The sequence below is a fragment of the Paenibacillus sp. FSL L8-0340 genome (genome assembly GCF_038593145.1).
In the GTDB taxonomy this organism is placed as follows: Bacteria; Bacillota; Bacilli; order Paenibacillales; family Paenibacillaceae; genus Paenibacillus_AQ.
Map to the genome: position 1 here is coordinate 5,180,524 of NZ_CP151967.1, position 57,671 is coordinate 5,238,194.

Genomic DNA, 57,671 nt, shown 5'->3' on the forward strand with positions numbered 1-57,671 from the left:
GAGCAACCTACTGCAGATGATACAATAGATTGCTCACTTTTGGCGCTGATATGGAATTCTGTTGCATTTAGTTGCTGGTTGAGTTGCTGATGCAACAGACTGATGGTTAACGGTACGGTATCCGGCATATTGTATTTACTGCAGCTATTTAGTATGTCAGCGACTGGTATGAAGTATTAAGTGTATTTGTGTGCAGCCCCGGATCAGGTAAGTGTATGCTGCAGGTTCTCCACGGCGCAATCCTGAACGTCATGAGAGTGGCGGCAGTAGAAATTGATTTTGCCGTTTTTCTGAACCGGCTCCTGCCCCAGATAATTTTTGATCATGTCGATGTCATGCGACACCATCAGGAAAGTCATATGATGATGGGCATGCATATGCAGAATGAGGTCGAAAAACCCGGCTTGCGTTTCGGCATCAATCCCCACGGTAGGTTCGTCCAAAATGAGCAAATCCGGATGATTGATCAGCGCACGGGCCAGGAATACACGCTGCTGTTGACCGCCGGACAGCTGACCAACTCTTTTCTCAGCAATATCCTGAATCCGCATTACCTCAAGGGCGTCCTCACACTGGCGCTGCTGCGCTTTGGACACTCTGCGGATCAGATTCTTATTGTTGTACAAGCCGGACAGCACGACTTCACGGACCGTTGCCGGGAACAAGGGGTTGAAAGCATTTTTTTGCGGGACATAGCCGATGCGCTCCCAATCCTTAAACTTGCGGACAGACTGGCCAAATAATTTAATATCTCCGCTGGTTGCGGGCAGGAGCCCGACGATCATCTTCAGCAAGGTTGTTTTGCCGGCGCCGTTGGAACCGATAATTCCCAGGAAGTCCCGTTCCTTCACGGTGTAATTCAGATTGGAAATCACCTTCTGCTCTCCGTAAGAGAAGGAAAGATCCTGTATCTCGATCATATGCTGATGGCAGTCCAAGGATACCGATTGCATTGTGAAGTACCGCCTTTCACTTATACTTTCCTTACTATTGTAAAGCCAGAATTAGATTTTGCAAATTTTTCTCCATTAATGTGAAATAGTTGTCTCCATTCTTGTCCTGTTCGGTGGTAAGTCCCTCAACCGGATTTAGCACCATCGTCTCCACACCGGCTTCACCAGCCAAGGTTTTGGCCAGCTTGTCAGAAACCAGTTCCTCGAAGAAGATATAACGGATGCCTTCCTCTTTTACCAAAGCCGCCAGATCCAGCAAATCCTGCCCGCGTGGTTCCGCATCCGGGGACAAGCCCATGATGGCATGTTGTTTCAAACCATAATCACGCGCGAGATAAGCAAACGCCTGGTGGGACACGACGATTTCTTTATTCGGCAGCTTGGCAAGCTCTGTCGTAAACTTGCTATCCAGCGCCTGCAAGCGCTCTGTAAGTTTGTTATAACGTTCCTCATAACCAGATTTATGCTCAGGATCGACGGACTGGAGGCTCTCTTTAATGTTCTCAGCCATCACAAGCGCGGATTTTGGACTTACCCAGGTATGGGGATCCGTATGCAGGCTGTCGGTGCCTGTTTCTTCGGAATGCTCTTCATCCGCATGTCCCTCACCTTCATGCGCATGTTCCTCGCCTCCATGATCATGCCCGTCTTCTTCATCCGTCATAATATAATTGACGCCTTTGCTGACTTCAACAGCCTTGGCTTTACTGTCGCTGTTGAGGCTTTTAAGGAAGTTCGGCACCCAGCCTTCAAGTCCGGCACCATTGTACAGAAACAGCTGGGCTTTGGAAGTATTGATGATATCCTGGCTGCGCGGGGTCCAATCATGAGGCTCCACACCGACCGGAAGCAGATTAATGACATTGGCATCTTCCCCGCCAATTTCTTTGGCAAATTCATATATAGGATAAAAAGTAGTGACTACATTCACTTTACCCTCAACGATACTCCCGCTGCTCTTGGGACCGCAGGCCGCAAGCGTTAGGATTACCAGCAGAGCAAGCACCAGCAGCAGCCCTCTGTGTGGTTTTGTTAAAGACATAATTGCTATCGACTCCTTAAATCGTAAATTTTACTATGAGAATTATAATAGTAATGGTTACGATAAGTCAACTCTCATGTTCTCCCGGACGTTCTGCTGCCAGAGTCAAATACAGCTTCAAAGCTTCATGTATCCCATGTATCCATCACAAAAAGGAACGCCCGCAGCCATTGCTGGCGTGCATGCGTTCCCTTGCAGACGTTCGGCGGGTCAGTTGAATTTGCCCATTTAGACCCGTTATTTGTTCTGGTTGCCTGCTTACTTCACAATTGCGCCGTTCGGCATGCTGTCCGGTACGGTTGCGATCGTCAGCTTGTCGCCTTTGGAAGCGGCCAGGATCATGCCTTGCGACAGCTCGCCGCGCAGCTTCACCGGCTTCAGGTTGACGATGCAGATTACCTTTTGTCCCACCAGCTCTTCTGGAGTGTAGAACTTGGCAATCCCGGACACCACCTGACGCTGCTCATAACCGAGATCAAGCTGCAGCTTCAACAGCTTGTCTGCCTTCTTCACCGGCTCAGCGGCGATGACCTGGGCCACGCGCAGCTCGGCTTTGGCAAAATCGTCGATGCCGATTTCTTCCTTATGCTCTTCCTCCGGCTCAGCTGCTGCGCCGCTTTCAGCGCCTGCAGGTGCAGGCTCCGCTTCTGCTGCCGCCGGTTTGCCGGCACCCATCGCCTCGGCGATGTAGGCAACCTCTACAGCAACATCGAGGCGCGGGAAGATTGGATCGCCTTTGGCCAGCTTCGTTCCGGCTGGAATGAGGCCGAAGGTTTTGCCGCTGTCCCAGGCTGTCAGCTCACCCGGCTGAATGCCGAGCTGCTCCCAGATTTTCGCCGGTGCGCTGGTCAGGAACGGCTGCAGTAGAATCGAAGCGGTGCGTAGGCCCTCCACAAGATGTCTCATGACGGAAGCCAGCTCGCCGGTTCTGCTCTCATCCTTCGCGAGCACCCAAGGCTGGGTCTCATCAATGTATTTATTCGTACGGCTGATGAATGCCCCGATCGCGGTAAGGGCCACGGAGAATTCCATTTTTTCCATCGCTTCTTCAACTTTGGCATAGGTGCTGCCCGCAGCCGCTTCAAGCTCGCCGTCGAACGCCGTTACCTTGCCTTCGTAAGCCGGAAGTTCACCGCCAAAATATTTCTCAACCATCGCTCCGGTCCGGTTCAGCAGATTGCCAAGGTCATTGGCCAGATCATAGTTGATCCGGTCTACAAAGCTTTCAGGCGTAAAGGTGCCATCCGAGCCAAATGCCACTTCACGCAGCAGATAGTAACGCAGCGCGTCCAATCCGTAGCGGTCGATCAGCGTAACCGGATCCACGACATTACCCTTGGATTTAGACATTTTGCCGTCTTTCATCAGCAGCCAGCCGTGTGCGAACACTTTCTTCGGAAGCGGCTCGCCCAGCGCCATCAGGATGATCGGCCAGTAGATCGTATGGAAACGCACAATTTCCTTACCGACAATATGCACATTCGCAGGCCAGAACTTGTCATACAAGCTGCGGTCCTCGGAACCATAGCCAAGGGCTGTGATATAGTTCGTCAATGCATCAATCCATACATACACGACATGCTTCTCGTCGCCCTTGACCTTAACGCCCCAATCAAAGGTCGTACGGGAGACCGCGAGGTCCTCCAGCCCGGGTTTGATGAAATTGTTGATCATTTCGTTCTTGCGTGATTCCGGCAGGATAAACTCCGGGTTCTCTTCATAATACTTCAGCAGACGGTCAGCATACTTGCTCATGCGGAAGAAATAGCTTGCTTCCTTGACCAATTCGACAGGGTGGCCGCTGTCCGGGCTTTTACCGCCGGTGATGGCACCGTTCGCGTCCCGCTCGATATCCACCAGCTGAGTTTCGGTGTAAAAGGTTTCATCTGGAATACTGTACCAGCCTTCATACTCACCTTTGTAGATGTCGCCCTGCTTCAGCAGGCGGTCAAAGATATCCTGTACCACTTTCTTGTGCCGTTCCTCCGTCGTGCGGATGAAGTCATCGTTGGAAATATCCAGCTTGCGCCACAGATCCTTAATGCCGACGACAATATCGTCAACGAACTGCTGTGGGGTCTTGCCAGCTTCAGCAGCCTTTCGTTCAATCTTCTGCCCATGCTCATCCGTACCGGTAAGATAACGGACCTCATAGCCACGCAGGCGCTTGTAGCGGGCCATAGCATCTCCAGCTACCGTAGAGTAAGCATGCCCGATATGCAGCTTGTCACTCGGATAATAAATCGGTGTAGTCAGGTAAAAAGTTTTCTTATCGCTCATTTCATGTCATCCTTTCGTCTTGGCAAACACAATAAACACAAAAAACTCCCGCCCCTTTATGGGGCGAGAGTATACTCACGCGATACCACCCAAAGTTCCCTGGTTCTTCACAGAACACAGGCTTCGCCAGTTCCCTTCCGGAACTGTCCATTAACGCTGGAACACGCTGCTATCTTACTTAAGCCGCGACAATCGGCTCCAGCTCGAACACAGTTCCTCCCGGACCATATTCAATCCGCGTACCATACCGGCTCCCAGCTGTTCTTCCCGGCTCTCTGTAATGGTCGTCCCGATCTACTCATCCGTTCCTCGGAAATTAATGTTATTATCCAAAATATACCCAAAATGCAGGCGTCATGTCAAGTCGTGGGAGCTGCTTCGTCCCCGGCAGAGTGTTCTTTGCACGGCGGTACCGGGTCCAGTCCCCCGGGATGGAAGGGATGGCATTTGCCAATTCGCTTCGCGGCAAGCCACGAACCCTTGAGCGGGCCATGGATTTCGATTGCTTCCAGCGCGTAGGCTGAGCAAGTCGGATAAAAGCGGCAGGTCGCCGGTTTAAGCGGCGAAATAAATTTGCGGTACACGCGGATTGGGGCCTGGATCGTTCTGCGTATAATAGGCATAATCAGTGCCCTTCTTTGCCGTGCGCTGCAAGTCCCGTCTCTTCTTCACGGTTCTGTTCACAATCCTTGCAGTAACCGAACACCTCAAATTTATGCTTGACCACCCGGAACTGATCCGGAGTATCCGTTAAATTCATCGGGCAGAATTGAATCGGGTAAGTCTTCATGCATTGAAGGCAAATCATATGGTGATGGTGGTGATCCTGATTGCAGCTGCCTTTGAACTTGACGCCATCCTCAAAGACCACCTGCTCCAGCACACCCAGCTCCTCCATGACACGCAGGTTGCGGTAAACTGTATCAAAGCTGAGCCCGCTGTACTTGCGGCCCATATGCTCATAAACATCCTTCGCCGACAAATATCCCGTATTCTCGCCGAATAACCTGGCAAGCGTTTTGCGCTGATCGGTGATTCGCAGTCCCTGCCCCGACATGGCTTCCAGTATTTGTTCTGTCGACAGCATTCGCTCATCTCCCATAACAAAGGTCATTTGTATTGCACTCTCTTTATAATGCCCCAAAACAAATGCCCCGTCAATGAAACGTGCCACCCAAGACTTGCTTGCTGGAAGACTTCAGATCCAATGACCCTATATTTGACACAAAAAAAGCTACCCTTCCTTGATGGAAGCGGCAGCCTTTTTTTGTGGATTGGAATGTCCGTTGCCGGACATTCCAGTATTACTTAAGTACTTCCCTGTTTATTTCTTCGGAGGAAGTGGTGTGAACAGGAAGTTGACCGACAGGTTACTGCCGGAAGCCGGAGTAAACAGGATCTCTACTGGACCTTCATAATCACCGGTCCGGTACACAACGCTGTTCAAATCGGAACTACCCAGACTTTTCTCGTTTGGCACCTGTACGACTTGATTGCCGTTAACAAGAACGGTGCCCATATAGTTTCCTCCACGCGGGTTAAAGGTAATCAGCGTATTGGCCGCTACCCGCTCCAGCCTGATTTTGTACAGTACACCGAAGTTCCCCAGATTGGTTTCCTGGAGGCCTGTCAGGGCATCGAGGCCGAGCAAGTTCGGATCATTGTTATTATCGCCGATCACGAGTCTGGCTGGAGAGGTTCCCACCAAATCCGAAACGTTAATGAGACGAGTAGAATCCGGATAGGTACCACGATTATGCACTCCGTCACGCGGCAAGATAGGCGTCAAAGGCAGTGAAGAAATCGGCTCTTTATTCGCATCAATCATCATTACGGAATAGGTAACTGCTAAATCACTATACATATCAGCTTGCATCGAGACGTTATCATTTGGCTTCATGGCTATAGTGTTCAGTTCCGTAAGAATCGATACGCTTTGTCCTGGCTGGATTACCGTTTGCTTGTACGAGCTCCCGTTCAGCATCGACTCCCAGTACCGTGTTACAGATTTCTGTCCGGTAAGCTCTGCAAATGAGCTAGGACCGCCAAATCCCGAATATTGGGTTGTAATTGTCGCAGGATACATATTGTCATTTGTGGCAATCACATATACCTTGGTGTTGATCGACAAATTATTCTTATGGTGAATCAGGAAACGTGTTGCACCTGTAGCCGTTTCACGGTACAGAACACCCTCGCTGAACACAGTTTCCGGGCTGTTGCTGCGGATCAGGGTAAACGGCTCGGAAGACGTGGCGTAATTTAGATTCGGCCAAGTAGGGACCGGGGTGCCGTCAAATTTGAATGCTGTACCAGGTACCGCGAACAGGCGGTTAAAATCCTCTTCATTATACAGCTGTTCTTCCGTAATAATAATTGTTTTCTCAAACGTATTGACGGCTCCATGGGAATCCGTAGCAGTCAGGCTGATGACTTTTGGACCGGGTGTAAAGAACGCCTGGGCTTTATTGGTCCATGTTACTGTAATCGTGTCGCCGTCTGGATCACTGCTGTTATCCGTATAAGTGATCGGTTCACCCATTTTGTACTGTTCCTTGTCGGTGACGAAATTTGCCACCGGCGCTTCATTCGGCTTCAGAACATTGATGGTCGCAGTGTACGGATCACTCGTGCGTCCATTGGCATCCACAACGGAATAAGTAACGGTATAAATACCGGGTTCATCATAATAGTCCCGCTTGTCTCCACTCCATATATCACTAACGATAGGTGTATTATTCGGTGAACTGCTGGAGGTCACAAAGTTGACCATGGTTTGACCGGCATAAATTTCAGTAGGTTGAACGGTAAAAGAAGCCTTAGGCTTTGTGGAAAGCGTAAGAATTACACGTTTCCCAGCAGTATCCAATACATAATTTAATTTCAGTGCCGATGTAATGGAGGTCAAAGGAATCATAAACGTTCCTTTGTACTGGTAGGTTGCACCCTTCATTGTAGACTTCTTGCCATTGACTGTATAGGTTTTGCTGTTCAGCTTAAAGCGCATTACATCGCTGCCTTTTGTAACTACGGTTTCCTTGGCCTTGGAATCATAAGTAACCTGCAGTCCTACACGTTCCACCATCGCCCGGATAGAGACGTAGGACACGCCGTTCTTGACTGCCATCGGCTGATTGGCCAAATATAACACACCGTTTACGTACATTTTGTTGCTGTTCAACATCAGCACAAGCTGGTCATCGCCTGTAGCTGATAGCATTTGCGGATCCATACCGTTCGTCTGCATGTACGTTTGACCGGTAACCGTTGCAGGCGGCAACGGTGTTGCCGTAGGCTCTGCAGACGGAGTCGGTGATGCTGTACCGTCCAACAATCCGCCTGACGACGGGTCAGTAGATAGGGGTACAGATGATGCAGACGGTGTTGGTGTCGCCTCTGCGGTACTCACGTTACTCGGTGAAGTGGTGCTGACGGGTGCGGCAAAAGCCGGTACTGCTGCGGCAACCTGTGCAATGGCCAAAACAGCAGCTAATGATAATTTCTTAAAATTCATGATATGACTCCTTCTACTCCCAGTTGTAGTATATAAGGCCTGCAGTTCTCTCTCTGTAATCCTTATATTCCCCGCAAAACGCATGATGCCCCCAAAGGGACAAGCAGGCAAAATTTTGCCACATGCTTTTTACAAAACATAGTATTAGACGCAGTAAGCCCTTAAAAGTTTCATTAAATGTAAAGAAAGATCAAAATCCATTTTTAACCTGTGAGAAATTACAAACAAAAAAGACGATTTGCCTTCACGTTCAAGGTTAATCGCCTTTTATAGTTATTTACAATGCCGGTTTCCTCTTACATTACTTGCGCCAGGCCTTACACTCGCCCTGACAGCAACACAATTACACTTCCCTGGATTGATCACGGTACTCCTTGGGGGACATCCCTGTCTGCTTCTGAAACACTTTAGTAAAATAACGCCGCTCCTGATAACCTACTCCGGAGCTAATCGCCGTGATGCTCTTGTCGCTGCTCGCCAGCATGAACTTGGCGGCTTCAATCCGCTGCTGAGTCACATATTCCACAAAGGTCATCGCAAAGCGGTTCTTGAACAACAGGCAGAAGTAGCTGCCGCTGATACCTATCTTGTTCGCGACTTCCTCTATGCCCAGATCATAATGCAGCCGCTCCGAAATATATTGTACTGCCAGATTCATCAACTGATCCGGTGTTTTTTTGACAGAATCGTCGGCTGCAGGCACTTCCTGAAACAGCGGAATGCTGTTGTACAGCTTATCCTTGTACTGCCTGCTGCGGATTTGCGTACCGATCTCCCGCACCTTGTTGCCAAGCTCCTCATAATGAATCGGCTTGCAGATATATTCCTTTACACCAAGGCGTATGGCTTCCCGGGCGTAATTAAATTCCTGGTAACCACTAAGCAGCAGTACCTCGCTCTCCAGTCCCATCTCCCGCAGCTTGCCGATGAACGTCAAGCCGTCCATCACCGGCATGCGGATATCGCATAGCACAAGGTCAGGCGCGTTCTCCTCGGCAATTCGTAAGGCTTCCATGCCGCTGCGGGCCATGCCGGCAACTTCCATCCCCATCTCCTGCCATGGCAGCACCTTGTTGAGATTGTTCAGTATAGGGGCTTCATCGTCAACCAATAATACTTTTAGCATAATGATCTTCTCCCTGCCCGTATTTAGGTATGACACAATGAATGATTGTTCCTTCACCGGGACTGGCACAGATGAATATCCCGTATCGGTCGCCGTATTCAATCCGGATACGGTCGGCCACACTGCGCACCCCAAGACCACGCCGCTCCGGATGAATGCCATGCTCCTGGTTCTGTCCCGCCTGCTCCGCAGATTCATGGATCATATACTGGAACATCGAGAGCTGGGCCGGAGTCATCCCGATTCCGTTATCCTCAATCTGCAGGATCAAGTTGCCGCGGTCTTCCCAGCCCTTTACAGTCACCTTGCCCTTGTATCCGATCCCCTCAAACCCGTGCTGGATACTGTTCTCCACCAGCGGCTGCAGTGTCAGCTTGAGGATACCGCAGCCCATAAGCCCTTCGGGGATGTCTATTTCATAATCAAATACATCCTCGAAGCGGAATTTCTGGATATCGAGATAATTGCGCAGGTGGGTGACTTCTTCTTCCAGTGTGATTTCATCCCTGTCCTGAATGCTGATCCGCAGAATGCTGGCTAGCCGGTAGACCATCTCGCTAACCTTGCGGCCTTCATTCTGTACAGCAAGCACATTGATCGACTCCAGCGTGTTGAACAGGAAATGCGGCTTGATCTGTGCCTGCAGAACCCGCATCTCAGCCTGATTCTTCCGCCTTTGCTCCAGATGAATCCGATTAAACAAGCCGTTGATTTTATCCATCAAATCGTTAAAGCCCTTCGCAAGCAATGTCATCTCGTCATTGCCCTTTTCCTCAACCCTTGAAGTAAGATCGCCATCCTCCACCCGCCGCATAAAGCGGACAATAACAGCAATCCCGCCCGTTATCCGGTTCATAAAGAACAAATTAAAGATGACGGCAGCCAGGAAGCAGAGAAAGATAACCCCGACAAACCAGCGGGCGAACACTGTAACCTCCCGTGACAATGAACCCCACGAGGTGATAGAAACGAGGCTCCATGGATATTCTTTCAAATGATAGACGGACAGAATACTTTTCTCCCCGTCGAACTGGGTTTTGAAGCTTTGAAAACCTTCCTTGAAGGTAATATTTTTCGCCGTAAACGACTGGAAATCCTGTCCGTCCAGCTTGCGGTCCGGATCCAGCAGAATCATTCCGTCATCGTTCACCAGCATGAAAGAGACCTTCTGGTTACTGTCCCCAATCTTCAAATTCCGGAATATGGATTCGAACTCCCAGTTCTTAATCTGCACGACCAGAATGCCGATGTCCTCAAAGAAGCTAAGCTCCTTCACTAGCCGGATCTGTGTGAACACTGCTTCTGTTCCTGTCAGTTCCGGATATTCATGCGGTGCCAGCCATTTCGGCACACCATTGAGCTTCATGACCTCCTGATAGAGAGCACTTCCTTTGAATTTATCGTAAGGGAGTGTGCGGAAATTTTCCTTGTTGAATACCGATACGATCTCCGAGCTGCCTTTACCGTTAAAATTGTACAGAAAGGCATAGCTGATCGAAGGGTGATTATACAGCAGACTACGGAAATTTCGCTGGCTGGCATTCAGGCTCAGCTGCTCAGCATCAGTCAGATCCTGTTTCGAAGGATCATCCGCGCTGAGCGCCATATGAAACACCGAGGTAGCAATTCCGTTGTCTGTCACGTTGTTCATGTCCTTAAAGACGCTGGAGATGCTGTAGCTGATCGCTTTAAGTGAATACTCGGACTGCTGGCTGTATTTCTTCTCAATTGAATTATAAGTAACGAAGAACATAATCATGCCAAGAATAAACAAGGGGATGATAATCAGGCCCAAAAATGCCGTAAATAATTTATAGCGCAAATTCATCGGCAGTGCTCCTGACTGTGAATAAGGTTATCCTTTTACGCTGCCTGCTGTTACGCCTTCAATAATTTTCTCCTGCAAAATGGCGTAAATAATAATGACCGGCAGCACACTGTAGACAATGCCTGCAGACATTTGCGCATAATTCATCTGATACTGATCGCGGAATTGGACCATTCCCACCGGAAGTGTGCGCAGCTCGTCATTCGAAAGAAAATAGTTAGCCAGCAAAAATTCATTCCAATTTCCCAGGAAATTAACAATGAATACTGTAACCATGGCGGGAACCGTCAGAGGTACAATAATTCTAGCAAAGATACCGGGAGCCTTCAAGCCATCCATAACTGCCGCTTCTTCAATTTCACTGGGCAACGAACGCATAAATGCGGCCAAAATAATAATCGTAAACGGTATTGCATTGGCAATATAAGGGATGATCAATGCCCAATGTGTATTCAGAATGTGCAGTTTGCGCACAATCGTATAAATCGGCAGCATCAGCGCATTGTTAGGAATAAGCATTCCAACCAGTACAAGCGAGAACAGGATACCGTTCCATTTGCCCTGCCGCATCCGTGTGACTGCAAAGGCAAACATCGACGCCAGCAAAATAGAAACAACGGAAGCCAACACTGAAATGTACAAGCTGTTAAAGAAGTAAGTGCTGATCTTGGCATTGACCCAGGCCTCCACATAGTTGGAGAAGGCAAATTCCTTCGGAATGCCAAATGGATTCAGGGCGATCGCGTTGTTGTCTTTCTTTACTGAAGAGAACAGGACGAACAGGAAAGGAAAAAGAATAACAAGCAGATATGACAACAGCACAACATGCGGCAGACTCTTTTTTAGGCGTGGCATCAGTATTCAATCCTTTCATTGCGCCGGGCAAACAGCAGATGATACAGCGCCGTAACCACAAGCGTGAATGCAAAGATCAGAACTGCGATGGCATTGCCGTAGCCGTATTTAAAATTGGTGATCGCGTATTTTATCATATAAGTTGCCATGACCTCAGTCGATCCAGCCGGGCCGCCTTTCGTCATCACGATGACGATATCCGCAGCCTTCATTGCACCAGCGATGGAGAGCATAATAACTACGGAAATGATCGGCACAATCAGCGGCAGTGTGATGCGTGTGGCACGCTGAAAGCCGGTAGCGCCGTCAATGGCCGCAGCTTCATCCAGTTCACTAGGAATGGATAGAATAGCCGCCAGCACCATAACAATGTAGAATCCGGTCCACTGCCAGGCATTCGTGATCAGAATGGACAGCATGGCAAACCGCTCATCCGACAGCCAGTACACCGGCTCAATGCCAACGAGACCAATCAGCTTATTAAAGAGACCAATATTGGGCTCATAAATAAATCCCCACAGAATGCCGATTACCGCAGTAGACATTATAGAAGGCATAAATACGGCTGTCTTGTAGAGTCCTTTCAGTTTCTTAACGTTGGCAATCAAAAGTGAAAAGAATACGATCAGGGGAACCTGCACGCACACGGAGAACAGGATAAACCAGCCGTTATTCTTCACCGAAACCCAGAAGCGTTCATCTCCAAGCGCTTTTTTGAAGTTAGTGAGGCCGGTGAATTTAACCGTATCCGATACTCCGTTCCAACTGGTGAAGCTGTAATAAAGTGAGCTGAAGATCGGATATATAAAGAACATGAAGAACAATACAAGTGCAGGAATAACAAACAGGATAAAGACCAATGGATTTCTGAGTGATTTATTCATGACTACCTCCGATTGCTTATACTATCTGGGAGCGATTAGGGCAGATTTTAAAAATGTACCCTGGAGCAAGCACCAGGGTACATAGAATTTACCGTTCCTATTCCACTGCTGCGTTAGCTTCTTCTTGAACTTTTTGCAGCGCCTCGCCCATTTTTTCAGGTGTTGTCTGTCCGCCGATCAGCTTCTGAATTTGAATGTTGCTGATCTCGGTGGTGACATCCGCTTGAACCAGAGAGTCAAAGGCAGGGAATGAAGACTGGGAATTATTCAGTACCGCTACGATTTCACTCATCAGATCATCGGTAATATTCTCGTTCAGGATTTTCTGATCAATCTTCATGGCCGGCAGCACTCCGTCCTCTACCAGACCGCGAAGCTGCATTTCTTCATTGTACATATTCTTGATAAAAGATTTCACTGCAGCCAGCTGACGCTCGTCATCTGCCGCTGAAGCCGAGAACCCGTAACCGTTGTTCACATCGCGCATCAGTGCCGTTTGGTCGCCTACCCCGCCGTCAACCGCCGGGATATTGAAGAATCCAACCTTGCCGATCAGACCTTCACCGGATTGTCCTGCTTTGAATACAGAGGATTTCCAAGTCCCATCATAGAGCAGAATGGCTTCGCCACTAGTGAACTGGGTGGTATACTCAGCATATTCGAAACCAAGCTCGCCTTTTTTGAAGTAGCCTTTATCTACCCATTCCTTGTATTTCGCAAAACCTTTCACTACATTAGCATCGCTCCATTTGGCTTCACCAGTCGCGAATTTAGCCGTTACATCCGGTCCGGCATAACGTGACCAGAGGTGGTTGGCCAGCATCAGTGGCACCCAGCCAGCCTTGGATGCGCCAGCCAGTGGTACTTTGCCATCAGCCTTAATATCGGCCAGTTGCTTCTCAAGCTCAGCAAAGGTCTTCGGAGCTTCCCAGCCCTTGCTGCCATAGTATTCTTTATTATAGAAGAAACCTTCACCGGAACCGCCGATTGGCAATCCGTAAATTTTGCCTTCATAAGTAAATGGATCAAGATTCGAGAACTTGTCTTTAATGCCCAATTCTTCGAGGATCGGGGTCAGGTCAAGCAATTTTCCTTCTTTGGCGTATATTTTGGAGTCAGGGCTCCCAAAGAGATCGAACACTGCCGGAGGATTGCCGGCGGCCATTTCACCGCGCAGCTTCTCTTTGCGGTTCACATCCGAATCTACACCATCCAGTTTGAATGTCAGGCCCGGCACTTCACTCTGAACCTTGCCTACCACATCCTCCAGAATAGCAAGACGTTTCTGCTTATCAGCACCAACCTGCGTATGACGGATCGTCATTTCGAATGGCTCAGCGCTGGCAGGCTCATCAGTGGCAGCAGCATTGGTTGCAGCAGCTGAATTGCTTGGTGCTGCAGTTTCTCCATTGTTGCTTGCCTTATTATTGTTGCCTCCACAGCCAGCCAGCAAAGCAGAAGAGACAAAAACCAGGGACAACAGCATAGTCATACTTTTTCTCATTACGGGTGACCCTCCCTATTTATTAATTTCCCTTACAACTCTTATTATAAAAAACAGTGTGTGTAATCGTAAGGTTAAGATTCATCTACTATAGGGATAAAATACTCTAATGTAAGCGAATACACCTCTAATCAGTCACATACCACGTTATTTATAGTTACATATACTGAAAAATAATTCCATAGAGAATAAACCTTGCGTCATTAAACCTCTACACAAAATCACTATTCCTGCAAAATAGTCCCTTAATATGCTGAAACATAACATGCCTTCTGGATCATTAAAAAGCAAAAAAGCCGTTTCCGCAGTACATAAGCTACTGCAAGATACGGCTTCGGCTTCCTATAATAAGTATCATCACTTAACAAGTGCTGTCTCGTTGCGTCCTTCTTCAATCAGCCGGTAAGCGCGCTGCACTTCTTCTTCGGTCGGTGAGGGTACCCCTTCTAGCTCATAGGGACGGCCAAGTTCTTGCCATTTATAAATCCCCATTTGGTGATAAGGCAGGATTTCAAACTTCTCTACCCCATTAAGCGTTCCAATGAATCGGCCGAGATTCAGTAAATCCTCTTCCTTATTATGGATGCCAGGAACGTACACGTGGCGGATCCACATTTTACGGTTATGATCCGACAACCAGCGGGCCAGCTTCAATGTACGATCATTCGATTTACCGGTCAGCTTAATATGCGCTTCATCATCGATATGCTTGAGATCGAGCAGCACAAGATCAGTAACATCCAGCAAATCGCTGATCTTCGAACCATCATTATAGCCATTTGTATCCAGTGTGGTGTGCAGATTCCAGCGCTGTTTCACTTCAGTGAACAGTTGTTTGACAAAATGCGCCTGCAGCGTTGGTTCGCCGCCGGATACAGTAAGCCCGCCACCTGAAGACTTATAATAATTCAGGTAAGGTTCGATTTCCGCCAGCACTTCCTCGATGCTCATTTCTCTGCCTTCATTAAGCCCCCAGGTATCCGGGTTATGACAATACTGGCATTTCAATAAGCAGCCCTGCATAAATAGAACAAAACGGATACCAGGCCCGTCTACGGTCCCGAACGTTTCTAAGGAATGTATATGTCCATTAGCCATATGATGACTTCCTTTCGAAAAGAACTTAAAATTTTAATTAATTTTTAGCAAGATTTTACCGCCCCCTGAATCAAGGGCGGTATCACCTCACTCCTATTACATCTTATACAAGAACTGTATTACACAGTTAATTTAATTACATTGTACCGTGGAATGTACGGTTGATAACATCCAACTGTTGTTCACGGGTCAGCTTGATGAAGTTAACAGCATAGCCGGATACACGAATGGTCAATTGAGGATAGTTCTCCGGATGATCCATAGCATCGATCAGTTGTTCACGGTTAAACACGTTAACGTTCAAATGCTGAGCGTTGTTGTGGAAGTATCCGTCCATCATGAATACCAGGTTGGACTTACGGGACTCTTCGTCTTTACCCAGCGCCTTAGGAACGATGGAGAACGTGTTGGAAATACCGTCTTGTGCCTCGGAATACGGAAGTTTGGCAACAGAGTTCAAGGAAGCCAGTGCGCCTTTCTTGTCGCGTCCGTGCATTGGGTTAGCACCTGGAGCGAACGGTTCACCTTTCTTACGTCCGTCAGGAGTAGTACCAGTCTTCTTACCGTAAACTACGTTCGAAGTAATGGTCAATACCGATTGAGTCGGCATAGCATCACGGTAAGTTTTGTGTTTGCGGATCATCGACATGAAGGTTTCAACCAGTTCAACCGCGATGTTGTCAACAGCATCGTCGTTGTTGCCGTAGCAAGGGAATTCACCTTCGGTTTCAAAGTCGATGGCGATGCCTTGTTCGTTGCGGATCGGTTTAACCTTTGCAAATTTAATTGCGCTCAGGGAGTCAGCAGCAACGGACAGGCCGGCGATACCGCAAGCCATCGTACGCAGAATGTCACGGTCATGCAGCGCCATTTCGATGCGTTCGTAGGAATATTTGTCATGCATGTAGTGAATGATGTTCAAGGTGTTGACATAAGTCTTAGCCAGCCACTCCATCATCGGTTTGAAGCGTTTCATTACTTCGTTGTAATCCAGATATTCGGAAGTGATCGCAGGGAATTCAGGTCCAACTTGTACGCCTGATTTCTCGTCTACACCACCATTGATCGCGTACAGCAAAGCTTTCGCCAGGTTGGCGCGGGCGCCGAAGAACTGCATTTGTTTACCGATGCGCATTGGGGATACGCAGCAAGCAATTGCGTAATCTTCACCCCAATATGGACGCATTACATCGTCATTCTCATATTGGATAGCGCTGGTTTCGATGGAAACCTTGGCACAATATTTTTTGAAGCCTTCAGGCAGTCTTTCGGACCACAGAACCGTCAAGTTAGGCTCTGGAGCAGGTCCCAGGTTGTACAGGGTATGCAAGAAGCGGAAGCTGTTCTTAGTTACGCGTGTTGTTCCGTCTTCAGCCATACCACCGATGGATTCCGTTACCCAAGTAGGGTCGCCGGAGAACAGTTCATTATAGTCAGGCGTACGCAGGAATTTCACAATACGCAGTTTCATTACGAAATGGTCAACGATCTCTTGTGCTTGTTCTTCAGTAAGTGTACCTTCTTCAAAATCGCGCTGTGCATAGATGTCGAGGAAGGAGGATACACGTCCCAGGGACATTGCAGCACCGTTTTGCTCTTTTACTGCTGCCAGATAACCGAAGTATACCCATTGAGTAGCTTCTTTGAAGTTGTTCGCCGGTTTGGAAATATCAAGACCGTGAGCGGCAGCCATTTCTTTCAGCTCGCCCAGAGCACGGATTTGTTCCGACAGCTCTTCGCGCAACCGGATTACTTCTTCAGTCATGGAATCAACTTCAAGCTCGGTTTGTTGTTGTTTCTTGTCTTTGATCAGGAAGTCGATACCGTATAGAGCAATACGGCGGTAGTCACCGATAATACGTCCGCGGCCGTAAGCATCAGGAAGACCTGTAATAACGCCGGATTTACGTACTGCTCTCATGTCAGGTGTATATGCATCAAACACGCCTTGGTTATGCGTTTTGCGGATATTCGTAAACATTTCGACAATGTTGTTCGGAAGCTCGAAGCCATAAGCTTTGGTGGCATCGATCATCATCTTAATACCGCCGAACGGTTGAATAGAACGTCTAAAAGGAGCATCAGTCTGTACGCCTACAATTTGTTCCTTGTCCTTGTCGATGTAGCCTGGCTTGTGGGAAGTGATGGTGGAGACAGTATCCAGGGAAACGTCCCATACGCCGCCTCTTTCTCTTTCTTCCTTGCTCAGCTGGGAGATAATCTTCCACAGTTCAGTAGTGTTGCTGGTAGGACCCACGAGGAAATCTTCGTTTCCTTCATAAGGCTTGATGTTCTTGGAAATAAATTCGTTAACGTCGACTTTTCTGGCCCATTTACCTTTTGTAAAACTTCTCCAACTTGACTTCACTTCTTGTACATCTTTTTCAATCACCGACATGCTAAATCCCTCCATTTATATTTATTATATTTGTAGAGATCGCGGGCTTGAAGGTTAATCCCGTGTCTCGTGATCCCAAAGATATGGTTGTAATTAAATTCACAATCGCGTCTTCATAACTGGGACCGTTCTTTATATAAACATTTTAGTTTATTTTCTGAAAAAGGACTGTGACAAATATCACCTTTCCGGTGATATTTGTCACTCCCATTCCCTTCCATATCAACCTATAACCTTATCCTTTGCTAAGCAATCACCAATTAGTTGTCGAATCTTCCGTAGAATGCGTTGCGGTATACATCAGCAAGTTCAGTAACCAGCGGCAGTTTAGGGTTGGCAGTAGTACATTGGTCTTCAAATGCACGGTCAGCCAGATAGTCTACGCGGGATTCGAAATCCTTAGGATCAAAGCCGAGTTGTTGGAACGACTCTTCAATGCCCAATTTTTTGTTCATGTCGCGGATTGCATTGATCAGGCTGGTTACGCCTTCTTCGGTAGTGCGTGCAGGCAATCCCAGAATACGGGCGATTTCTGCATAACGTTCGTCAGCTACAAAGTGCGAGTATTTAGGGAACGCAGCAAACTTCGTTGGTTTCTTGGCATTGTAACGGATAACGTGTGGCATCAGGATGGCATTGGTACGTCCATGAGCCGTGTGGTATTGACCGCCCCATTTGTGCGCCAAGCTGTGGTTGATGCCCAGGAATGCATTAGCAAATGCCATACCAGCCAGCGTCGATGCGTTGTGCATTTTTTCGCGGGCAAGTTTGTCGCCTTCAAGTGCGGATTTCTCCAGGTATTGGAATACCAGCTGGATGGCTTTGATAGCCAGACCATCGGTGTAGTCACTTGCCATAACGGAAACATAAGCTTCAATCGCATGTGTCAATACGTCCATACCTGTATCAGCAACAGCAGTCTTAGGCAAGCTATATACAAACTCAGGGTCAATGATCGCTACGTCCGGAGTCAGCTCATAGTCTGCAAGCGGATATTTAGTATTATTTGCAGTAGTTTTGTCAGTAATAACCGCGAAAGAGGTTACTTCCGAACCTGTACCCGATGTTGTTGGAATAGCTACAAATTTCGCTTTGTTGCCGAGCTTAGGGAATTTGTATACCCGTTTGCGGATATCCATGAACTTTTGTTTCAGACCGTTAAAGTCAGCATCCGGGTGTTCATAGAACAGCCACATTCCTTTTGCAGCATCCATTGGGGAACCGCCGCCGAGTGCGATGATGCAGTCCGGTTGGAATCTGTTCATCATAGCTGTACCTTTTTCCACGGTAGTTGTCGATGGATCCGGTTCAACTTCCGAGAACACTTCGATCGCTACAGGGGTCTGGCGTTGACGCAGGTAGTGCTCTACTCTTTCTACATAACCCAGTTTAACCATCATAGGGTCAGTGATAATTGCTACGCGGGTAATATCAGGCATTTTGGCCAGGTATTGAGTGGCTCCCTTTTCGAAATAAATCTTATCAGGCACCTTAAACCATTGCATATTCACGGTACGACGGTTCACCCTTTTCACATTGATCAGATTGATGGCAGTTACGTTTTGCGATACCGAGTTGCGTCCATAAGATCCGCAGCCCAGAGTCAACGAAGCGATATTGGTATTGTAAATGTCGCCGATGGCGCCATGTGTTGAAGGCGAGTTAACAAGAATACGTCCAGTTTGCAGACGGTTCGAGAACTTCATGATAACTTCTTCATTGTTGGAATGGATAGCCGAGCTGTGTCCCATGCCGCCGAATTCAACGACTTGAGCTGCGCGTTCAATCCCTTGGTCAGCGTTCTTAACCTTGTAGCAAGCCAGAACCGGGCTAAGTTTCTCAGCGGACAGCGGGTACTTGGTGCCTACGCCTTCGAGTTCAGCTACCAGAATCTTCGTTCCGGCAGGAACCTGGATACCGCACATTTCAGCGATCTTCACAGCGGATTGACCTACGATTGCCGGGTTAACCGCACATTTTTCTACATTCATTGCGCCGTTAGTCAGCTTAGCAGCTTCTTCTTTATTTACAAAGTAGCAGCCATTTGCGATCATTTTCTTTTTCACTTGGTCAAAAATCGCTTCTTCAATAATAACAGCCTGCTCGGAAGCACAAATCATACCATTGTCGAAAGTCTTAGAAAGAATAAGGTCGGTAACCGCTTGGTCGATATCAGCACTTTTCTCAATGAAGGCAGGTACGTTACCAGGGCCTACGCCGAGAGCCGGTTTACCGCAGCTGTATGCCGCTTTAACCATTGCAGATCCGCCTGTTGCCAGGATAAGAGCGACGTCCGGATTGTTCATCAATGCGTTTGTTTTGTCCATTGTCGGAAGCTCAATCCATTGGATACAGTTCTCAGGAGCGCCTGCTTTCACAGCTGCATCATGAAGAATTTTTGCTGCTGCGGCACTACATTCTTGCGCTGATGGATGGAAACCGAATATAATAGGGTTACGTGTCTTAGCGGCAATCAGTGCTTTAAACATCGTTGTGGATGTTGGGTTGGTTACCGGTGTGATACCCATTACGATTCCGACCGGCTCGGCAATTTTTTGGAAGCTGTCATATTTATTATCTTCAACGACGCCTACTGTTTTGTCGTATTTAATTCCGTGCCAGATATATTCAGTTGAGAAGATGTTCTTCGTAATTTTGTCTTCGTATACACCGCGTCCTGTTTCTTCTACAGCCAATTTTGCCAGGTACATATGCTTGTCGAGCCCAGCCAATGCCATTGCATGAACGATTGTGTTAACTTGCTCTTGATCCAGGGCCATGTATGCTTCTTGAGCTTTCTTTGCTTTATCCACCAAAATCTGAATATACTCTTCAGCGGTGGTTTGTTTCACTTGGGCGGCGACTTCGTTTTTAACTGCCATCTCCCTCGTCCTCCTGTCAATTTTTAGTTGTTTTTCTCTACACGTTTATCTTATCACATCCTCTCCAACATTTAAAGTGAAATCTTTCACAAAGTATAAAGTTTTTTTTGATTTGTTTTCAAAGCGCTTTCATTTAATCATATTCAGGTATTATTTCCATTTTATATGGTAAAATTCGTTTATATTTGTCCAATCTGCGAACAGCAAAATAAGGACTCTAACCGTATGAACCCGTTATAGGGCTTCATAAAACATTTTTTTGCTATTTATTGCTAATTACATCTATATTTCTTTATCTCATTCCTCCCGCCTTATCCTTGATTTCCTCCTCCCTCACCTAACCTTTGGAGAACTATTTACAGCAAAAAGACAGGGGAACAACGTCCCCTGCCTCTTCCGCTTTTTACATTTCATTTATAAAAATTCCCATTTTATAAACTTCCTACTCTACTTTAATAGTATCAAAGAATTTCTCCTGCACAGTTTTAGCAGCAGTATCTAGCTGTGCTTTGGAGTCGGTTCCTTTTTTGGAGAACAGCTCCTGAATCACATTGGACAGGGTTGCATAATAATCTTGAGTATTGTACTGTGCTTCCGGTTTGCCGTCCAAGAGGGCCATAATATCCGGGTTATATTGGTACACGATATCGGAATACTTGTCATATACCGCCTTTGTCTTCTTGCCGAACTCGGAATCTGCAGCATAGTAGTCCAGAAGCGGCGGGATGAAGTATTTGCCGTCCGCTTTACGCTGCTGCAGAATAGCGTCGAGCGCATCAAGTCCTTTATCTGAGAAATAATCAAAGGTAATGTAACGGAACGCCATCTCCTGCTCGTCTTTTGTAGCGTTAGGATTGATGACCAGATAGTCTCCGCCAAGTACTCCGGTATGCTTGCCGCCTTTTTCAAAAGCAGGCATCGGATAGGTCAGCACATCTGCAGGCTTCAATCCCCCTTGGTTCAGCGCTTGCTCAATAACTCCGTCGGAACCCGCCATTACCATGGCCGTACGTCCTTGTTGGAATGCACCTACAGCATCACCCCAGCCAAGTGCCCAATCCTGAGGAATGGCTTCTGCTTCCCATCTCAGCTTCTTGTAGAAGTCCAGCGCTTTCACACCTGCATCGGAGTTGAAGGTTGCAACAACCTTGCCGCCTTCAACTTTTTGAATTTCTCCGCCCGCTTCGAACAGGAAGTTGGTCCAGTTCCAGCCTGCTTCATTGCCTTTGCCCATAGGGGCAATACCGGAAATTCCTTTTTTGGCATCTGCTGCACCTTTGGCTGTATTTAGCATATCATCCCAGGTCCAATCCATTGCAGGCACCGCTACACCTTTGTCATCTAGCATTTTTTTATTGATCATTGTCGTGGTAACATAACCCTTCTGTGTTACCCCATAGACTTTACCGTCAATAATGAACTGGTTTTGCAGCACCGGATTGATCTGATCCTTGTATTCATATTTGTTCCAAAGATCGGTAATATCGGCAACCCAGCCTTTTTCAATCAGGAATTTGGCTTCTGTAGCATAAGTGTTGAAGAAGGTCGGCGCTTCATTCGCAGCCATCTTCACACCGATTTCACTTACGTTGTACTGCCAGTCGTCTTTAACGATCTCGACGTTCGGATACTCTGCCTGGAAGCGTTTGATCCGGTCATCTTCCTGTGCCCTCATTTCTGTCAAGTCCGGCGTAGGATAGTGAATTTTGATCGTTACTTTTCTCTGAGTGATATCATCCACGGGCGCATCCGTTGGAGCAGCAGTTTTATCCGCTGTATCAGTAGTAGCTGCCGGTGAAGCTTCCCCTCCCTTATTCCCCTGTGCATTTCCGTTGTTGTTATTGTTGCCGCCGCAGGCGGATAACAACGAGCCGGTCACAAGAAGACAGGCTAAAACGCTGGAATATTTACGCATTGAAACTCCCCTTTTCAATTCATACTTAGCTAACAAAATCATCATAAAAGAGAAATCGCTTACAAACGAGGTGTATTTATATTCTTTATGTGTGCATGTTTACGATCTCTGCATAGAAGAAGTCATATTCTGATTCAGCCCTTAACCGCTGACAGCGCGACCCCGCGCATAATAAATCTCTGAAAAATCAGGAAGACCAAAATTGGCGGCAGCGAGACTAGAAAAAGAATAGCGAACTTGATATTAGTATTGAGCGCCTTGACGTTGATCACATATTTATAGATCGATGTCGCAAGTGTATATTTGTCCTCACTATGCATGACGAGCGATGGCCAGAACCAGTCATTCCAGGCTGTCGAGAAGATAAAGATCGCCAGTGTGGCGAAGATTGGAATGGACAATGGTACGGCGATTGAGAAGAAGCTTCGCGGTTCCGAGGCACCATCAATCCGCGCAGCTTCAAAAATCTCAGGATGGAGCCCGTCAAAAAAGTTCTTCAGGAGCAGGAAATAAAACGTATTCGCCCCGGCAGGAAGCCAGAAAGCTGCATACTGGTTCAGGAGTCCGAGTTCCTTAAGATTGACAAAGTTCGGGATCATATAGCTGGTCGCCGGAATAAACAGCGTCATCAGGAAGAAGAAATAGAAAACTCTCTTGAACGGCACATTCATCCGCGAGATACTGAAAGAAGCAAGACCGAGCACAACCAGGGTCATAATCATATTCCCGACAAAAATATAAATCGTGTTCCTGAGGAATTTCAGCAGGTCAATGTAATCCAGCGCATCTTTCAGGTTGGCGAAATGCCATTCCTGGGGGACAAAATGCGGCGGGAACGAGTTGACCTCCTGATTGGATTTCAGGCCGTTGAACATCGTCATCAGGATGGGATACAGCATGGTAAAGATCATAATTAGAATGAAAAACACCATAATTCCGTAGACGATTTTGTTGCTTGTTTTCTTCAAATCATGTTCGGAAAGAATCCCTCTCTCTGCGCTCTTCATCTTAATTGTCCTCCTTATTCAGCTTGAACTGTAAAATGCCCAAACCGCCGAGGACAACAAACATCAGCATGCCCAGTGCAGTCGCGGTTCCATAATCCAGTCTGGTAAATGCATACTTCACAATTAGCAGAGCATAGGTCAGCGTCGTCTTATTGGGTCCGCCGTCAAGCAATGCCAGCTGTGATTGGTATCCCTGGGAAGTCGCGATGACCTGCAGGATCAGCATCAGGATAATCAGATTGCGCAGTGAAGGAAGTGTGATATGGCGGATACGGGCCCAGACACCGGCACCGTCAATTTCCGCAGCTTCATACCAGTCGCGTGGAATACTGAGCACGGCTGCCAGATAAATCAGCATCCCGGAGCCGAACTGCTGCCAGGTTTCCATGAACACCAGTGAGATCATCGACCACCTGCTGTCCGTCAGAAACGGGATCTGATCTGCACCCATCGTGCCCAGCAAGGCATTGATCGGGCCCACGGGATCATACAGCCATCTCCACAGCCCATATAGCACTACGGCCGGCATAACATAAGGCAGATAAGCCGCAACGCGTACAAAACCGCCGAATTTTCTAAGTTCCGAGATAGCAATAGCAAAAGCAATCGGTACCCAAAAGCCTATAACCAGACAGAGTCCCATATAGTAGACTGTATTTTTGACGGCAATCAGAACATCAGGGTCCGTGAGGGCTCTCGCATAATTGTCCATGCCGGCAAAGGTATTGCCTTTAACAAAATCTACAGTATAGAAGCTGTACAAAAATCCTTTAAAAATAGGTACCCACATAAACATGATAAAGATGATGATTGCTGGCAGGAGGAACATATAGCCCCAAAAGTTTTTTTTCCAGCGGTTCTGTTTGTACGGTTTGTTCTCGAGCTTCGCCGGCAGCTCCTCGTGTAACGCAGCGGTCTGGTTCATCTAGCTCCCTCATTCCTTTCGTCTTCAGCACTTTGACAAAGTGCTTCCTACCTTAATTGTAGGAAAGGCGGGGGAGGCTGAACATGTCTATATCTACCGAAGTAGTAAGCGTTCTTACTTCTTCAATTCACTAGGGCTGATTCCATAATATTTTTTGAAAATCTTGCTGAAATGCTCCGGTGATTCGTAGCCGACCCGCTCGGCAATCTCATAACGGCGCAGGTCCGTATGCAGAATCATCTCCCGGCTGTCCTCCATCCGCAGCTTAATAACATATTCCCACAGGTTATGGCCCGTATTTTTTTTGAACAGATAGCTTAAATAATTGGGGCTGACATGATTTTTTTTGGCTACCTCGTGAATGGTCAAGCCCTTCTGGGCGTAATTCCCGTCGATATATTCCTTGGCCCTCTGCACGATCAGATTGCTGCGTGTATGCAGTTCCTCTGCAGAGGGGTCAGCGGTATAATTGTTCCAATTGAAATCTCCGTAGTAGAACACATAATGATCGTTATGTTCCTTGTTCCACAGAATAGCCTTGGAAGCCTGACGGTTCAGCACCTCCATGAACGACAATCCCTTGAGAATCTGACTGATCCCGATCACCACGTTCAGATGCAGATATTTATGGATATTAAAATGCAGACTGCGGCCGAGCATATCCAGCCTGCCCACCTGGCCTGCCGCCGATTCCTCGTAGCTTTTCTCATCCCACTGGATGATAACGGTAATTTCTTCCCCGGGAGAATAAAAAGCGATGGAGTTCCACTCCTGATCCAGCAGCTCTTTGGCGATGTTAAGCACACCGTAAAGCAGCAAGCCGCTATCGCGGGCATTGTACTTCTTGCCCAGTCCTACTCCCGGAAGCTTGAGCTTGATGACCGAGAAATAAGGCCCCTTCATCTGCAGTTCATCCAGATTGCGCATCCCTTCCTCATTGCCTAACACAATGCCCGGATCAGCGAGCAGCGCATTCAATAGCTGGCTGTATGCCGGAAGCGGCTCCTCAAGCCGGAAGCTGTCGCCGATACCGCTCATTAAAGTCGCCAGCTCCGGTGATGGCTTATCCATCTTGAGCAGCACATTGCGTACCGAGTCGAGAAACTGCTCACTGTTCAGCGGTTTAATCAAATAATCCTTAGCTCCCAGCCTTACGGCCATTTGGGCATATTGAAAGGTTTCATGGGCAGAAATGATGATGGTCTGCACCCAGGGTTTCGCCAGCTTCGCATGCTGCATCAGTTCAATGCCGCTCATCGCTCCCATCTGGATATCGGTAACAAGCAGATCAATCTCTTCCATGCGGACGCAATCCAGCGCCTCATAACCGCTGCCCGCGGTATAGATATGACCGATATCCAGCCCAGAGGAAGCAAGCAGGCTGCTAAGTCCTTTGCAAATGAGCGGTTCATCGTCCACAACCAAAATATTGAACATATGCAGATTCCCCTTTCTATTCCTGATTCTCCGACTTCGGAAGCTTGACGGTTACTACCGTCCCGCCCTCCCGGCGCGGCGCATAACTGATTCCATAATCAGGACCAAAATGCAAATGCACGCGTTGATTAATATTGCGGATGCCATAGCCGCTGGCAGGGTTCGGACTCTCATCGTTCAGCACCTGTATAATCGCCTCATAGTCGACCTGCTTATATCCGTTGTCTTCAATGATGATTTGGATGAAGTCATCCTGCGCGCTTGCGCAGATGATAATCTCTCCGTCCTCATCCATGTTTTTGACACCGTGTATGATGGCATTCTCAATCAAAGGCTGCAAAGTGATCTTGGGAATCAGATTTCTTTTGGTGTCCGGCTCAATTCTCCAGATAACAGCAAAAACATAATCATAGCGGTGCTGCTGCAGTTTGATATAGGCACTGGCATGCTCCAGTTCTTCTTCCAGCGTAATCAGTTCCCTGCCCCGGCTCAGGCTGATCTTCATCAGCTTGGATAACTCCTTGATCATTTCCGCCGATTCCACGTTACCTTCCAGCGAGCTTTTCCAGTAGATGCTCTCCAGCGTGTTATACAACAAATGCGGGTTGATCTGCTGATAAAGCAGCTGCAGCTGGGATTCTTTCTGTTTCAGCTCCATTTGGTATTTATACATAATCAAGCCGTTTAACCTGCGGGCCATATCATAGGTCGAGGAGATCAGGACGCTGACTTCGTCGTTGGTTCCTCTTCTTGGGGTTTCGGGCACACGGTTCCCCGGTTCAAATTTCCGGACGAAAAAGGCCAGCTTCTGCAGCGGTGTCATTAGGGAACGCCAAAAATAGGTGATGATGATAATCCCGAATAGCGCATAGGCGACCGTTATGTATTGAATGACCTGCTTCATTTCATTCTGCTGCTGCAGCAGCGCTTTTACCGGAACCTTATAAACCAGCTTCTGCCCCAGCATATGATTATTGTTCACAACATAAATGAAATCATCTGTAATCACATCCCGCGTCCCTTCGGGATCTCCGCTCTCTGCCCCCTCCGGCAGCTTAATCACTTCACCGGTGGAATTTGCAGTGGACGCCAGCACACGGTTGCTCATATCCGTTAAGTAAATTTCTCCGTCAGGCAGAGAGATGGATTTCAATGATTCGCCGATCTTGGATTCCATCTTGGTCACCACCAGCACGCCTATCGTCCCTGATCCCCTATAAATGTTGTTGACCGCTCTGACGTAGGTAAGTGTCTTCATATTTTCCGCCTGCGGACTGAGTCTTTCCGTAAACATGAGATATCCCCGGCCCTTCTCATGCACCACCTGATCGAACCAATACGGCTCCTCCCCTGTGGAGAAAAAATAAACGCCTGCTTTCTTCACCTGCGGGAAGTTGGGTGCGAAAAAGTAATAGGTATCCGGATCGTACACATAGAGAGAGTAGAAGATTCCGTCGCCGTGTTCGGCTCCCTGTGAATAACTCCCCAGGAGTTTTTCAATTGTTTCATAACGTTCGACCCGCTCCAATACCGTATCATCCCCTTGCATATTCAGCTGCTGCAGGATCGGGTTCTGGATGACCGTCGTAGTGATTTTGTTAACTGTATCAATGTCCCTGTTAATGATTGCAAAATTCTGTTTATTCAGCTCTACATAAGCATTGGTGACATGCCGCTTCAGAATCTCCTCCGCCTTGTAATTTCCGTAGCTGTTCAGGATCAGTATAGGTGAGACCATAATCAGAAACAGCAGGATCAGCTGCTGCTTAACATTCAGCCTGACGAGCGGCTTCATAAGTGCAGACAACATCTGGATACACCTCCAGTTTCAATAATATATCAAGTGAATAAGCGCTTACATATGTATATTTTAAAGTTTATTATGGGTATTTGTATGCAATTTCTCCGGTGGGCAGACAAAAAAAGGAACTGTCACAGGACAGTTCCCTTGCATTGCCTTATAGCTAAATATTAGCGCTGTTTGGTATAGCCGTTCAGTTGCAGCCAGGAAGCGCATGCCTCTGTCCAAGTGCGGGTATGAGGTTCTTCATCCGCCAGGCCGAGCCCATGTCTCCCGTGCGCGTATACATGGAGATCGAACGGAATATGATGACGTTCTAATTCGGCGGCGAACAGCAGGCTGTTCGCTACAGGTACTGAACCGTCATCTGAGGTGTGCCAGAGGAAGGTCGGCGGAGTGTCCGCTGTTACTTGCAGTTCACTGCTGAGCAGCTTGACCAGCTCCTCCTCCGGAGTCTCACCCAGCAGATTGGCTCTGGAGCCTTGATGGGCTGCCGCGGCGTACATGGTGATCACCGGGTAACACAGAATCATAAAGTCCGGGCGGCTGGACTGACGGTCCAGCGGTTCGGCCGCCCCGGCATTTTCCCGGTCAAACGAAACTCCAGTGGTCGAAGCGAGATGCCCGCCGGCAGAGAAGCCCAGGATTCCAAGTTTACCGGGATCAATTCCGTATTCGCCAGCACGGAAGCGGATTGTACGCAGCGCTCTTTGGGCGTCTTGCAGCGCGCTTGGATATTGATACGGCGCCACACGATAGCGCAGTACAAAGGCTGAGATTCCAAGTGTATTCAGCCACTCGGCTATCGGCTCCCCTTCATGATATGCCCGCATGCCGTAGCCGCCACCCGGGCATATCAATACTGCAGCATTGTGCTTTCCTTCTACCAGATACGGCGTAATCGCCGGACGGTCCTCATCGGTACTTCCCAGAGCTCCCGGAGCTCCCTCCGGCCATAACAACAACGTTTCCATCTGCATCCCTCATACTTTCCTTCTATAATAGAATAATGAGACGGAGGATAATTTATCCTCTTCTATCATTAGTCTATCAAGGCCTTACAGTTCATGCAATCCGGTGACCACCAGATCAGCTTCCTTCAACATCTCCGCTTTACCGATACCGACAACCAGCATCCCTGCCGCTTTGCCTGCTGCAACGCCAGCCTCTGCATCCTCGAACACCACACACTCGCCGGGCTGCAAACCAAGCGCCTTGCAGGCGGTTTGAAATACTTCCGGGTCCGGCTTGGCAAGGGTTACCTTGTTGCCGTCAACAACCGCATCAAACAATCCGGCAATGTTCAACTTATCCAGAATGAACACGGCATTTTTGCTGGCTGAACCGAGGGCAATGGCTACACCACGCGCTCTCAGGCTGTTCAAGTATTCCTTAACGCCGGGCAGTAGTGCAGATTCAGTCAGACCGGAGATGTACTCTACATACAGGCGGTTTTTCTTGTCTGCCATGGCAAGCTTCTCCGCTTCACTGAATTCCATGCCGCCGATTTCCAGCAGAATATCCAGCGATCTCGACCGGCTTACCCCCTTAAGCCGTTCATTGTGTTCTTCTGTAAACACGAAGCCAAGCTCCTCGGCAAGTGAACGCCAGGCCAAGAAATGATATTTGGCCGTATCCACAATCACACCATCGAGATCAAAGATTGCGCCCTTCATATGTTCCAGCATTTATTTTCTTTCCTCTCTATATGAACTTTCCTTGCCCGTTCCTCTCCTGCTCACTGGCAGCTGCGCTATTCAAGAGACGGAGCTTGGCACCCGGCAGACATGACACGCACCCGCCGCCAAATGCGCTGATAGCCAATGGCTCGCGGTTATCCGCAGCCGCAGTGACGGCCACTTCATTTCGGCTGATCCGCAGTCTGAAGAGGCCGCCCCGCAGCATCACAGGCAATTCCACAGATTGCCACGGTCCCGGCAGCGCCGGATTTAGGCGCAGCACTTCACCGTCAAACTGTACCCCTGTAAAGCCGAGTACTGCAGCCATCCAGGCGCCGCCGTTCGCGGCCGGATGGGTTCCCCCAATGTAGAGGTCACCGACATATTGCTTCGACTCCCCGGTAAGATCAACCGTGGCTGTACGCATGAAATACGGATATCCCCAATCAGGCGAGCCGATGTCGGCGGCCACCAGAGCGTAGATGCAGGGGCTGAGGCTGGAGCCATGCTCGGTGCGCGGCTCATAGAATTCCCAGTTTGCCTGTTTCACATTTTTAGAGAAGGAAGCTTTGAACAGATTCAGCATCAGCACAACATCAGCCTGTTTCAGAATAGTTGTGGTAGTGGCCAGCCCGCTGCTGCCGCCCCAATATTCATTTTTGTTGATGACCCGGGATTTCAGCTCGGAAAGTGTCACCTCTTCCAATTTGAAATAACGGTCGAACTGCTCAATCACAAGATTCTCCGGATCAGGCTGTGGAACATAAAAATGCTCCAGCATCTCGTTAAATTCAGCCACGAAAGGTCCATCCGCAAACAACGCTGCAAGTCCCGGGTAATGCCCGGGATATTTGTCCTGCAGCAACTGCACAACCCGCAGGGCGATTTCCAGTGTCTCCTTCACCAGCGCGTTTGTAAAAGCGTTGTTGTTCACCCGCTCATGATATTCGTCCGGGCCGGTAACATCGAGGATCTCATACCTTTTTTTGACCGGGTTATAGTAGGCATAAGAATAGAAGAAGCGGGCACATTCCCAGATCACTTCTGCCCCACCGTCCATCAGCAGAATGTCATCTCCGGTAAACGTTACGTATTGCCAGATCCCGTGCACCACATCCGCGCTGATATGCACCTGCTTGTCACGGAAGTACGTCCGCATCGGGCGGCCGGTAAATACATCATTTACATTAAATAATGTACAGGCATCGTCTCCGCTGTCCTGGCTTTCCCAGGCATAAAAAGCGCCAAGAAATCCGTATTCCGCCGCCTTCCGGCGCGCTCCATCCAGCGTATGGATGCGGTACATCATCAGATTGCGGGCAATCCGGGGATCGCTGTGCAGAAAAAAGGGCAGCATGAACATTTCCGTGTCCCAGAACACGGCACCTTTGTACACTTGCCCGGATAAACCCCGCGCCGGAATCGAAACCTTCTCCGATTCAGCGGGTGCAATAATCAGCAGCTGATAAATGCTGTACCTCAGCGCAAACTGGGCCGCCTCATCACCTTCAATCCGGCAATCGCAGCGTGACCACCGCTCCTCCCAAACCGCGCTGTGAGCCTTGAGCAGCTCTTCGTAGCCTGCCATTTCCGCGGTCAGGACCTCCTGCTCCGCTGCCGCTGCGGGATCCCCAGCGTTATCAAGCCCGGTATAAACCGCGACATATTTGAACCATTCATAGGTTTCTCCCGCCTTCGCATCAAAAGAAATCACACGCATGGCACCTTCCCCGGCGGTTTCCTGAACATCAAAGGTGAAAGCTACCCTCTCCGCAACAGCTACCGGCAGTTTCAACTCACCGGTTATGGCAGTGGAGAGGGCTGTCCCTGCCTTGAACTGTTCTTTTCTCTCCGTGAGATGTGGGCCATTAATATCCCACACCTCTCCGTCGATGCCGGTCTCAATATAGAGACGGCAATCTGCTGTGCTGTGCAGGGTCAGCCTGCCGGCCAGCAAATGCAGCTGATCCATGCTGACAAACCGTTCGGCCGTGAAGGTCAGCTTACCGCCGCGGAACCCGTATTCAGTCTCCCGCCGATGAACAGCGTTACGGAAGTCCAGCTCGTGACAATGAGACAGCGGATCAGCATCCAGAACTCCAAGCGGCTGGCCATTGCAACTCAGCTTGGTGAACAGACCGTTTGGAGCGTTCACCGGCTCTCGCCATTGCTCGCCGGATTTGTCGTACAATCCGGCCAGAGTTACAGCTGTTAGCTGCTCCTTGGTGAATTCCTCCAGCGTACCGCGGTAACCCATATAACCGTTGCCGGTCATATATTTGTTTCCGTTCGTCGTCACCCTGCTTTTGTCGAAGTCATGCTCTGCTACTGTCCAGCTCATCCGGCCAACATCCCTTCACCCAGCGGAATCGCTGTGCCGGCAGCATCCACCTTCAGCTGTTGTCCATAGACAACAATCTCCGTACTTCCGCCATCCACAGCTTTAAAGCTCACCGTGTCCTTCGTGACCTCGATGCGCAGCAGCACTCCCTCATACATTACCTGGAAGCTGTAAGAGGTCCAGCGCTGCGGAAGCGAAGGCTGGAAGCTTAGACAATCGCCATCAGAGCGCATACCGCCAAAGCCGTATACAATATTCATCCATGCGGCAGCGATTGAAGTGGTGTGCAGGCCTTCCCGGGTGTTGCGGTTATAATTATCCAGATCAAGCCGGGTGGCAAATTCAAAGAAGGTATAAGCCTCCTCATGTTTGCCGATTTCACTGGCCAGAATGGAATGGATCGACGGAGAGAGTGAAGACTCATGGATACATCTGGGTTCGTAATATTCATAGTTCGCCACCTTGGCTTCTCTGGAGAACTGCCCGCTGTACAGGAACATGAACATCAGCACATCAGGCTGCTTGATCATGTCGTAACGGTAGAGACGGTCATAGGACCAATTCGCATAAAGCGGAAAATCCGTGACAGGTATGGAATGAATATCAATATGCGGCATATCGAAAAATCCGTCATGCTCCTCATAGATCCCGCTGTTCGGGTCCAGCGGAACCCGCATATGCTGAGCTTTAAGGCTCCAGTCCGCTAATTCTTCGTCACGCAACCCCGTTTTGGCCATCACCCCGGCGAACGTATCAGGTACCTGCTCTTTCATTTCAGCGACCGTTGCCAGCGTGTATTCGAACAATTTTTGGGCCATCAGGTTGATATAGCAGTTATTGTTCACCATCAATTGAAACTCATCAGGACCCATGACACCGAAATAGCCGTATTCTCCGCTCCGCTGTCCCCATTGCCCTCGTGTAGCATAGAAGCGGCTGATCTGGATCAGCATTTCTGCACCTTTGCTGTACAGGAAGGCCCGGTCGCCCGTATTCTTCACATAATGCCAGATGCCGTAGGAAACGGCAGTGCCAACATGAAGCTGCAGATTAGAATGCTGCCACAGGTCGCAGCTCTCCGTCCCGTCAATCGTGGCAATCGGATAACAGGCTCCCTCGCAGTCCACGTCTTTGGCGCGCAGCATCGCTTCCGGCAGCGTTTTATAGCGGAATTCGAGCAGGCTTTTAGCTGCCTTGGGATTGTTGAACATATAGAACGGCAGGCAGTAGGACTCGGTATCCCAGAAGGCAAGACCACGGTAAGCCTCGCCCGTTAAGCCTTTGGCGCCGATATTGAAGCCGGGATGGTCACCGTGATACGTCTGGTAGAGCTGGAAGATACAGAAGCGGATGCCCTGCTGGTTCTCAGGATCACCTTCGATGCGGATATCGCTGGTCTGCCAGATGCCGCTCCAGTAGGTCTTTTGTTCGGAGAATACCGCTTGCTCATCTAGTCTGCCTGCCGTAACCGCAAGCTCCATTCCTTCTTCCCACAGATTATCTTCACTCCGTGAGGAGTCACTATCCGTGCAATTGACGGCAAGCTTCGTGTAATGCGCGGCTTTCCCCTGGGTCAGCTCCAGTTTGAACTGCTGGCCAATAAATCGATCCCGTTCTATCCGCGAAGTATTCAGCACCTGCGAAGAGTGCAGGACAAAGCTGCTAAACAGCTTATTGCCCGTAGTCAGCGTTTCCGCCATAATCGCAGTGACGCCGTCTTCCACCCCGCTGCGCAGGCTTTTCCACATACTCTTTCCGCGTTCCTCATGAATCATGTTAAAATCAAGCCCTGTGCACACTTCTGCGGTCCCCGAGAAATTCAGCGGCTGAAAGGCAACCAGCTGCAGCCCCAGATGGGACAGGGTCATGCTGACCAGCCGGGTGAATGTTACTTTCAGCTCCTTCCCGCACTCCAGATGCCAGATGAATTCACGGCAATATGTCCCGCTCTGAAAATCCAGTCTGCGGCTGAACTCCGAAACTTTGCTTTTTGCAAGATCCAGAACTTCTCCGTCCACAGTAATTCTGGTGTACAGCCAGTCCACTGCATTTACCATGTAGCGTAACGAACGAATGATACCCTTATAGTGATTACCAATCTCCTGCTGCTCGTTCAGACCATTAAAATAGCTGCCAGGCAGTGAATCACCGCTATAACCTTCATCTGCATAACCACGCACACCCATATACTCATTGCCCAGTGAAAAAATTGATTCCGAGGTACGGTTCCTTTCCGGGTCAAACCCCTCTTCAATGATCGCCCATGGATCGACCTTTAAATATTTATCCGCCACTTTTGCCATGTCTGATTTCTCCTTCTCCCGAGTTGTATCCACATGTCCCCTGTGCTCAGAGGATACGCCGGACGCTCACTTCAAGAGTATCTTTCCGGAGAATCTTGGCCAATGTCTGCCTGTAATGGAGTTATGTGCATTTTTACGGAGTTGAAGGAATCCTGCAGTTTAGGATATGATCAATAAAGCTGAGCAGCCCTGAAAAGCATATTAAATCTCACACATTTGAAGTGAAAATTATCACAATGTTAAAAATTCGACACTTTTTGGCGAAAATTTTTACCCATAATGAGGGATTTCAAGGTATAATTAATTTAAAATTTACTGAAAAACTGAGGGAATAAAGGGGATGTCGATTATGATCAAGGAACATTATAATGTTATCGAAGCCCACGGGAATACAAACTGTTTCTCCGAACAGAACTTCAACAGACTTCTTGTCACAATGAAAGAACGCATGGTCCCTGAAGGATCTCACTTGTTTTGGGAAGGCGACTACTCGGATAAATTGTTTTATATCAAACGTGGACGTGTTAAACTGACCAAATCTACTGACGAGGGTAAGGAACTTATCCTTTATATGTATCAGGCTGGTGATATGGTAGGTCAAGCAGACCCTTTCTTCAGCACGAAGCACAGCTTCACCGCAGAAGTGATTGAGGAGAGCGAGGTTGGTGTGATTGAGCAGAAGGATCTGGAGATTCTGATCTGCCAGCACTGTGATTTCGCCATCGACTTTATGAAATGGATGGGCATTCACCACCGTCTCACCCAGACGAAATTCCGTGATTTGATGATGTACGGCAAGCCTGGCGCACTTTGTTCGACGCTGATCCGCCTCGGCAACACTTACGGCGAGAAGAACGGCGACAATATTCTGATCAACAAAAAAATTACGCATACGGATCTGTCCAACATGATTGGTGCTACCCGTGAGAGTGTCAACCGGATGCTAAGCGACCTTCGCAAGAAAGACGCTGTTGAATACGAAAACGGCATGATCGTAATTAAAGATCTTGGCATGCTGCAGGAAATCTGCCACTGTGAATTATGTCCGAACGAAATCTGCCGTATTTAATTTCCTTGTAATAATACCCTCTATTCTCCTCAATGAAACATATAGGACCCAAATTTTCTTCACAATAAAGATAGAGTGGTCTAAGACGCCTTGCGGGCGTCTTTTTTTCTGTTTGTATTGCCTTGAGGCAAAGCTACATTTGTGAAGCTGTACTACATGGAGCCTCTTTTCATCTCCCATTCCCCATAATATCCAGCCTCTGGAGACAAGCTGCCTCCGTTTAGCCAACCCGCTGCAAGTACGGCAACCGGTGAAGCCGAATCCAGCGTAATGGCTGCCAGATCCACCCACTCCATCCCCAGTGAATCCTGCTCCGCGAATACTCCGATAGTAGCAGCATGTTGAGGTTCCATGACATCCACAGTGTACAGCGCTGCGATGTGATGCATATGTGTAAAGTCATTCTCCTGATACCGCACAAAGAAATCAAAGGTGCCCAGACTGTCTCTCACCTTGACGGACAACCCGGTTTCCTCCATAAATTCTCTGAACAAGCCATCAGCCAGCGATTCATTATCCTCCAGCCTTCCCCCGGGAAGATCATATCTTCCGGTATAAGCCCCTCTTCCTTTATGTATAACCAGCAGCCTGCCCTCACGCATACAAATTCCATAAACCCCAAAATGATTGAAGCTCTTCATCGCAGATCTCTCCCTGTAAAATATAACAATATGACTTAATGTAAAGTTTCCGTTCAGGTACAGTTTAACAAAAAAACTGTCCTGCGGGCTATGACCCACAAGACAGTTATAGTTGCTTGCTATTCAAAATTTATCCTTACCTTAACGTTTGCCTCTGGCAGCGCGCACCGGTGAGATCAGCCAATAGGCCATACCCACAAACACACCGCCACCGATAATATTGCCCAGGGTGACAGGAATCATGTTATGCAGCCAGCCGGCAATGCTGATGGTCTCCGGATGGTTCGGCAGCAGTACGGCTACGCTTAGCAGAGTCATGTTAGCCACACTGTGCTCATATCCGCTGGCGATAAAGGCGAACAGACACCACCAGATCAGCACCAGCTTCGCCGCTTCACTTTTCGCACGCGAGGACATCCACAAGGCCAGACAGACCAGCCAGTTACAGAGGATACCGCGGAAGAAGAGCTCCGAGAAGGGCAGTGTCATTTTTTTGGCGGCAGCGGTAAAGATCAGATGCTCAGCAGGAGCTGCCTTGAACAGCCCCGTTCCTTGAATCAGCAGCGCCAGAATGACCGCACCGGCAACATTGCCGACAAATACAATAATCCAGTTCTTTACCGTATCCCAGACACTGGTTCTTCCGGCAAGTGTACTTACGGTAAAAAACATATTGTTCCCGGTAAACAGCTCAGACCCGGCAAATACGACCAGTGTCAGTGCAATCCCGAAGGAGGTACCCATCACAAGCGGCTGAAAAGGAGATTTGGCCGCCGCTAGCGGTGCGCCGAGTGAGAAAATAAGAATGATTCCGATCCCAACGTAAGCCCCGGCCAATAATGCAGCCAGAAAATACCTCGGCAGACTCTCGTTCATTTTGTCGCGTTTGCCTACTGCTGTTTCTACGATGTTCTCGACACTTTGCGTAAACATCTCTCCACCCCGCCATTTCTCATCTTAATTTAGCTTTGAAAAACTGCCTGTTGCAGGCTGACTTTCACAATATCTCCGTCCAGAGAAACGGGAAAGGTTGCTACTGTACCGTGGTCCGGTGCCTGAACCTCGCCGCTGCGAAGGTCAATCTTCCAGTCATACAGCGGATCGTATAAATAATGTCCCGATACGATTCCCTCAGCGAGAGGCCCACCCTTGGGATGAGGGCTGCTGTTCTCTACGGCATAGAAAGCTCCGTCCGAGGTGCGGAATATGGCCAGCTCCAGATTCCCGGCTGTTACAACACGTCCAATTTGCGGCAGGAAACTCTGTACCGGTCCTACGGCGTATTCTTGTTTTGCGCTATCCATTGTTCTCTCTCCTTTTGGGTTAATATTAGACTCTTGCCTTCTCAAACAGCGCGGTGCGCGTGCTGTCGTCATTCAGCATTTTTTTCCAAGGATCAGTTACCTGAGCCAGGGCAAAATCAATCCGTGCAGCCAGCTCCTTGCGGTTGTCCTCATTGTTCAGAATCACGTTCTGGATATTTTCCAGTCCCATGCGTTCGACCCATTCCGAGGTTCTTTCCAGGTAATTTCCGGTTTCACGGTAATACTGAATCACGGCGGAGCAGATTTCGATCAGCTCATCATCGGTTTTCACCTTGCAGAAGGCATCGGCTATCCGCGGTTTGATCCCGCCGTTGCCGCCAATGAACACTTCCCAGCCGCCGTCGTTGCCGACGATGCCGATATCCTTCGTGCAGGATTCCGCACAGTTGCGCGGGCAGCCGTTAACTGCTATTTTGAATTTGGCCGGCAAATCAAGGCGCTCATATTTACGTTCAATAAAAGCTCCCATACCCATGGAATCCTGTGTCCCGAAGCGGCAGAACTGCGAACCTACACAAGTTTTTACCGTACGAAGCGATTTCGCATAGCCATAACCGGAAGGCATATCCAGCTCTTCCCATACTTTAGGCACATCCTCTTTTTGGATACCGACCAAATCCAGACGCTGACCACCGGTCACTTTTACAACCTTCACGTTATATTTCAAGGAAACATCGGCAATTCGTCTCAGGTCTTCCGGTGTAGTTACCCCGCCGTACATCCGAGGAATAACGGTAAAGGTGCCGTCTTTCTGGATGTTCGCACTCATCCGTTCGTTGACGAACCGCGATTCCTTCTCATCCTCATGGGTATCCGGGTAGATCATGCCAAGATAATAGTTCACAGCCGGACGACATTTGGAGCAGCCTTCCGCTTGTTTCCAGCCCAGCACATTCATAACCTCTTTGGTCGTTTTCAAGCCTTTAGCGGTAATCTCTGCTACAATCTCATCGCGGCTCAAGGTGGTGCATCCGCAAATCCCCTGCTTCGCACTTTCCTGGAAGCTGTCACCGAGAACAAACTGCAGAATCTGCTCGACAACCGGCTTGCAGCCACCGCAGGAGCGGGTAGCTCCGGTGCAGGCTTTAATTTCGTCTACCGTGGTAAAACCATTCTCCGTAACGGCATCAACGATCGCCTTCTTGGTCACGCCGTTGCAGCCGCAGACAATCTCCTCATCAGCCATCGCTTCGACTGACATGCCTTTTTTTGCACTGCCTCCGCCGCAGCAGCCCGTGCCCATTACTTCGCCATAAATTTCGTCGGTCATTTCGGTGCCCTGCTTGACCAGCTTCTGCAGACTGGCGGACTCAGTCACATCGCCGAACAGGACTGCTCCGACAATAATATTGTTTCTGAGCAGAATTTTCTTATAGGTTCTCTTCCATTCATCTTTTGCCGAAATGACGGTATGTTCCGCTGTTTCAGTGAAATCACCGGCAGAGAAGACATCCACTCCGGAGATCTTCAGCTTGGTGGCTACGACAGAACCTTCATACGGCTGGGTGGAGGCGCCGCACAAATGCTTTGCCAGCACCATCCCCTGCTCGAACAGCGGAGCTACCAGCCCGTAGCAGGTGCCGCGGTGCTCTGTACATTCTCCTACAGAATAGACATCCGCCATCGAGGTCTGGAGATAATCGTTCACGACAATTCCGCGGTTAACTGTGATGCCGCTGTCTTTGGCCAGTTGGACGTTCGGTTTGATTCCGACAGCCATCACTACAAAATCTGATTGCAGCTCGGTTCCATCACTGAAACGCAGGCCGTTTACCCGTTCCTCCCCGGTCAGCTCAACCGTCTGTTTGCCCATGGCAAACTTCACACCCTGGCGCTCAAGCTCGGCTTGAAGCATGGAGGAAGCAGTATGGTCAAGCTGACGCTCCATCAAATCCTCCAGCAGATGTACGACGGTAACATCCATGCCGAGGTTCACAAGTCCTTTGGCTGCTTCAAGACCAAGCAGTCCGCCGCCGATCACCGCAGCTGTGCGGTATTGCTGTGCCGCAGCCAGCATGGCGTCGCAATCCGCAATGTCACGGAAGCCTACAACTCCATCCTTTGTGCTGCCCGGTACAGGCAGAATGAATGAATTTGAGCCTGTTGCAATAATAACTTTATCGTAAGGAACCGACATTCCATTATCTGTAATGATCTGACGGGAGGCTTCATCAATCCGGACAACAGTGGTCCCAGTATGCAGAGTAATATTGTTATCCTCATACCACTGGCGGTCGTTCAGAATGATATCCTCAATGCTCTTGCTTCCTTCTAGGACATAGGACAGCATGATCCGGTTGTAGTTGGGATGAGGCTCGCTTCCAAAGATCGTAATATCATAAGCGCCGCCAAGCTTAAGGATCTGTTCGATAGTGCCTACGCCAGCCATACCATTCCCTATCAAAACTAACTTTTCTCTCTCCACGGTCACTGTTAAGACCCTCCTCAATGCTTCTGGATTTCTTCATATACATCTCTGATAACAAAATTATACGTTTTAAATTTGAAGAGCATTTGTGATTCAAATCACAATAAATGTGAATGTTTTCACATATTTTTATGCCAGCTTATGTTAGGTTTATTGGTCAAAGAAAAATAGCCAGCTTCCCTTATGCTTCCTCTTGCATTAAGGAAAACTGGCTATGATATTTATCCTCTTACCGGAGAACCAGTGAAATCTCGAGTAAATCTTGAGGTCTCAGCTTCATATCAATTCCGCTGTCAAGCAGCGTCTTGTCGTTCACCTTCAGCTTCCAGTCTTCACTGGTGAGCGGAGTGTACCCCATGACCGTGAGTACCGTCTTGTTGTCTTCCGCCAACTGAACAATTCCGCTGCTCTTCAGCAGACCCCGGACAGACAGGTCCTCGCTATAAGATAAAATATGTGAATGTGTCAGTTCAGGCTGCTCACTCCCGCCGTTCACCGTAAGAATAATGGGCAGAAGCGGGGCATCTCCGGCTGCCGGCTTCGCAGTAATAACAATCGCCTGCTCCCGCGAGACTGGACTATTCCAATCGGTTATGATTTTGCCGCCAAGCTGAATCTGCCAGATCATGTCCGGGGCAAGAAAAATTTTATTGACTGCCAGTATGCTAAATCCGTCTTCGGCAAAAGTAACGACACCGCTACTCTTCAGCAGCTCTATAAGCGTTATTCCTGGCTTGTATGCTTCGACGAGCTGTCTCCCCGAGTTCCCTGCCAGCTCATTATCACCGGCCATTAGTGAAAAAGCCGGGCCTGCAGCCCCGGCTGCGGCATTGTTTCCGTTCGTATCTGAACCAAATGACGAGCATCCGCCTACCGTCGCAATGATAATTAAACCTACCCATAAACGCCACAGAAATTTCGTGGACATTCCCGGCACCGCCCTCTTCCGCCCGATCATAACCTCAATCATTTTTCTCAGGTCTTTAGTCATTATGTATACTATCTTTTAAGAATAACGCAAACTAGCTTTGTTCTCAAACGATAAATTCAGGTTTTTAATCTGGCAGCGAGACGGTACAGAATAAAAAAAAGTCCCCGCAGGGACTTTGAGAACAACATGCTCTATTTTACTGATAACGCAGGAACAAGATGTTATTCTCCAGATGCACATGCTCGAAGGTCATTCCCTCTAGCTCCTCCAGGCGGGCATAGGTCAGGCGGTAGGTTGTGCAGGCATGCTCTGGCGGAGTGAAGTCGTTTGTAACTCTGCGGAGCTCCCGCAAAATCTCACCCGCTCCATCATGTTCTTCTTCCAGTGTATGCAGCAGCCCGCGCAGCTCGGCCAATCCTTCTTCGCTCGGATTCTCGGAGTAGGCCAGCATCTTAGGGAATTCGGATTCTTCCTCCTTCGCTGTATGCTGGAGCAAATCTTCCCGCAGGAGGTTGAACAACCGGTAAACTTCAGCCAGATGCGGAGAATCCTCGCCATGGACGCGGAATACCTTGGTTACATTCTGACTGATCAGGGGCAGCTCTTCGCGCAAGTAGTGGTGATGCTTGCCCACAATATACTCAACCAGCTCAGCGGAGGATGCCTCATTCCAGGCAGTGTCCACATCAAGCACCGGATGCTCTTTCAGCAGCTTATGCAGATCTGCAAGCAGTGTCTCCGAATCAAGCCCTTTCTCAGCTGCCACTTCGGCCAGCGGCTTTGCGCCCCCGCAGCAGAAATCGATCCGCTGTCCCTTGAAATAATCTGCCGCCTTCGGGAATTGCAGTACAATATCTCTGACCATGTCCGCTCCGGTAAATTGGATAGGCGCTGCCGCAGAATCGCTTCCCGCATTGTCCCGTGTTCCTGTAATTGTATTATTGAATTGATTGGCCGTCATGATGGCCCCTCCCTTACGTTATTGGTTTCTGTTACCCTTCCACCTTAACGCCCAGAGAAGCTCAAGCTAGTGATTGAACGCACTGAATATATAAAATTTTATTGAACGTCAAATGTAATATTCGATAACTTTGAAAATTCCGAAAGCTTTTCCACTTTTTCATTATAAACACAAAACGCTTTGCTTAGAATTTTTAGATTTTTAACAAACTTATCATAATATCCAATTTCATTCATCAATCCCCTCATCCCTTCCGATAGATTTGTTAATTTTATATATTCTGCCTGCATATCAGGATCGTCTTTTAATCGGTAAGTATAATCAGAAATTTTCTCTCGTTCATTTACAAATCCCTCCTCTGTTATGGTAAGCCATTTCTCGATATAGTCATGAATATATTTTTCATACTTTTCAATATCTTTAATGGTCAGCTTTTCGTACATGTCTACTATTTCTTGGGGATATTTTATCGCTTCGACTTCATCTAAGAATTTAATTATGGAAATCCATGCTTCCTCTTTTTCCGGCGTATCTATAGGTTCATTTAAGAAAGAACTGTATTGCATGATCAACATCTTCCCAAAGTTCCCTGGAAAAATACGCTCAATCTGCTTTTTCATAAAGCCCTCTCTGCTTCGCTCATCCAGCTCAAGAGTTTTACTCAGAACCGATAGCTGTTTTGTTAATTGCAGAAGTCCAATCTCATCAGAATCAAAACTGCTCAGGCTGGATCGAAGCACATTTTTTCTTTTTTCAAGTCTTCTGATCTCACTGTCAAGTCTTGCCAAGTGTTGCTCTAAACAATCTTTTAACCTTTGAGGGTTCGATATCATTGTTTTGATATCTTTCAGGGGTACATCAAATTGTCTCAAAACAGATATTTGCACCAATACATCGGCATCACTTAGCGAATACTCCCGATAATTGTTTTCAGCATTAACATGAGGGCTTACTAACCCTTCTTCCTCGTAATAGTTTATTGCTTTTTTGGTAAGGCCCGTAATATCCATAATCGCACTTATTTTCATCAATAACACCTCCTTGTAATAAAATAAGCTAATACCCAAGGGAACAGTCAATAGCTTATTTCCCATAGCCATAGTTCAGATTGTCCGTGCTTATTATTGATTGCGATTTCAAGCCCAACTCAAAACAGCGCGCACCGATTGTACCGGCACGCGCTGTTGTCATAGACATTCCCACTGGTTTATTTTATATTCTTACAAATATCAATTTTCGCTATCGGACCGTCGCCTGCATATACGTCCGTTTGCCCTCAGCGTCCTTCAGATAAGGTCCCAGCCCGGCAAAGCGTGAATGGTCTACATACACCCCTGTCATCCATCGGCCCTCAGTCAGGCCGCCATTCCACTGCAGTACAAGATCGGGAGCTGCGATCCATTCCTGATACACTCTTATATTCTTTTCTTTATATTCTTTGCTGGGTTTGCCAATCTCGGCCAGCCTTAGATTATTCATATAGGTCGGTACGAAATACGTGGAAATTGTATCGAGATCATCGCCATCCAGAAAGGCTTCTTCGCCTAAGTACGGCTGAAACAGCACCGTATTCTCATACAGCGACCATATCACAGCCTGCAGCACCATGCTTTGCCTGATGCCATTATGGAAGGTGAACCTGCGCTGCTGGCTGGAGCTGAGATTGTCCGGGACTGCCGATGGTTCCAGGCAATGCCGTTCACAGCCGATACATTTCCAGCCGGTCGGGCTCTGAATCCATTTCTGAAACACGCTTCCGCTATCGTTGTCTCCCTTGTATAAGGAGGATATGATTTCGTAGGGCACTCCAATCCACGCATCCCATAACGAGCCGGGAAGATGCCCGTGCAGCATAAACAACGTCTTGTCGTAAATGAGCTGAACTTTAATTGAGGCGGTCTCCAGCTCGGCAACATCATCTTTTCCATATGTTATTTCCCGGGAAAACAAGGTGGTTTTCATCTTCCTCGCCTCCTAAAAGTTTTGTTAGCGTTACTTCTATCGAGTCCACTACGACAAAACTTACTTCGAAAGCATACACTTAGTTTTGTTAGCGTTACTTCTATCGAGTCCACTACGACAAAACTTACTTCGAAAGCATACACTTAGTTTTGTTAGCGTTACTTCTATCGAGTCCACTACGACAAAACTTACTTCGAAAGCATATTCATATACTTGGTAACGCTCGCACACGTCCGGCAACAGTTTTTTCTATTATATTATATCCTGCGGTTGATTGTGCAAGTTTTATTTGAATAAATTTGAATAAATTTGAAAAAGCCCCTTTTCCATGAAGCGGAAAAGAGGCGATCAATAGGACGCTGAAGCGCGGGCTACTCGACCCAGCTCTCTGCCCAGGACTGAATTTGCTGCATAACCGGCTCAAGTGCGCGGCCCTTAGTGGTTAATTCGTACTCGATGCGCACCGGAGTTTCCGGATACACATGCCTTACCAGAATACCCTCACATTCCAGATCCTTCATTCGTTCGGACAGCATCTTATCGCTCATTGATGGAATCAGGCCGGAAATATCCTTAAAACGCTTCGGTCCACTCATCAATGTCTGGATAATTAGCCCATTCCAACGTTTGCCTAAGAAAGAGAAGGCCGTTTCGAATCTTGGGCACATCGTCAGCTGATGTTCTTCCATTGTTCTCACCTCTCACTTGTGAAACTTACAATTAGTTAGTATATATAATTTTACCACATTTATAGCGTAATGAACATCGTTTACCAAAAAAAAGTTCACTAGCCTACCTTATTATATCCCTGATGTCAATCCACGGTGCCTTGCGGCGGCTTTCGCTGTGCAATCGCCCCGGTTACCACGTAAGCCAGATCATCGTTGCTATAGAGGGACAACACTCCAAGAACCGTATCATCGGAGATAAAGCCTGCTTCCTCCTCGGGTACAGTCAGCGCCAGTGCCCTGCTGAGCGCGGCATTGCCCTCCTGATGCGGGTAAGCCTGCAGATACAGCGCATGCGGGTCTAATTTGTTGTTCACACACCATTGGGCAAACACGAGAATCATCATTTCCTCATCCCGTTTGTAGCTTTCGATAATCTGCTCTTCCATTGATTTGCTGTACTCGTCCATAGTGTGCTCCTTTCTGCTTCTGTCATTCGGCAAGCTTCGCTGCCAGCACATGGCTGGGCAGAACGGCAGAAGCTGAGATGCCGCATTGCTCCGGGGTATGAATATTGTTCAAAAAATGACGGACCACGCCGCTGAAGCCTCTCCGCTCCAGAATTGTATCCCAGCTTCCGAAGCTTTGGTTGCGTGGCAGGGAACCCTTCTCGAATAACGTAACCTTCTCCATGTCCACCACTTCTACTGATCTGCCGTTTCCGTGCAGCTCCAGCTTCTCAAGGTCAGCTCCGGCATCCCTGACCATGCTGTACATTCCGCTCTCCCCGCTGGTCCAGGACAGCATTCCAGAGGATTGAAGCAGCCTGCCTTCCCGATCGGACTTAAGACTGCTGTGAAGCAGCTCATAATCCCCGCCGCAGAGCCAGAGCAGCAGGTCCAGCATATGAATCAGATCATCATATACAGTTTCACGGCTGCTTCCGGATTGCAGCTTCGTGCGGTGTTTGACCGCCTGACAATGGCTGATACCGCCTGCCTTGGCTAGCCAGGCCTTGGCTGCCATATACATCGGGGCATACCGGCGGTTGAAGCCTACAGCCAAAAGCAGTCCTTTGTCTTCGGCCAGCTCCGCCATCCGCCGGGATTGTTCCAGCTCATAAGACAGCGGCTTATCTACATACACCGACAATCCGTGCTCCAGACACTGGGTCACAATCTCATAATGAGTAGGCGTGGGACTGTGCACGAAGACCGCATCGAGATCCCAGGACAGCAGCTCATTTAGATCGGTGGTGCCTTTGGGCAAGCGGTACATACCAACCGCTCCCTGAACCGTAACCGGAGAATGGCTTAGCACTCCAACTACCTCGGCCTGGTCATGACGGGAGAGCAGCGGCAAATAGACTTTACGGGCGATATCCCCGATGCCGACCATCGCCACTCTTTTACGTGCAGTGTTATTCATCGCAGCATCTCCCTCTTCTGTCATTCTTAGATGTATTATACAGTGACAAGCTCATTCGACAAATGATCTTTGCTTCATTAATTACTTTTTTTTCAGTATGATGAGATGAATGAACGGAAGAAAGGGAATAGTAGAATGAGAAAATGGCTGACGGCTTTGCTGTATGTTTCGGGAGTAATCCTTGCGTTTATCTATAGAAATGAAATCTTGGACTGGCTGCGGGAGGATCACAATCTCCTTCTGTCAATCGGCGCGGCCACATTGCTGGCCTTTATTCCTGTCATACCCTATAAAGCTGTCATCGCTTTATTCGGATATGCCTACGGAAGTGTAGCCGGCGCAGCCATCTGCTGGTTAGCGACCACTATCGCTGCCGCGGTTGTGTACGGCATCGTAAAATATATATTTCAAGACAGGGCGGGTACATATTTAGCCTCCTTACCACTGCTTGAGAAATTCTCGTCCGCCGTGAAGCGGCGCCCCTTTGCTTCCATTGTGCTTGCCCGTCTGACTCCGGTAATTCCGCAAATGGCGGTGAACATCTACGCCGGTGTATCCGGACTGCACTTCTGGAGTTATCTCGCCGCTACCGGCCTAGGCAAAATCCCCGGCATATCGCTGTACGCCTTTCTTGGAGGACAACTGTTCCTTCATCCGAAAAGCGCTGTTATAGCTATTCTGGTCTATGTCGCCGTAATCGCACTGGCCGTATGGTCCCTCCGGCCCCGCCGTTCCTTGGAATAAAGAGTCAACTGAGCACACATGTAGCAGGGAGAGTACCGGCAGCTATGAGGATGTTGCTTACGAGCATTCTGCCTCACGAATGGCATCCGCTGGCAGAGTGATCTAATTTGCTTTATAATTAAATTGAATTGTGATCTATTTAATTGCATTCTATGAATGGAGGGATATTTATGAGTGATGTTCAGTCTAACCATATAGGTACCAAAACAGAAAAAGCGACATTTGCGGGAGGCTGTTTCTGGTGCATGGTATCTCCTTTTGAGGAGCTGCCGGGTATTGTCGAGATCCTCTCCGGTTATACGGGCGGGCATACGGTCAATCCGACCTATGAAGAAGTGTGCTCAGAAACGACCGGCCATGTTGAAGCGGTACAGATTACCTTTAACCCGGATATTTTCCCATACAGCAAGCTGCTGGAGCTGTTCTGGCAACAGATAGACCCTACCGATGCCGGAGGACAATTCTATGACCGCGGAACCTCTTACGGCACGGCAATATTTACCCATTCGGAGGAGCAGCGCCAGCAGGCAGAAGCTTCCAAGGCTGCGCTACAGGCCAGCGGACGTTTCTCGGGGCCAATTGTAACTCCAATCCTGCCGGCTAAACCGTTTTACCCTGCCGAAGAGTACCACCAGGGTTATCATCACAAGAATCCCGGACACTACAAGCGTTACCGCAAGGGCTCCGGCCGGGATGCTTTTATCGAGAATCACTGGACACATCAGGAGGATAAGAACAGCCTGAAGGAACGTTTGACACCGCTGCAATACGAAGTGACGCAGAACAACGCTACGGAATCGCCTTTCCGCAACGAATTCTGGGATCATCATGGAGACGGTATATACGTAGATATCGTATCCGGTGAGCCGCTCTTCAGTTCCCATGATAAATTCGATTCCGATTGCGGGTGGCCCAGCTTTACCCGGCCGATCCGCGACTATTCGGTCAAGGAGAATACCGATCTCAGCCACTTGATGATCCGCACGGAAGTACGCAGCAAAACTGCCGATTCCCATCTTGGTCATGTGTTCAACGACGGTCCCGGTGAAAATGGCCTGCGGTACTGCATCAATTCGGCTGCGCTGCGCTTTGTGCCGAAAGAAGATTTGGAGAAGGAAGGCTATGGAGAGTACCGTGTGCTCTTCCAGCATGCCTGATTCATAAAGAACAGGAATTCTAAACATCTAACGAATACAAAAAAAGAAACTCTGATTACAGAGTTTCTTTTTTTGTATTCGCTTATGCAGGGTCAAGCTTCGTAATAAGTGGTGCAAAATTAATCACTGAGAATTTATTCGCACTGGTTGGATCACCACTGCCTACAGCAACCTTTTGTGTGGTTGAGAGGCTGCTCGTCCAAGGGGTGTAATTGGCCCCGGCTGTGTCCGTACGCAGCTGGGTTTGGGAGAAGCTGGCCTGGCTGTACGAGCTTGCGCCTTGATCCTCCACACCGTGTATCATTTTCACTTTGTTATACGTCCCCAGCGCCTTCGACGCATCGCCGACATCCTTGTGGTCGGTCCAAGGGAGCGCCGCACCATTCAGATACAAGGTGGCTTGACGCGTGGAATGATCATAAGTGAGCTTAAGGTCAACCGTCTGGCCTTTGGCAAGACTCGATACAACTTGGGAATTATAGTACGTGCTGGTTCCTCCGTAGGAAGCTCCAAGAAACACTTTAAACCCGAGGTAAGAGTAGGAAATCCCCGCTTCAATAGAGGCCTCTCCGATGCCCAAGTACCAGTCGACATAGCCATTCACCGGATTAATGGTTGTCGGCAGAATAAGCTTTGTTGATACCCCTGTGTAGCTGGCTGCATTGGTAATTGTTCTAACTGCTCCGTGTCTGTTCATTCTTATCCATCTCCCTATACCTATTAGTGAGTAGAAGCTGGCGCGCCATCTTTGCTTCTCATCTATTAGGGAAATTTCACAAGGGAATTACAACCAAGCTCCGAAAAAACTTATCATCCCCTACAGGGAGCTCCTTCTTTATCCTTTATTCTCAGGTTCACCGCCATCTTCCTCGGGGGCAGTTTTATTCTCCGGCGCAGGCTCTGCGCTGCTGCGGTTCAGATTCTCCCTGTTGCTCCGCTCCATATGCGTCTTCTCATGCTGCTTGGATTTTCTCCGGAACCAGAGGACAATCACTGTAACCACACCGGCTACAAGAAGCACCGGAAGTGCCGCTGCTAGGAAAACAACCAGCCACTGCAACATAATAGACATAGCGCTCAGGCTGCTCTTGAGTGCATCCGATGCCCGCTCTAACAGCGGACCCTGCTCTTTCTTCTGCGTAACAGCAAGGCTTTCGTCCGTCTGATAGAGGCGGAGCTCCACGGTGGAGAAGGAGACATTTTGATCAATATAACGCATTCTGCCTTTAATCTGCTCGATTTCCTCCTGAATCGCTCCAAGCTGGTTAGCGAAAGCGACCAGATCGGACGATTTGGTTGCTTTTTTCATAAACTCGATATACTGGTTCTCCATCAGCTGCTTAGCCTTAAGACGTGATTCCAAATCAACGTATTCTTCTGAGACGTCCTGCCCGGTGATGCTTTGCTGAATTTTTTCATTCTTGATCTTCTCCAGATTATCCAGAAAAGAGGCGAATCCGGAAGCCGGCACCTTCAGAATAAAGGTCCCGCCCTTCTCGTATTCAGACATATTCTCCGAAAATTCAATAATATAGCCGCCGGCCAAAGTAATCATGTTCCGTACATCACTTTGCGCTGAGGCATAGTCCTTTACCTCCATATTGAGGTTTGCCCGGTAGATCAGCTTCTTGTTCAGTCCGGCTGCAACATCGCTCCCGGTAAATCCGGAAGGTTGTTCAGCACCCTGTTCTGTACCTAGATTCTTGGCTGTCCCCGTCTTGTTCGCATCGGTTTTCTGATCCTGCCCGCCTGCTGTTACTGTAGCAGACTCCGCCGAAGAATCCTTCGATTGAACCGAAGCAGCCGCAGGTGCTGAATCTGCCGCCCCTCCCTCAGAGAAGGTGTTTGTACTGAGTTGATCAGCTGCCGAGTTGTTGTCGTCGCCTGAACCGCAGCCCGCCAGCACAACTGCTAGAACCAATAAAAATAAAAAGTAATGCAGACCCCATTTTCGCATTCTCATTCCTCCAAAAGTGTAGTGGAATTTCAGCTTCTTCTATATAAACTACTCCGGCGAAAGGCCCTTTGATCTCTGAGTCTCTTCCGCGTTATTTATTTTGACGTCCCAAAAGCTGGAAGGTTGCAGGAGATTGGAGAATTCCGGACCTTTTTTGATGTTTATTCCCAAAAATAACAACGTTTACAGCGCAAACAGGATCATTCGAATACTGAATGATCCTGTTTGCGAAATCAGGCTTAATTTGCTACAATAATCGTGTCTGAAAAGACACAAAACACCAAAAACCCTCTATTCGCAAGGAATAAGGGCAGGGTTCTGTTCGGACAAGCTCCACCTTGCTGAACAGGACAAATCACAACGTTCTAATTATGTTGCCAATCCACTATAAGGGGAGGTGAACCCTCATGGCAAAAGACGTATTGTGCGCAGTGAACTCTTGCACCTATTGGGCAGAAGAGAACAAATGCAACGCTGAGTCCATTTTTGTAGCTTATCACAGCTCCAAAGAGCCTACACAGTCTGAAGAAACAGACTGCAAAACTTTCGAAAGTAAATAAGGTTAGACTTAGAAGGGACCCTCCACGGTTCCTTCTTTTCTGTTACCCATTCTATCAAGAATGAGAATTATTATCAAGTGTTTATGCTAAAAAAGATCGCCACAAAAAACCAATCCAGGGTGGTATACCCCGGATTGGTTTTTACAGTATATATAACGACCCTAGCTGGACTTCCTAGGGATATTCAGCCCCTACAGAACACTGGGAAAATGGGCGCCCGGTATAATGGACGAATCAGCGGCTGACCGCCCCGCTCTTCTCTCTGACAATCACGGCAGCCTGCACCATGTTGCGCAGCGCCGCTCCGGTTTCTTCCCAGCCCCGTGTCTTCAGGCCGCAGTCCGGATTAATCCAGAACTGTCCGGCATCAAGCACACGTAACGCCCGCTCAATGGCCTGTGCCATTTCCTCTACCTTCGGTACACGCGGACTATGAATATCATACACACCAAGACCAATTCCCTTGTCATACTCCTGCTCTTCAAAGCTGACGATCAGCTCCCCATGGCTGCGCGAGGTCTCGATGGAGATGACATCAGCATCCATCGCCGAAATAGATCCGATCATGTCATTGAACTCACTGTAGCACATATGCGTATGGATCTGCGTTGTCGCCTTCACGTGGTTGGTAGCGATACGGAAAGATCTTACCGCCCAGTTCAAATAATGCTCATGATCTTCAGCCTTTAACGGCAGGCCTTCACGGATAGCCGGTTCATCCACCTGAATCATCTCGATTCCCGCTTCCTCAAGCGCCTGCACCTCATACCGCAGGGCAAGGGCGATTTGGTTGGCTACCTCTTCACGGCTAAGATCATCACGGACAAACGACCAGTTCAGAATAGTCACCGGACCGGTCAGCATCCCTTTTACCGGAAGACTGGTGAGCGACTGGGCATACAGACTTTCCTTCACGGTCATAGGACCGGTAAACGCAACATCGGCATAAATGACCGGCGGCTTCACACAACGCGAACCGTAGGATTGGACCCAGCCCCCTTTAGTAAAGAGGTACCCTGCCAGCTTCTCGCCGAAGAATTCAACCATATCCGTCCGCTCAAATTCACCGTGCACGAGCACATCCAGCCCGAGCTCCTCTTGAAAAGTAATCGCATCTGCAATTTGCTGGCGGATAAATCCGTCATAGCGCTCCTGGTTCCAGACGCCCTTGCGCCATTTGAGCCGGGCCTGGCGCACTTCAGGCGTCTGCGGGAAGCTGCCGATCGTCGTTGTCGGCAGCAGCGGGAGCTGCCACTTCTGCTGCTGCACCTTTACGCGTTCCGCGAAGGGCAAGCTGCGGCTGTCCGGCAGCTTATCCAGGCTGCGCACCTGCTCAGCCACATCCTGCCGCCCGCGTTCCGGCAGGGCGCGGAACACATTCAGCGCCTCGCGGCTCTCGGCGAGCGCTGCGGCATAGACCTGCCCATCCTCTCCCGCCGCTGCTGCAATCAGACTCAGCTCCGCCAGCTTCTCGTCGGCGAAGGCCAGCGCCTGCCGTACCGCAGGCTTTAACTTATCCTCGCCTTGAACGGTTACCGGCACATGCAGCAGACTGGAGGATGGCTGGAGGATAAGCCGTTCGTCCGGCACATGGGACTTCAGCGCGCGGACCAGCTCAAGCTTGGCATCCAGATCGGAGCGCCAAATATTGCGCCCGTCGATAATGCCCGCTCCCAGCCATTTGTCCTCCGGCCAGCCCAGGCGCCGGATCGACGCCAGATTGACCCCGCCGTCATGGACGAAGTCCAATCCGATGCCCTGCACAGGCAACTCCAGCAGTGCTTCCAGCGGCTCTGCAGCTTCAAAGTAAGTCTGCAGCAAGACATGAAGTCCGGGCACTGCTGCAGCGATCTCTCTGTAGATCGTTCCCAGCAGTTCAACTTCTTCCGCGGTTAAGCCGGTTACGATAGCCGGTTCGTCGATCTGTACCCAAGCCACGCCTTCCTGCTGCAGCTCCTGCAGCAGCTGCACATACACCGGCAGGAAACGGGCAGCAACCTCTACAATTTGATCTGCAGCGAATCCCTTGGAGAGCTTCAGGAAGGTATAGAGTCCGACTATAACCGGCTTGCCTTCAATACCCGCCTGCTCTTTGGCGAAACGGTAGGCAGCGAGCGGTTTGTTCTCAATCAGGCGGGGAGTCTGCCCGCCGATTTCCGGCACGATATAATGGTAATTCGTATTGAACCATTTAGTCATCTCGCAGGCAGGGGCAGCCGAATTGCCGCGCGCCATGGCGAAGTACAGATCGAGCGGAATGTCTCCGCCGTCGTAGGCATAACGCGGAGGAACAATGCCAAACATAGCAGCGGTATCCAGCACATGGTCATAAAAGGTAAAATCATTGACAGGAATCAGTGCGATCCCGGCCTGCTGCTGTGTCTTGAGGTGCTGAAGCTGAATACCGGCCATTTCCGCGCGCAAGGTTTCTTCACTGATTTTGCCGCTCCAGTAAGCCTCCAGCGTCTTTTTCCACTCCCGGTTCTTTCCGATTCTCGGATAACCGAGGCTGCTCGTCTTGATGTTGTTTGTCATTACAGTCACTCCCTTGTTTATAATAATTGCCTTAGGCTTTTAGGTAATGATTTCAGTCGGTATCAATAATAAAGAGCGTCTTCCCCTAACCAGGCCGCAGGGAAAGACGCCCATGGGCTGCCAATGGGTAACGTCTTAACACCTCCCTATCTTCCGTAGGTACTGCAGTGCTGTTGAGACAGGCAGGTCTCCTGGCTAGCGGCGTCGGCATCCATCAGCAAGTCTTCCCGGCGAAGTAGAGATGGCCAGTGACATGGGCTGCTATGAACTCTTCCGTTACAGTGGCGGGACCGCATCGGCTTGACCGAATTTCCCTATTAAGCCTCCGGGCCTTTCTGATGCTCCGGCTGGCGCCTGTCTCCGATATTTGCAAATTGTATTCATCCCGTAATCTGATGCCATCATACTGAATCCGATACCTTATCCGCAACAGATTTACGGGTATTCCCGTTATACACATTCCCTATAGCTGGCGCCGTGCAGGCTCATTTTGCTGCGATTCTGCCACACATTCCCTCACAGCCTCTCTTCAAGAAGCAGCTTCAGCAGAACGTTTGGTATACAGCATAAAGAACCGGCTGCACCGTCCTTGACAAGGAGGCACACCCGGTTTCTTTTCGATAAATGATAGCAATCAACGGGCTGTTTCAGCCTGTCTTTTAGAACCAGACGAGGTAGACTACCCCGGCAAGAACGAGACGGTAAATCGCAAACGGCATGAGCTTGATCCGGTTGATCAGCTTCAGGAAAAACTTCATAGAGAGCAGCGCGAACAGGAATGCACTAATGAACCCGGCAATAAAAAACGGCAGGGCATCCATCGTGAAATACTGCCAGTTCTTGACCAGTGAAATCAGACTCGCACCCGCCATAATCGGCACTGCCATAATAAAGGTGAAATCGGCAGCCGCACGGTGGCTCATACCCAGCAGCACTCCACCTGAGATGGTCGATCCGGAGCGTGAAAAGCCGGGCCAGAGCGACAAGCATTGGATCAAACCTACCGATAGCGCCTGTCTATATGTAATTTGGTCAACACTCTCTGTCTTGATTTTTTTGGGGGCGAACCGGTCGGCAAAAATCATGAATATTGCCCCAATGACTAGTCCGATCAGGACCGTCGATGTCGAGAATAAATGCTCGTCGATGTAATCCTCGAACAGAAATCCGAGAATTCCTGCCGGAATAAGTCCCACAATGACCTGCGCCAGCTTCAGCCGGCCTTCCGTCTCCACCGGAGGTTGTCCTTCCGGCACCGCCGTCAGCTCCTTGCGGCTGAACCGCTTGAGACCCAGCAGGTCGATAAACCGGTTGCGGAAAATGATAACTACCGCCAGGATCGAACCCAGCTGGATGACTACTTTGAACGTGTTCGCCGCATATTTTCCGAGAAATTCCTGGGATTTCAGCCACATATCATCCACGATTACCATATGACCGGTCGAGGATACCGGAGCAAATTCAGTTAATCCTTCTACAATGCCCAGAATGATGGCTTTAATAATTGTTAACAGCTCCATATTGATCCCCTCCTTTTTGTTGACCTCCCCTATGAGAGGCTTTAAATAGTTCTGCGAAACCTGTGAATTTAATTAATCTGTGGTATCTACCGGTTTTCTACCGGACTGGCGTTTGCGGAAATAGAGCACACCACCCACAACAACTCCCACAGCAATCAATACGTAGACGACACTTGAGTAAGCTTCCATGTACACGCCAATATCCTCCCAGGATTCTCCCAGCGCAGCACCCAGCAGAATAAGCAGCACATTCCAGCCCAGCGTCCCGATCGTCGTAAACAGCATGAATAACCCGAATTTCATCCCCGACATTCCTGCAGGAATGGAGATCAGACTCCGTACCAGCGGAATCATGCGGCAGAACAATACCGTCCAGTAGCCGTATTTGTCGAACCAGGCATCCGCTTTGCGGATATCCTTTCCGCTGATCCGGAGTAGTCCGCCCCAGCGGTCCACAATCCGTTCTAGTCTGTTCACGTCCAGCATCCGGCCGATCCAGTACAGCACAAGTGCTCCCAGCAGCGAGCCGGCCGTTGAGGCGATCAGCACGCCGGGGATGGTCATCCCGGAAGTGGTTGTCATGAAACCGCCGAACGGAAGGATTACCTCCGAGGGGATAGGCGGAAAAATATTTTCCAGGGCCAGCATCAGAAAAATGCCCAGATAGCCGAACTGTTCCATAAAATCGGTAATCCATGTTTTCATTTCGTGCTCCTCCGCGTTCAGATGAGATTTTTTTTGAGATTGCGCAAATAACGGCTGCGGATAAGGAAGAAGTATAACCCCTGCGCAGCCAGGTAGCCGATAAGCACCGCTCCCGTTTCGGCAGCGATGGACAGATAGAACAGCCGCTGCAGCGCAATAAAGGCGAACAAGCTGTGCAGGATGGCCAGCCCCACCGGAACAAAGAACATCAGTGACAATTGCAGGGTCACAGTCCGGTCCAGTTCCTGGTCGGTCAGGCCCATTCTGGACAAGGTGGAATACTGCAGCCGGTCATGGTCAAGATCCATGTACAACCGGAAGTACAAGAAGCTGCCTGCGGCGATAAAAAAAACGGTGCCGACTAAAAGCGAAGCGAACAGCATCGTACTGTATAACGTCCGCTGAATTTCGAACAGCGTGCCGCTGACCACAACGGCATAAGGGGATTTGCTCTCGTAGGACACTTTGCCTTTGTCCGCAAGTCTTGAAGCAATGCCAACCGTCTGTTGGAATGGGTCCACATAGAACCCGGTATACAAATCTCTTTGCACGGGATTAATGGTGGCGAACAAGCTGTCACTAACGACTACTCCGCTGAAATCACCGCCATCCCTCCCATCCAGCTCCGGCAGCAGATATTCAGCAATCGGCACATGCTCCGTATATCCGATCTCCTGAATATCTACTCCCTGCTTCAGCTTATAAAGGGCATGAACCCGTTCAGAGGTCAGGCTGCGGTCACGCTGGGAACCGATCATGACCAGACCTTCATTCCCCTGGAGCGGCTGCTCACGGGAGGTAAATCCGGCTTGTTGGAGCGCCTGTTTGTAATCACTGTAAGCCATCAGCGGCAGACGCTCTGTACGGTCAGGACCGGTCTGAGACTGTACTTCCGCATATTTGATTTGGATCTCCAGCGAGCGATAGGGAAGATTCAACCGCTCCAGTTCCGCTTTTATCCCGTTTAAATCCTCTTCCGCAGCGGCCCCGGCCTCATTGCCCTTGGCCACATAACCGACCGCTGCCGGATAGTCCAGCTTCAGCTCTTTGGAGAGTGTATGAATAGAAGCAAATACCCCGACAGAGGTGAAGGATACCGCCGAAACAATCGTCACCATAAAAAACATCCGCCCGTTGTCTTTCCAGCGGTAGGTTAAGCCCGAGAGTGTAATAATGTTTGTCTTATGCCAATAAAACCGCCGGACTTTCCTCATTATCCTAACCACATATAGACTAAGCTGTGTATAGAATAAGTAAGTGCCGGCGACCGTAATCGCCACCACCGGAAACATCACTCTCTCCACCGATGCTGCGGTCGTGGTAGCGGCCAGAATATAGCCTCCAAGCAGCAGCAGGGCCGAAGCGAACGCCAGTAAGGCAGACACCCGCGGCTCCTTGTCTCCTTTGCGACCGCCCTGAAACAAACCTCTCGCCGACTCATTCCCGATAAAGGCAAAGGTACTTAACGAGATCAGCATGAACAGCAGAGCAAAGCTGCAAATCGTCAGTACCGGTGCGTGCCAGGAAAGATAAAATTCCAGCGGGCCAATGCCCAGGAACCCCGCTCCAATCATCAGGAACAGCTTGCCCAGCAGCAGACCGAGCAAAGTGCCGGTGAGGATGGCGGAGCTGCCGATCATCATATTCTCCAAAAAAACCATCAGGTTCAGCTGCCGCTTCGTCATGCCGTGCATCAGCAGGATGCCGAATTCCAGCTTGCGGGACTGCAGAAAAGATCCTACGGACACCAGCACAAACAGGGAACAAAATACAAAAATAATTCCCTCAGCCACCATCATGGTGTCAGCCGCCGTATCCAGGATCATATCGCCCGAAATCACCGGATGAAATATAAACAGTGCACAGAGAAAAAAGATCATTACGGAAAATGCGCTGCTGACAAAATAAGCAGCGTATTTACGCTTATTCCGCGTTACATTTCTATAAGCGAACTGCCGAAAGGTCATGGCTTGCTCCTCCCAGCAGCGACAGCATGTCGATGATATTCTGGAAGAAAGCCTGCCTGCTGCTGCCCCGGTACATCTCGCTGTAGAACCGTCCGTCCTTGATAAAGATGACCCGGTGGCAAAAGCTCGCCGCCACTGCGTCATGGGTGACCATCAGCACCGTGGACCCTTCCGCTTCATTGACTTCTGCCAGCAGGCTCATCACTTCGGCCGCTGTTTTGGAGTCCAGGCTACCCGTTGGCTCATCGGCCAGAATCAGCGCCGGCCGGTGAATCATTGCCCGGGCAATCGCCACCCGCTGCATCTGCCCGCCGGAGATTTCATACGTCCGTTTATGAAGAAGCGGACCGATGGCCAGCCGCTCAGCCACCTCTTGCAGCCTGTGTTCCATTTCCGGAAGCGGCACCCCGGTGAGCGTCAGCGGCAGCACGATATTTTCTTCTACGGTAAGCGTATCAAGCAGATTGAAATGCTGAAAGACGAAACCCAGTTCCTTCCGCCGGAAGAGCGCTTTGTCCTTGCGCCCGAGCGCATTCGGATTTCCGCCGTTGATCATCACCTCACCTGAGGTAGGCTCGTCGATCGTGGCGATCACGTTGAGCAGTGTTGTTTTTCCGCTGCCTGAAGGTCCCATAATACCTACAAACTCACCCTTCTCCACGGCAAAACGAATATGGTTCAGCGCATGAATTGATACCTTGCCCTCATATATTTTGGATAAATTATGGACGTCTAATATGGGCAAGTGCTTCCGCTCCTTCGTTACCTGATCGTTTTGGATTGATTTCATTATACAAACTGTAAACTACAGCTGCTATTTCTGAAACTTACAGTCACCTTACATTATTGTAAGCAGAATAGCGTTGACAGAATTCCGGTACGCTGCGCAGCCGATTCCTCTGTATCTATCAAACCACGGGCGTATGATGCTATAATAGTTGAATATTTAATTTCATGAGTCGGTATATAGCCGGGAGAGGAATTGTGATATGTGATGAAGGATACTCTTGCCAATGAACTGATAACCAGCTGGTTGTCATTGACCCATATACAAATGAATGTAGCAAATGAGTTAGAAACCAAACTTCAGGAGAACTACAAATTGTCTCTAAAAGAATTCTATCTGCTGCTGTTTCTCTCCGAAGCCCCGGAGAAGAAGCTGAAGCTGCAGCAATTGGAGTCGATGGTCGGGTTAAGCCAGAGCGCCGTCTCCAGACTGGTCAGCCGTTTTGAAGCCAAAGGCTGCGACGCGCTCCAAAGAAAGACCTGTGATGCTGACCGCAGAAGCATCTATACCTCGCTTACTGCCATAGGGCAAGACAAGCTGGACCGGGCCCGGGT

47 protein-coding genes and 1 riboswitch (2 of these 48 only partly in view) are annotated in these 57,671 nt (G+C 49.0%); of the genes, 5 read left to right on the forward strand and 42 right to left on the reverse strand.

Translation table 11 applies throughout. The features are described 5' to 3' along the window. The 24 genes from NST07_RS23735 to NST07_RS23850 form a co-directional block, all read right to left on the reverse strand. Positions 1-128, reverse strand: partial view of a hypothetical protein gene (locus NST07_RS23735; protein ID WP_342480265.1) — the 5' portion only. Its footprint begins 118 nt before the window's first position; 128 of the gene's 246 nt are visible here — the first part of the coding sequence; it begins with the start codon at positions 126-128; its stop codon lies beyond the left edge, outside the window. Positions 129-203: 75 nt separating this feature from the next. Further along, on the reverse strand, positions 204-953 hold the full coding sequence (locus NST07_RS23740; RefSeq protein WP_341094804.1) for a metal ABC transporter ATP-binding protein: 750 nt from the start codon (positions 951-953) through the stop codon (positions 204-206). Between the two features lie 34 nt (positions 954-987). Then, on the reverse strand, positions 988-1,995 hold the full coding sequence (locus NST07_RS23745) for a zinc ABC transporter substrate-binding protein (protein WP_341379208.1): 1,008 nt from the start codon (positions 1,993-1,995) through the stop codon (positions 988-990). Positions 1,996-2,253: 258 nt separating this feature from the next. Beyond that, a complete protein-coding gene (gene metG / locus NST07_RS23750; protein ID WP_341379209.1) occupies positions 2,254-4,275 on the reverse strand; it encodes a methionine--tRNA ligase in 2,022 nt (673 codons plus the stop codon). 359 nt (positions 4,276-4,634) lie between these two features. Continuing rightward, the gene (gene yidD / locus NST07_RS23755) at positions 4,635-4,898 is read right to left on the reverse strand and encodes a membrane protein insertion efficiency factor YidD (protein ID WP_341094810.1); all 264 of its coding nucleotides are present in this window, start codon (positions 4,896-4,898) and stop codon (positions 4,635-4,637) included. A gap of 2 nt (positions 4,899-4,900) precedes the next feature. Beyond that, positions 4,901-5,362 (reverse strand): Fur family transcriptional regulator, encoded by a 462-nt coding sequence (locus tag NST07_RS23760; protein ID WP_341097733.1) that lies wholly within the window; start codon positions 5,360-5,362, stop codon positions 4,901-4,903. A gap of 237 nt (positions 5,363-5,599) precedes the next feature. Beyond that, entirely contained in the window at positions 5,600-7,789 is a 2,190-nt protein-coding gene (locus tag NST07_RS23765; protein WP_341094812.1) for a stalk domain-containing protein, read from the reverse strand. A gap of 343 nt (positions 7,790-8,132) precedes the next feature. Then, a complete protein-coding gene (locus NST07_RS23770) occupies positions 8,133-8,915 on the reverse strand; it encodes a response regulator (RefSeq protein ID WP_341379211.1) in 783 nt (260 codons plus the stop codon). Beyond that, positions 8,893-10,743: a sensor histidine kinase gene (locus NST07_RS23775; RefSeq protein WP_341094814.1), complete on the reverse strand. Its 1,851-nt coding sequence runs from the start codon at positions 10,741-10,743 to the stop codon at positions 8,893-8,895. The genes NST07_RS23770 and NST07_RS23775 overlap by 23 nt, the downstream gene beginning before the upstream one ends. Before the next feature lie 27 nt (positions 10,744-10,770). Further along, entirely contained in the window at positions 10,771-11,598 is an 828-nt protein-coding gene (locus tag NST07_RS23780; protein WP_038594962.1) for a carbohydrate ABC transporter permease, read from the reverse strand. Continuing rightward, positions 11,598-12,482 carry a sugar ABC transporter permease gene (locus NST07_RS23785; RefSeq protein ID WP_038594963.1) on the reverse strand — a complete coding sequence of 295 codons (885 nt, stop codon included), beginning with the start codon at positions 12,480-12,482 and terminating at the stop codon, positions 11,598-11,600. The genes NST07_RS23780 and NST07_RS23785 overlap by 1 nt, the downstream gene beginning before the upstream one ends. A gap of 97 nt (positions 12,483-12,579) precedes the next feature. Further along, positions 12,580-13,986 carry an extracellular solute-binding protein gene (locus NST07_RS23790; RefSeq protein WP_342480266.1) on the reverse strand — a complete coding sequence of 469 codons (1,407 nt, stop codon included), beginning with the start codon at positions 13,984-13,986 and terminating at the stop codon, positions 12,580-12,582. A gap of 357 nt (positions 13,987-14,343) precedes the next feature. Then, positions 14,344-15,084, reverse strand: coding sequence for a pyruvate formate-lyase-activating protein (gene pflA, locus NST07_RS23795; RefSeq protein WP_342480267.1), 741 nt, complete (start codon positions 15,082-15,084; stop codon positions 14,344-14,346). A gap of 136 nt (positions 15,085-15,220) precedes the next feature. Continuing rightward, the gene (gene pflB / locus NST07_RS23800) at positions 15,221-17,482 is read right to left on the reverse strand and encodes a formate C-acetyltransferase (protein WP_342436372.1); all 2,262 of its coding nucleotides are present in this window, start codon (positions 17,480-17,482) and stop codon (positions 15,221-15,223) included. Positions 17,483-17,742: 260 nt separating this feature from the next. Beyond that, the gene (gene adhE / locus NST07_RS23805; protein WP_342480268.1) at positions 17,743-20,364 is read right to left on the reverse strand and encodes a bifunctional acetaldehyde-CoA/alcohol dehydrogenase; all 2,622 of its coding nucleotides are present in this window, start codon (positions 20,362-20,364) and stop codon (positions 17,743-17,745) included. 442 nt (positions 20,365-20,806) lie between these two features. After that, on the reverse strand, positions 20,807-22,279 hold the full coding sequence (locus tag NST07_RS23810; protein WP_342480269.1) for an extracellular solute-binding protein: 1,473 nt from the start codon (positions 22,277-22,279) through the stop codon (positions 20,807-20,809). A 134-nt stretch (positions 22,280-22,413) separates the two neighbouring features. Beyond that, the gene (locus tag NST07_RS23815) at positions 22,414-23,286 is read right to left on the reverse strand and encodes a carbohydrate ABC transporter permease (protein WP_342480270.1); all 873 of its coding nucleotides are present in this window, start codon (positions 23,284-23,286) and stop codon (positions 22,414-22,416) included. 1 nt (position 23,287) lies between these two features. Continuing rightward, complete coding sequence (locus NST07_RS23820) at positions 23,288-24,211, reverse strand: sugar ABC transporter permease (RefSeq protein WP_342480271.1); 924 nt, start codon at positions 24,209-24,211, stop codon at positions 23,288-23,290. 114 nt (positions 24,212-24,325) lie between these two features. Next, on the reverse strand, positions 24,326-25,648 hold the full coding sequence (locus NST07_RS23825; RefSeq protein WP_342480272.1) for a response regulator: 1,323 nt from the start codon (positions 25,646-25,648) through the stop codon (positions 24,326-24,328). A gap of 16 nt (positions 25,649-25,664) precedes the next feature. After that, a complete protein-coding gene (locus NST07_RS23830; protein WP_341379219.1) occupies positions 25,665-27,458 on the reverse strand; it encodes a histidine kinase in 1,794 nt (597 codons plus the stop codon). A gap of 161 nt (positions 27,459-27,619) precedes the next feature. After that, positions 27,620-28,423 (reverse strand): alpha/beta hydrolase, encoded by an 804-nt coding sequence (locus NST07_RS23835; RefSeq protein WP_341094829.1) that lies wholly within the window; start codon positions 28,421-28,423, stop codon positions 27,620-27,622. A gap of 84 nt (positions 28,424-28,507) precedes the next feature. Next, positions 28,508-29,125, reverse strand: a complete 618-nt coding sequence (pgmB, locus tag NST07_RS23840; RefSeq protein ID WP_342480273.1) for a beta-phosphoglucomutase — start codon at positions 29,123-29,125, stop codon at positions 28,508-28,510. A gap of 28 nt (positions 29,126-29,153) precedes the next feature. Further along, the gene (locus NST07_RS23845) at positions 29,154-31,469 is read right to left on the reverse strand and encodes a glycosyl hydrolase family 65 protein (protein ID WP_342480274.1); all 2,316 of its coding nucleotides are present in this window, start codon (positions 31,467-31,469) and stop codon (positions 29,154-29,156) included. Next, positions 31,466-33,772 carry a glycosyl hydrolase family 65 protein gene (locus NST07_RS23850; RefSeq protein ID WP_342480275.1) on the reverse strand — a complete coding sequence of 769 codons (2,307 nt, stop codon included), beginning with the start codon at positions 33,770-33,772 and terminating at the stop codon, positions 31,466-31,468. The genes NST07_RS23845 and NST07_RS23850 overlap by 4 nt, the downstream gene beginning before the upstream one ends. A 352-nt stretch (positions 33,773-34,124) precedes the next feature. On the opposite strand from NST07_RS23850, the gene NST07_RS23855 reads away from it, so the two are divergent. Continuing rightward, positions 34,125-34,841, forward strand: a complete 717-nt coding sequence (locus tag NST07_RS23855) for a Crp/Fnr family transcriptional regulator (protein ID WP_038600349.1) — start codon at positions 34,125-34,127, stop codon at positions 34,839-34,841. 152 nt (positions 34,842-34,993) lie between these two features. Here NST07_RS23855 and NST07_RS23860 read toward each other — a convergent pair whose 3' ends face one another. The 11 genes from NST07_RS23860 to NST07_RS23910 form a co-directional block, all read right to left on the reverse strand. Then, positions 34,994-35,482 (reverse strand): NUDIX hydrolase, encoded by a 489-nt coding sequence (locus tag NST07_RS23860; protein ID WP_342480276.1) that lies wholly within the window; start codon positions 35,480-35,482, stop codon positions 34,994-34,996. A gap of 141 nt (positions 35,483-35,623) precedes the next feature. Beyond that, complete coding sequence (locus NST07_RS23865) at positions 35,624-36,415, reverse strand: formate/nitrite transporter family protein (RefSeq protein ID WP_038594981.1); 792 nt, start codon at positions 36,413-36,415, stop codon at positions 35,624-35,626. 29 nt (positions 36,416-36,444) lie between these two features. Next, a complete protein-coding gene (gene nirD / locus NST07_RS23870) occupies positions 36,445-36,786 on the reverse strand; it encodes a nitrite reductase small subunit NirD (RefSeq protein ID WP_038594983.1) in 342 nt (113 codons plus the stop codon). Positions 36,787-36,811: 25 nt separating this feature from the next. Next, positions 36,812-39,238, reverse strand: coding sequence for a nitrite reductase large subunit NirB (gene nirB / locus NST07_RS23875; RefSeq protein ID WP_341094835.1), 2,427 nt, complete (start codon positions 39,236-39,238; stop codon positions 36,812-36,814). Positions 39,239-39,464: 226 nt separating this feature from the next. Beyond that, positions 39,465-40,226: a hypothetical protein gene (locus NST07_RS23880; RefSeq protein ID WP_341094836.1), complete on the reverse strand. Its 762-nt coding sequence runs from the start codon at positions 40,224-40,226 to the stop codon at positions 39,465-39,467. Positions 40,227-40,362: 136 nt separating this feature from the next. Next, entirely contained in the window at positions 40,363-41,031 is a 669-nt protein-coding gene (gene ric, locus NST07_RS23885; RefSeq protein WP_341097734.1) for an iron-sulfur cluster repair di-iron protein, read from the reverse strand. A 194-nt stretch (positions 41,032-41,225) separates the two neighbouring features. Further along, a complete protein-coding gene (locus NST07_RS23890) occupies positions 41,226-42,155 on the reverse strand; it encodes a MerR family transcriptional regulator (RefSeq protein WP_341094838.1) in 930 nt (309 codons plus the stop codon). Positions 42,156-42,366: 211 nt separating this feature from the next. Continuing rightward, positions 42,367-43,089 carry a hypothetical protein gene (locus tag NST07_RS23895; RefSeq protein ID WP_341118945.1) on the reverse strand — a complete coding sequence of 241 codons (723 nt, stop codon included), beginning with the start codon at positions 43,087-43,089 and terminating at the stop codon, positions 42,367-42,369. A gap of 371 nt (positions 43,090-43,460) precedes the next feature. Beyond that, positions 43,461-43,778, reverse strand: coding sequence for a helix-turn-helix domain-containing protein (locus NST07_RS23900; RefSeq protein WP_038594991.1), 318 nt, complete (start codon positions 43,776-43,778; stop codon positions 43,461-43,463). Positions 43,779-43,903: 125 nt separating this feature from the next. Then, complete coding sequence (locus NST07_RS23905) at positions 43,904-44,227, reverse strand: hypothetical protein (protein WP_341094842.1); 324 nt, start codon at positions 44,225-44,227, stop codon at positions 43,904-43,906. Between the two features lie 22 nt (positions 44,228-44,249). Continuing rightward, positions 44,250-45,185 carry a Gfo/Idh/MocA family oxidoreductase gene (locus tag NST07_RS23910; protein ID WP_341094843.1) on the reverse strand — a complete coding sequence of 312 codons (936 nt, stop codon included), beginning with the start codon at positions 45,183-45,185 and terminating at the stop codon, positions 44,250-44,252. A 135-nt stretch (positions 45,186-45,320) separates the two neighbouring features. Between NST07_RS23910 and NST07_RS23915 the strand changes: the two genes are divergently transcribed. Beyond that, a complete protein-coding gene (locus NST07_RS23915) occupies positions 45,321-45,929 on the forward strand; it encodes a VTT domain-containing protein (protein ID WP_341094844.1) in 609 nt (202 codons plus the stop codon). Positions 45,930-46,099: 170 nt separating this feature from the next. Continuing rightward, complete coding sequence (gene msrA, locus NST07_RS23920; RefSeq protein WP_341094846.1) at positions 46,100-47,086, forward strand: peptide-methionine (S)-S-oxide reductase MsrA; 987 nt, start codon at positions 46,100-46,102, stop codon at positions 47,084-47,086. A gap of 82 nt (positions 47,087-47,168) precedes the next feature. Here msrA and NST07_RS23925 read toward each other — a convergent pair whose 3' ends face one another. Continuing rightward, positions 47,169-47,783: a hypothetical protein gene (locus NST07_RS23925; protein ID WP_341094847.1), complete on the reverse strand. Its 615-nt coding sequence runs from the start codon at positions 47,781-47,783 to the stop codon at positions 47,169-47,171. 138 nt (positions 47,784-47,921) lie between these two features. Further along, entirely contained in the window at positions 47,922-49,043 is a 1,122-nt protein-coding gene (locus NST07_RS23930) for a DUF4349 domain-containing protein (protein ID WP_341094848.1), read from the reverse strand. Positions 49,044-49,450: 407 nt separating this feature from the next. Between NST07_RS23930 and NST07_RS23935 the strand changes: the two genes are divergently transcribed. Then, positions 49,451-49,603 (forward strand): DUF1540 domain-containing protein, encoded by a 153-nt coding sequence (locus NST07_RS23935; RefSeq protein ID WP_076108838.1) that lies wholly within the window; start codon positions 49,451-49,453, stop codon positions 49,601-49,603. Positions 49,604-49,837: 234 nt separating this feature from the next. Here NST07_RS23935 and metE read toward each other — a convergent pair whose 3' ends face one another. The 5 genes from metE to NST07_RS23960 form a co-directional block, all read right to left on the reverse strand. Then, on the reverse strand, positions 49,838-52,138 hold the full coding sequence (gene metE, locus NST07_RS23940) for a 5-methyltetrahydropteroyltriglutamate--homocysteine S-methyltransferase (protein WP_341379225.1): 2,301 nt from the start codon (positions 52,136-52,138) through the stop codon (positions 49,838-49,840). A 163-nt stretch (positions 52,139-52,301) separates the two neighbouring features. Further along, positions 52,302-52,511: riboswitch (cobalamin riboswitch) on the reverse strand. Positions 52,512-52,797: 286 nt separating this feature from the next. After that, the gene (locus NST07_RS23945) at positions 52,798-53,658 is read right to left on the reverse strand and encodes an undecaprenyl-diphosphate phosphatase (RefSeq protein ID WP_341094852.1); all 861 of its coding nucleotides are present in this window, start codon (positions 53,656-53,658) and stop codon (positions 52,798-52,800) included. Between the two features lie 72 nt (positions 53,659-53,730). Then, a complete protein-coding gene (locus NST07_RS23950) occupies positions 53,731-54,363 on the reverse strand; it encodes a DedA family protein (RefSeq protein WP_076108835.1) in 633 nt (210 codons plus the stop codon). Between the two features lie 17 nt (positions 54,364-54,380). Beyond that, positions 54,381-56,330, reverse strand: a complete 1,950-nt coding sequence (locus NST07_RS23955) for an FtsX-like permease family protein (RefSeq protein ID WP_342480277.1) — start codon at positions 56,328-56,330, stop codon at positions 54,381-54,383. After that, the gene (locus NST07_RS23960) at positions 56,305-57,075 is read right to left on the reverse strand and encodes an ABC transporter ATP-binding protein (protein ID WP_342481972.1); all 771 of its coding nucleotides are present in this window, start codon (positions 57,073-57,075) and stop codon (positions 56,305-56,307) included. Before NST07_RS23960 ends, NST07_RS23955 begins: the two co-directional genes overlap by 26 nt. 309 nt (positions 57,076-57,384) lie before the next feature. Between NST07_RS23960 and NST07_RS23965 the strand changes: the two genes are divergently transcribed. Then, positions 57,385-57,671, forward strand: the 5' portion of a protein-coding gene (locus tag NST07_RS23965) for a MarR family transcriptional regulator (RefSeq protein ID WP_341379227.1). 88 nt of this gene lie beyond the right edge of the window; the window shows 287 of its 375 coding nt (coding positions 1-287); its start codon is at positions 57,385-57,387; the stop codon falls past the right edge of the window.

Coding starts and splice junctions, on each gene's coding strand:
- NST07_RS23740 (WP_341094804.1), bottom strand. CDS start 953: ATGCAATCGGTATCCTTGGACTGCCATCAGCATATGATCGAGATACAG.
- NST07_RS23745 (WP_341379208.1), bottom strand. CDS start 1,995: ATGTCTTTAACAAAACCACACAGAGGGCTGCTGCTGGTGCTTGCTCTG.
- metG (WP_341379209.1), bottom strand. CDS start 4,275: ATGAGCGATAAGAAAACTTTTTACCTGACTACACCGATTTATTATCCG.
- yidD (WP_341094810.1), bottom strand. CDS start 4,898: ATGCCTATTATACGCAGAACGATCCAGGCCCCAATCCGCGTGTACCGC.
- NST07_RS23760 (WP_341097733.1), bottom strand. CDS start 5,362: ATGCTGTCGACAGAACAAATACTGGAAGCCATGTCGGGGCAGGGACTG.
- NST07_RS23765 (WP_341094812.1), bottom strand. CDS start 7,789: ATGAATTTTAAGAAATTATCATTAGCTGCTGTTTTGGCCATTGCACAG.
- NST07_RS23770 (WP_341379211.1), bottom strand. CDS start 8,915: ATGCTAAAAGTATTATTGGTTGACGATGAAGCCCCTATACTGAACAAT.
- NST07_RS23775 (WP_341094814.1), bottom strand. CDS start 10,743: ATGAATTTGCGCTATAAATTATTTACGGCATTTTTGGGCCTGATTATC.
- NST07_RS23780 (WP_038594962.1), bottom strand. CDS start 11,598: ATGCCACGCCTAAAAAAGAGTCTGCCGCATGTTGTGCTGTTGTCATAT.
- NST07_RS23785 (WP_038594963.1), bottom strand. CDS start 12,482: ATGAATAAATCACTCAGAAATCCATTGGTCTTTATCCTGTTTGTTATT.
- NST07_RS23790 (WP_342480266.1), bottom strand. CDS start 13,986: ATGAGAAAAAGTATGACTATGCTGTTGTCCCTGGTTTTTGTCTCTTCT.
- pflA (WP_342480267.1), bottom strand. CDS start 15,084: ATGGCTAATGGACATATACATTCCTTAGAAACGTTCGGGACCGTAGAC.
- pflB (WP_342436372.1), bottom strand. CDS start 17,482: ATGTCGGTGATTGAAAAAGATGTACAAGAAGTGAAGTCAAGTTGGAGA.
- adhE (WP_342480268.1), bottom strand. CDS start 20,364: ATGGCAGTTAAAAACGAAGTCGCCGCCCAAGTGAAACAAACCACCGCT.
- NST07_RS23810 (WP_342480269.1), bottom strand. CDS start 22,279: ATGCGTAAATATTCCAGCGTTTTAGCCTGTCTTCTTGTGACCGGCTCG.
- NST07_RS23815 (WP_342480270.1), bottom strand. CDS start 23,286: ATGAAGAGCGCAGAGAGAGGGATTCTTTCCGAACATGATTTGAAGAAA.
- NST07_RS23820 (WP_342480271.1), bottom strand. CDS start 24,211: ATGAACCAGACCGCTGCGTTACACGAGGAGCTGCCGGCGAAGCTCGAG.
- NST07_RS23825 (WP_342480272.1), bottom strand. CDS start 25,648: ATGTTCAATATTTTGGTTGTGGACGATGAACCGCTCATTTGCAAAGGA.
- NST07_RS23830 (WP_341379219.1), bottom strand. CDS start 27,458: ATGTTGTCTGCACTTATGAAGCCGCTCGTCAGGCTGAATGTTAAGCAG.
- NST07_RS23835 (WP_341094829.1), bottom strand. CDS start 28,423: ATGGAAACGTTGTTGTTATGGCCGGAGGGAGCTCCGGGAGCTCTGGGA.
- pgmB (WP_342480273.1), bottom strand. CDS start 29,125: ATGAAGGGCGCAATCTTTGATCTCGATGGTGTGATTGTGGATACGGCC.
- NST07_RS23845 (WP_342480274.1), bottom strand. CDS start 31,469: ATGAGCTGGACAGTAGCAGAGCATGACTTCGACAAAAGCAGGGTGACG.
- NST07_RS23850 (WP_342480275.1), bottom strand. CDS start 33,772: ATGGCAAAAGTGGCGGATAAATATTTAAAGGTCGATCCATGGGCGATC.
- NST07_RS23860 (WP_342480276.1), bottom strand. CDS start 35,482: ATGAAGAGCTTCAATCATTTTGGGGTTTATGGAATTTGTATGCGTGAG.
- NST07_RS23865 (WP_038594981.1), bottom strand. CDS start 36,415: ATGTTTACGCAAAGTGTCGAGAACATCGTAGAAACAGCAGTAGGCAAA.
- nirD (WP_038594983.1), bottom strand. CDS start 36,786: ATGGATAGCGCAAAACAAGAATACGCCGTAGGACCGGTACAGAGTTTC.
- NST07_RS23880 (WP_341094836.1), bottom strand. CDS start 40,226: ATGACTAAAGACCTGAGAAAAATGATTGAGGTTATGATCGGGCGGAAG.
- ric (WP_341097734.1), bottom strand. CDS start 41,031: ATGGTCAGAGATATTGTACTGCAATTCCCGAAGGCGGCAGATTATTTC.
- NST07_RS23890 (WP_341094838.1), bottom strand. CDS start 42,155: ATGAAAATAAGTGCGATTATGGATATTACGGGCCTTACCAAAAAAGCA.
- NST07_RS23895 (WP_341118945.1), bottom strand. CDS start 43,089: ATGAAAACCACCTTGTTTTCCCGGGAAATAACATATGGAAAAGATGAT.
- NST07_RS23900 (WP_038594991.1), bottom strand. CDS start 43,778: ATGGAAGAACATCAGCTGACGATGTGCCCAAGATTCGAAACGGCCTTC.
- NST07_RS23905 (WP_341094842.1), bottom strand. CDS start 44,227: ATGGACGAGTACAGCAAATCAATGGAAGAGCAGATTATCGAAAGCTAC.
- NST07_RS23910 (WP_341094843.1), bottom strand. CDS start 45,185: ATGAATAACACTGCACGTAAAAGAGTGGCGATGGTCGGCATCGGGGAT.
- NST07_RS23915 (WP_341094844.1), top strand. CDS start 45,321: ATGAGAAAATGGCTGACGGCTTTGCTGTATGTTTCGGGAGTAATCCTT.
- msrA (WP_341094846.1), top strand. CDS start 46,100: ATGAGTGATGTTCAGTCTAACCATATAGGTACCAAAACAGAAAAAGCG.
- NST07_RS23925 (WP_341094847.1), bottom strand. CDS start 47,783: ATGAACAGACACGGAGCAGTTAGAACAATTACCAATGCAGCCAGCTAC.
- NST07_RS23930 (WP_341094848.1), bottom strand. CDS start 49,043: ATGCGAAAATGGGGTCTGCATTACTTTTTATTTTTATTGGTTCTAGCA.
- NST07_RS23935 (WP_076108838.1), top strand. CDS start 49,451: ATGGCAAAAGACGTATTGTGCGCAGTGAACTCTTGCACCTATTGGGCA.
- metE (WP_341379225.1), bottom strand. CDS start 52,138: ATGACAAACAACATCAAGACGAGCAGCCTCGGTTATCCGAGAATCGGA.
- NST07_RS23945 (WP_341094852.1), bottom strand. CDS start 53,658: ATGGAGCTGTTAACAATTATTAAAGCCATCATTCTGGGCATTGTAGAA.
- NST07_RS23950 (WP_076108835.1), bottom strand. CDS start 54,363: ATGAAAACATGGATTACCGATTTTATGGAACAGTTCGGCTATCTGGGC.
- NST07_RS23955 (WP_342480277.1), bottom strand. CDS start 56,330: ATGACCTTTCGGCAGTTCGCTTATAGAAATGTAACGCGGAATAAGCGT.